This is a genomic window from Gemmatimonas sp., from assembly GCF_031426495.1.
Lineage (GTDB): Bacteria > Gemmatimonadota > Gemmatimonadetes > Gemmatimonadales > Gemmatimonadaceae > Gemmatimonas.
In genome coordinates, this window is sequence record NZ_JANPLK010000049.1 from 1 (window position 1) to 57,671 (window position 57,671).

Here is a 57,671-nt window from a genome sequence, read left to right on the forward strand (position 1 = left end):
CGCCGTTACCGCGGCGCGATCACCGCGGTTGCCACCCACCCCGCGCCACCGCGGGGACGAACGATTCGAGACCAGGCGGCGGGAACGCCAGCGTACGGCCTTCCTCCGCGCTCTGGTATGCCGTCATGAGCAGCTTCACCACCTCGAGTCCGTCGTCGAAGGTGAGCCGCGGCGCTTCCTTGCCAAGGAAGACGCGCACGAAGTGGCGGTCTTCCGCTTCGTAGCCGTAGGCGATGGCTTCGTTCACGACCACGGGCATCTGTCCGGTTTCGGCCATCTGCTTCTCCACGATGTCCTCGCCCGTCTTGCCCTTCACGGCGCGCGAGAAGAACAGATCGAGTCCCGACTCGAGCGAGTTCCACTTCATCGAGTACTCGGGGCCGAGCAGTTCCGCGCTGAGGCGCAGTCCGGGTCCGACAAAGCTCCAGCTCGTGGTCGCTTCGCCGATCGCCATGCCACCGTCGGGCGTTTCGAACTCGATCGTGACGCTGGCAAAGTCTTCCGACGGCTTCTTGAGATAGTCCACACCCATCGTCTTCTTGAGCTGCGCGGCGTACTCCTTGCGCGACCACTTGAGTGACGCGATGTGACCGGTCACGCGCTTCGGCACGAGCGTGGAGAGCGATTCGCCCGGCGGCGTGAGCAGCTGCCGTACCACCAGCACCGAGTGGCACATCATGTCGTTCAACACGCCACCGCCCTGCTGCTCACCGCTCCAGAACCACGGGCCGTGCGGGCCGCTGTGCTCTTCAGCCGCGCGCGCGAGATACGGACGGCCGGTGTTCGCAGCGCCACGCTTCCAGATCAGGTTGTGGCCCACACTGACCTGCGGCGAGAAGTACTGGTTCTCGAGATAGCCGTGCATAATGCCGGCCTTCTCCACCAGCTTGAGAATGTGCTTCGCTTCGGCGACCGTGCGGCCCAGCGGCTTCTCACAGGCGATGCCCTTGAGCGTTGCCTTGCCCGAGGTCACGGCCGCACAGATCTCTTCCACGTTCTCGATGCGCGCGTGATTCGGACCGTTCAGCCAGATCGCGTCGATCTTCGGATCGCACACCATCTCGGTGATGGACTTGTACGCCTTGCATTCGCCGATATCGAGTTCGCGGGCGTACTTCGCGGCTGAGGCGGCGTTCTTCGCGTTCGGGCTCCAAACGCCGAGCACGTCGGCATCGCGCACCTGCCGAAAGCCCTGCATATGGAAACGCGCGTTGAAGCCGGATCCGATGAAACCGATACCGAGACGAGGAGAAGACATGACGTTGAGCGAGGACGTTGAGAGTTAGGAGGAGGAGACGCGCCGTCGTTCCTGCTCGACGAGCACCCGGCGTAGAATCTTACCCGATGGCGACTTGGGAATCGCGTCCACGAACTCGACCTGGCGCACTTTTTTGTACGAGGACACGCGTTCGGCGATGAACGTCATGACCTGTTCCGCGGTGAGCGGTGCCCGCAGCACGACGAACGCTTTCGGGATCTCCCCGGCGTCCGGATCCGGAACGGGAATCACGGCCGCATCGGCGATGGACGGATGCCCCAGCAGCAGCGCCTCGAGCTCAGCCGGCGCCACCTGTAGGCCCTTGTACTTGATCAGCTCCTTCACGCGGTCGACGATCTTGTACCAGCCCATCTCATCGACGACGGCGACGTCACCCGTCTTGAACCAGCCGTCGTCCGTCATGCAGGCGGCAGTCGCTTCCGGCTTGTTGAAGTACCCCTTCATCACCTGCGGACCGCGCATCCACAGCTCGCCGCGTTCCCCCGGTGCGCAATCCTCACCGGTGGCCGGGTCCACCAGGCGGCACTCGGTGTTCGGCGCCGAGGGTCCCACCGAGTCGAGCACGACGCGATTGTCATCCATGGGATGGAAGTGCGTGACGGGGCTCGTCTCCGTCAGCCCGTAGCCCTGGCGCACGGTGAGCCCCAGTCGCTCCTGACAGGCCGACGCGAGCTCGGCACCGAGCGGTGCGGCCCCGCTGAAGAGATACTTGAGCTGCGACAGATCGTAGTTGGCCACGACCGGATGCTTCGCCAAGGCCAGCAGGATCGGCGGTACGATGTTGGCCATGCGGATCTTGTGATCCTGCAGCACTCGCAGCACCTGCTCGAGGTCGAAGCGCGGGAGCGACACGATACACGCGCCCTGCCGCAGCGCGCCGCCCATCACCACCACCATGCCGTAGATGTGGAAGAACGGCAACACGCCGAGGACCCGGCTGTTGCTGTCGATCACCTCGGTGATGGCCTGCATCTGCTGCAGATTCGCCACGAGGTTGCGATGCGTGAGCATCACGCCCTTGGGGATGCCCGACGTGCCACTGGAATACGGCAATGCCGCCACATCGGTGGCGGGGTCGATGTCCACGTCTGGTGGCGTATCACCATGGGCGAACAGCTCGCGGTAGGGCGTGGCGCCGTCAGCCTCACCGAATACGACGATCTCCCGCACCGTACTGGCGAGGCGCGCGGCGGCCGAGCACTTCTCGAACAGCTCAGGGATGGTGAAAATCAGCATCGCTTCGCTGTCCGCGAACTGCGCGCCGATTTCTTCGGCGGTCGCGATCGGATTCACCGTCGAGCAGATCGCCCCGAGCGACACCACCGCGTAGAAGACCACGGGGAAGTCGGGGAGGTTGGGACTGGCGATCCCGACGACATCCCCTTTCTTGATGCCGTGCGCATGCAAGCCGGCGGCGACATGCCGCACCGCGTCGGCCAGCTGCGCATATGTATACGACTTTCCCGTAACGCCGCAGATGATAGCGAGGTGGTCGGGGAACTCCGACACGCGCTCGAGCACAAAGGGCACGAGGGGCGTGTCGGGAATGTCGACGTCCGGATGCGGACTGCGAAGGATCTTGGCTTCACCCATGAACGGCTCCGGCAGGCGGGGGGACGGAGAGGCGTCTGGCGAAGCTACAGCTTCAGGCTGCTACCACAAGCCGACCTTTCCCTTCACCGATTCAATCAGAACCGCCGGGTCGTATCCCACGCCCTGACGGAACACGAGCTGCACCTTTCGGATGTCGCCAATGCTGGCGGCGGGATTGCCATCGATGACCACGAGATCGGCCAGCTTGCCGGCCACGATCGATCCGGTGAGGGCGCCGCGCCCCAGGTAGGTCGCGCCATTCAACGTGCCGATGCGGATCGCCTCGAGGGGCGAGAACCCGGCTTCCACCAGCAGTTCGAGCGCGCGCTGATTCGAGTACCCCGCGATCACGCCACCGCCACCGGTGGGATCGGTACCCACGATGAGCGTACCACCGGCCTTGGCGAAGGCTCGCTCCATCGCCATGCCCTTGGGAAACGCCTTCGCGTACACCGACTGCGTGTTGCGCTGCGTGGAGGCGTAGCGCTGCGCGAACTGCTCTCGCAACGGCTCGATGAGTACGTCGGTACCCGGCGGCATCGGCCGGCCCGGTGTGAACGTCTCGAAGATCGTGAGCGTGCTGGTGACCGCAATCTTCTTGTCGATGAGGTACTTGAACAGCGCCTGCACCTCGGCGCTTTCCGGGTCGGCCTGCGCGAGCATGCTCTGGGCCGCGCCACCGCGCCCGCTGCAGGTGTCGAGCTTCTTCCCCGGCACGAAGTCGTTCATGGCGAAGAAGCCATGTTCGAGATCATCGATCCCGGCGTCGGCCGCTTCGCGATAGGTCACCGAGCAGAGATGGCCGGTGATCTTGAGTCCGCGCTTGTGGGCCGCGTCGGCGGCGGCCTTGAGCTCGTCGCGCGTGATGTTCATGTACGCCTTGAACGATGTCGCGCCCTGATCGGCCCAGTACTCCACCAGCTTGCGCGCATCGCTCGAGTCACGCAGGATCGTGACCTGATTGAAGCCCATGCCCGGCCCTTCAAGATACGGCGCCGTCGCGTCGATCCACGGCCCCGGCTTCTCGCCGCGCGCGATCGCCTGCGCAATCAGCAGCTCGGCAAACCCGTTCATGTTGCCGCCGGTGCGCATGCTGGTTACGCCGCCGGCCAGATACAGCCGCGAGAAGCTCTCGGTGAGGTTGCCGTAGGTGCCGGCGCCCACCGGGTAGTACAGGTGCTCGTGCACCATGACCAGCCCCGGTATCACGCTCTTGCCGGCAAGATCCATGACTTGTGCGCCGGCGGGAACGACTACGCTGCTCGCCGCACCGACGGCGGCAATGCGGCCATCGCGCACGATGATCGTCTGCCCATCACGTGCGGCCGCGCCGGTGCCGTCGATCACGCGCACGTTGGTCAGCGCGAGTACGTTGGTGTCGACCTTCACGTACGAACGCGTCGCCGGTCCGACGGGAGCCCGCTGCGCGCTCAAGGGCGCTGCTGCCAACGCGGCGGCGGCGAGCGCCGCGGCACGAAGGCGCATCATCGATCGAGGCATCGTTCAGTACTTGAGCATGGCCGCGGCACTCGCCTTGATCGACGCCAGCGCATCGGCCGGCTGATCGTGCTCGATGAACCAGTGCTTCAGTCCGAGCTTGCGACCCTTGTCGAGCAGCATCTTGAAGTCGATCGTGCCGGCGCCTACATCGAGCATCTTCCGCTCGGGGGCGGCACTGGCGTCCTTCACATGACAGCAGATCACGCGGCCCTTGTGCGCCGTCATGATCTCCAGCGGGTCTCGACCGGCCTTCACCGCCCAATACATATCGAGCTCGAGCTTCACCAGCGACGCGTCGGTGTTCGCCGTGAGAATGTCGTAGCCGGTCGCGTCACCCACCGGCGCAAACTCGAAGTCGTGATTGTGGTAGGCGAACTGCAGTCCGGCCGCCTTGGCTTTCTGCGCGCCGGTGTTGAGCCGCTCGGAGAGCCTCATCCAATTGTCGCGCGACCCGCGATACGCGTTGCCCACGAACGGCACGATCACGATCTCGTGGCCCATCCCCTTCGCGCGATCGAAGATCGCCGGCCAGCCGTCATCGGTGGCGGGCAGCGCTTCGTGCGTGGCGGGGGCCGTGAGCTTGTGTTTCTTCAGCAGCTCCGACCACCACGCCGGCGACTTGTCGTAGTAGCCGGCGAATTCGAGCTCGGTGATACCAGCGGCCGCCACCGCGGCAATCGTGCCTTCGAGATCCTTCGACAGCGCACTGCGCACCGTGTACAGCTGCAATCCGATTCGACCGATGCGGCGACGGTCCGCGTGGTCACCCGATGCCGCGTGCGCCAACGCCGGTAGCACCACGCTGCCGGCAACTCCGGCGGCGAGCATCTGGAGCGCCTCACGACGCGAGAGCGTCGACCGGCTGAAGGAAGACAGGTCCATGATCAGAGAGCTCCGTTGGCGAGATGCGTCAGGGTGTCTCCCGTAACGCGGTACACGGTCCATTCATCCTGCGGACGCGCGCCGAGCTTCTCGTAGAAACCGATGGCGTCCACATTCCAGTCGAGCACCGACCACTCGAGACGCCCGCAATCACGCGCCACGGCCTGCTGCGCGAGATACTGCAACAGCGCTTTGCCGATGCCATGTCCGCGAAATTCGGGACGCACGAACAGATCCTCGAGATAGATCCCGGGGCGTGCGAGGAACGTCGAGAAGTTGTGAAAGAACAGCGCGAAGCCCGCCGACGCACCGTCCCATTCGGCGATCACGACTTCCGCATACGGTCGCGCACCGAAGAGCGCGACATCGAGCAACGCGTCGGTGGCAATGCACTCGTGGCGCAACTTCTCGTAGTCGGCCAACCCTTCGATGAGTTCCCGGATCACGGAAACGTCTGCCCGCGTAGCAGGGCGCAGTACCAGCGTCATGCGATGCGACTCCGTCAGTTCGATGTAGTCGCCGGAAGCGCGAGACGCGCCGAGATCCGCGCGATGCGCTTGCGATTCACACCAAGATCGCTGCGCCCGAGCCGTGAGGCGGAGCGGAAGCGATACACGTGCGCCACCGAGTCGACCACGATGTCGACATCGTCGACAAAGCGGAACACCAAGCTCTTGCACTCGGCGTGCAGATAGCCCTCGCGTTCCACCGTGATCGTCGTGCGCGGCTCGGCCAGCAGCGCCGCCTTGGCGCGGGCCAGCGCGGCCGCCGGTGTGTCGGTGAACGCGACCGTGGGCACGCGCTGCGCGCTGCGAGTGGTTTCGGTGGACACGCAATTCGGCGTGTCGGGACAGGGCGGCAGCACGTTATCGCTGCCGACCTGCGTGGGCGAGTGCCAGTATAGCGCTACGAGCGAAGCCATGATCACCGTGTGGGTCATCGTTTCACGAAGGTCCACTTCTTGGTGGAGCGCGTGAGGATCGCATCGTACTCGCGCGTCCTCACCCGCACCTCCGGCAACACATCGATCGCGAGCCGCGCCAACATCAACTCGGTGAGCAGCGGAATGCGGTCTTCACTGCTTTCGAGCGTATAGGTGCTGCCGCCCATCGGGATGGACACGACGCGCATTTTCGGCGTGCTCGACGCATGTCCCAGTTCGCGCATGCCGTCGCTCGACATCTGAATCAACGAATCGCCGCCGACCACCGCGCGCTCGGGACGATTGGCCGACGGCACGAACCACACCTCGGTGAAATTCTTCTGCGCGAGCGCGACCGGCACGAACTGGCCAAGTCCATTACCCGGCGCAGTGGCGGCGAGCCCACGCAGCAGTGCGCGCGCAGTCCCGCTGGCCAGCACGGTATCCACCGGATCGCGCACCACCATGCCACTGCGCGAGTCGGGCGTGGGGCCGGGATTGCGCAGGGCGAACTGGACCTTCACCTGCATGCCGGGGGGCGTATCGGTGAGCTCACCGAAGATGCCGCGCCATTCGTTCTTCTGCTTGATGCAAGTGAGCGACCAGCCGCGTTCCACCCCACCGAGCGCACCGGCGCGCAGCGCGTTGACCGTGGCCTCGAGGCAGCGCAGATAGCCGAGCACATCCACCGCCCGCGACTCGCGTTCGGCGAACAGTCCTTCGAAGCTGGTGGGCACCTTGGTGAAATCCGGCAGCTTCTGCGCGGGCAGCTTGGGCGCGGTGGCCTTCGGCTTGCTGCCACCGGTCGCACCTCCGGTAGTTCCACCGGTCGCTTGCGCGGGGAGCACGGAGACAGCGGCGCAGGCGGCGCCCAGGGCAAGCGCTTCGACGAATCGACGAGCAGCGGAGATCATGACGGCAGGCTGGAGAGTCAGAGGAACCAGTGGAATCTAGCCACCGGCGCCAATCGTCGTACACTTCCTGACGCGCGAAGAAGGTTCCATGGCTCCCTCCCATCCTGCCCCGAGACGCTGATGCGCCGTGTGTTTCGCCGCGTCCTGACGTGTGCCGCATGGTCGTGGCTCGCACCGGCTGCCCAGCTGACGGCCCAAGGCGATGCCGCACCAGTCGCTGACTCCACGTACGCGCGGGCGCATTACGTGAAGCGGGTGATGCTGGCGCCGATGCGCGACGGCGCACGGTTGATGACGGTGGCCTATGTGCCACGCGACGCCTCGCCGACGCGTCGCTATCCCATCGTGCTGCAGCGCACACCCTTCAGCGTGGGTCCGTACGATTCCACCACCATTACCTCAACGCTTGCCCCCGACGCGTTCATGCTCCGGGACGGCTACATCTTCGTGGCGCAGGAGGTGCGCGGACGCTACCGGTCGGAGGGGACGTTCGAGAACATGCGACCGCTGCGGGCGCCGCAGGGTCGCGCGGCCGTCGACGAAGCCACCGACGCGTACGACACCATCGCGTGGCTCCTGACGCATCTCGAGGGCGACGATGTGCGCGTGCATCATCTCCGCTCACTAGCTCGCGAGAGGCGTGGCGTAGCGCGCGCAGTTGCGACCCGCTCCGCGCCAGTCGCGCGCTGTTCATCGTGTACGTGAACAAGGACTATTACAAGCATTTCTGGCAGGATCGATTGCGCATCGCCGCCCCACGTCGCCGGAAAGCATGGCGACGTCGAGCGCTCCGCAGTCGCATTCCAGATCTCCGAAAGTGTAACGCGATGATGGAACGCCATAGCGCCGACGCATGCCTCGCTTCCCGGCACTCCCGAAAACCATTTGTTGTGGCAACTCCAAGGCGCTTTGTCCCGTCACAGAGCGCTCGTCCCACGTTTGCTTGCGCGGTGTAGATGGCTGCGGTAAGCTACCGGTCCATGTCGGACAATCGACCAGAGCCGGACGAAGTGGGATGTTCGGGTGGCAGCGGCGCGGGTTGCATGGCAACGCTCCAATCGCGCGGCCGCCGCGCACACACAAGCAGTCAAAAGCTAGGCAGTGCGCACGATTCGATTGGTCTGCAACTCCGTGAACTATTTAGGTCTCACCAACACAGTGAGGAAGTTGGAATGAACGATGCCTTCGACTGCACGACGGATGAATGGACGGCGACGATGGAGCGCGGTCGCGACATTTTGCCGCTGTTCGAAGATTGTCGTCTTGGCTTACTCGTTTCGGACGCGGCCCGTTCCCTTGGAGTGCGCGATCGGAATGAACTTCACAAGCTGCTGGCGAACAGGCGCCTGCCGCCGTTCAAGTCGTTCCGCAACTGGTGCTATGTCGTGTGGCTAGCTGACCGTTTCGCGAACGGGAACGCGTTGGCCCACTGGGCGTTGCGCCGCGGAGATGCGCCTTCCGCATACTACGAGCTGGTACGACAGACCACCGGTCGCACTTGGACGGAGGTGAAGGCCAATGGCGCAACGTGGGTGCGAGCTATGGCACTGAACGTGTGGCGACCGTTTCTGCCGACTTGACGGTTTGTGTCGACGCCAATTGGAATTGTCCACGTGTCTGTGTAGTGCCCCCTGCCGACTGGACGGTAACGGACGGGCTGTTTGACCGTGTACGAGCAGTGTACGGCTTTATGCAGCGCTCCGCATGTCTAGTGTCTCAGGGACTGCCCGCCCTGAATATCGAGTCCGCAAAGTCCGCGCATTCGCAGACAACTCCTCGACCCAACCCTTATACAGCCAACAAAGGGAGCGCGAGCGGACGGCGCCGGCCTTCGTAGCGCCCCGCTGGACTACCTCGAATTGCAAATGAGCAGCGCGCGCCTTTCCCGTAAGAAGGAAACTCTCGAAACACGCGCCTGTGCAAGTTGCGATCAACACTGAGGTCTTGGCAGATGTCCAATATCGGTACTTCTGGTGATAGCCGAGAGGTCGCGTCGATGCCAGACTGACCATGGAGCGCACAGCGGGGACGCGTCATACTCAAACTTTACCGTGTCGCAGAGCGCATTTGCCAATCGGCTGTCTGAGGATTGACCGAACCAAACTGTCGCTTGCCGTTGCAATGGCTGCTCGCTGGCGCTTCACGTCCACGAACTCCATCGAGAGGGCCAGCGCGACTCGCGTTTTTCAGCGAAGTGTGCAGTGACACTCGATGCCGAGATCGCGAGAACTCGGGCATGAAAGAGACCAAGATGTAGCGGAAACAGCGATTGGTGTTGGGGCTCTCTGGCTGGATACTTTACTCAAACTCTCCATGGAGAATCATACCGATGTCGAAGAAACTTGAGCTGGATGCGTTCACAGTTGAGTCGTTCGAAACTGCCTTCCACCCCGCAATGGGCGGTGTGTTTGCCCAGTCGATCCTTCCTGATTCGCTCAATTGTTCCCAAAACTGCAACGAAACCAATAATTGTGGACAGACAAACATCCCTCACTGCGACCGGTCGAGCTTTCCCCCCAACTCGTCATTTTGCGCAACTGAATGGATGGTGGGGTGCAACAGTCATACGGAAGACGCGTACTGCGCAACGAACGCCTGTTGCTGAGGCGCGATACATCTCGGCTAGCCGAGCGATGTACGCGGACAATTAGCTAAAGTAAGAAGTCGCTGGACCACATGAATCAGAGAGCCCTACTACCAGAAGTTGTGCCGTCGAGTCGGTCCGTCAACGAGCGATTCACATGTCGAGTCGCTTCATGACAGGACTTCACTCGAGATGAACTGATAGTCATAAGACGATGTGCCATGCTGTGAACATCAGGGAAAGACGAACATGGTGCTACAACTTGATCGGCGCTACTCAGTAAACCCAGACCTCTCAAATCGTGCCATCGAGATGGCATGCACCATCGCGCGTCAACTGAACGAAACGCTCGTTGTGGCCGAGTCGGGTCGATTGCAGGCGCAGCGTGCCCAATGGAGCAACGATAGCCAAGTAGTCGGTTCGCCTGCGTGCGTGATGGGTCTCGACATCTACGAGGGAGCGGCAGGAGTCAGTCTCTTTCTCTCAACCCTCTCCCACCTGATGGACGAGGCCGAGCAACGCGAAGTGGCATGCGCCGCTGCGCGTAGCGTTGCCGCTGCGGCGGAGACGGCGGCAACTGGTGCGATCGCTGCATCGACTGGACTATTTTCTGGTTCAACCGGCACCCTCTACGCGATTGCCTCCTCCGCGCGCTCGCTCGACGAGCCCGTACTTACGTTGCTGGTCGAACGTCTGCTCGACGGCTGGACGTCGTCAGCTGCGCGCAGCGATTCAGACGATGTCATCAGCGGCGACGCGGGTGCGATCCCCACTATGATCCGGCTGAATCGCCGATTCAAGCGGTCTACCGTCGACGCATGGCTGCGCGACCGCGGCTCACGCTTACTGGAGCGTGCCACGCGCTTACCTGAGGGCTGGTGCTGGAGCAACGAAGGCCGCGACGAACTACGACCCTTTCTTGGCTACGCCCACGGCGCTTCCGGCTATGCGGTGGCACTGGCGGAACTCGCACACTACTTCGGTGACTCCACGTATGCCTACGGAGCCGAGCGCGCGATGGCCTACGAGGATTACCATTTCGACGAGAGTCAGGCCAGTTGGCCCGACTTCCGCATGAAGTTCGGAGGCTGGGAATCGGTGTACGTCAGCAGATCGGATGCGCAGAGCGCCTTGCGACGGCTTCGGCCGAATTTCATGAATGCGTGGTGCCACGGTGCGCCGGGTATCGGCCTGGCACGTTGGCGCTGTCGATCGTTGATCGGAAGCGCTGGCCACCCACTAGCAATACCGCGCGCGCTTTCAGCAACGCTGCGAACGCTCCCGTTCTTAGTCGAAGTCGGAAATCCCTGTCTCTGTCATGGCGCCGCCGGGAACTTGGTTGCGGCGCATCGCCTCGCGCGCGTGCTGGGCGACTCCGCGTCCTTCGTGCTCGTCGAGCAGTACCTCGACCGATTCCTGAATCGCCTCGAGACACAAGGGGAGGCAGCGTGGGGGTGTCAGGACGCTCCGTCGCTCCCTCCAAACTATGGGCTCATGACCGGCATGGCAGGCGTCGCCTTCGGATTGCTGGCACTCATCGATCGCGCACCGCCGCTGCTCATCGGCGAGGACGGCAATGAGCCGGTGCCGTTTGAGCTTTCGCCATCGGAGCGTTCGGCCTTTTTCGCTCAAGAGCGGCGTGACCGATTTCCGACTGTCGCTTCGTCACGGGACCTGTCCGCACTCTTCGCAATGCCTTTTAGTCGATCGACGGACGTGCACGATTCTTCAGCGCGCGAGGAGCAGGTGACCGACGATCCGATCGACCTCGTTTCATTGGGCATTCGCTTGCCGGCCGACGTCGAGCAACTGCGCGCCGAACTCGCCGAGCTCTACCTGTCACGCCGAAATCCTTGGCAGATGATGGATGGATGGTCGCCGGAACCCAAAGTCAGCGAGATCGACACACGAACTCGTCGCCTCCGTGCGAGCCCGCTCATTTGCGTCGTGGTATCGGACTGCCGCTGGCTACTTGTCGCGCCCACCATGCGACAGTTGACGACGCTGGAGCCAAATACTGCTGAGTGGCGCGTCTCAATCCACACGCTCCGATACACCAGCGTCGATCGTCGACCGATTGGGCTTCTCGCCGGCTTGGTATTGGTCGCCGCGCGGGAACCGCAGTTGCCTGCGGAGATCGCCGATATGCTGTTGACATTCGCGCGGAAAGCGGATCCCGAGGCGTTCCGTTCTGTGGTTGCCCAGCAGATCCGTGCATGCCGAAACGCGGGGGCGCTCCTTGTCGACTGACCTTCCCACGGGCATCGCGTTTGAGGTCGAGCCGTGCACGCCGGCGTCGCCCGGCGCCGAAGCAAAGGACCTTGTGTGGGCGCTACTCCTGGCGCGAACCTGCGCCCATCCGGAGTCGGCGATACACGGCTATCGATCGACGCGCCTCAGCGAATTGTTTGAGAGAATCGCCGTTCAGGAGGCGGTCCATACCGAGCTGGCAAAAGAGGTGTCGGCGAGTCTGTACAATGTCATCCCCACCATCGAAACGATGGACCGCCGCCTGCTGCTGCGCGTCCGCCGTAAACTTCACAATATGGCAGTCATATCGGTTGATGAGCTGGCGCTGTTGCGAACCGCCATTGCGGACGCGGGACTGCTCGGGCGGGTACAAGACGTACTGGACGCGCACCAGGCGCTCGTGCAATTGACTGACGCGCTCAGGAACGCGGTGACCGAGGAGCGCCGGCGGCAGTTGGATGCGTTGATTGCGCGCACCTACGACGTACAACTCACAGATACCCTCGCTCTGAGCAATCAGGAGCTGTTCGAAGAGATACGCCGATTCCATCGCAGCGCGCCTCGCAACCTCGAACAGCGCCCGAATCTGGTGCGTAGCCTGCTGCGGTACGGCACGCGAATGGCGCTGAAGACCACGCCGTTTGGCCAGCTATGTCAGGTGACGCCCTGCGTCATTCTCGCGAACAACGAAGGCGCGTCAGAAGGCGTAGCACTCCCGTCGCTACAGAACACGCTGCGCGACGTGCAGCTCAACAAGCTACTTTTGCCGCTGGTACTGCGGCACATTCAGAGCATCCCGAAAGTGACCGAGGTTTGGCCGCTGGAGGTAAACAAGACGCTCGAGCTACAGCAACAGACAATCACCTGGCTGGCCACCATCGGCGGAATCGAGAAGTCGTGTAAGGCACCAGCGATAGACGCGGTCGTAGCGGCAGTGGCTTCGCTGTCCGGGCTCGAACCGACATCTACCGCGCAGATGCTGAGCGCGCTTTGCGTTGAAATGCCCGAGTACGAATCGGACGACATCGCAGCCTTGTTGGAGCGCCTCAAGACCGAGGGTGCCGTGGTGCCAGCACCGATCGTTCCTGAACAAGATTTGGCATGGCCCCTGACGCTTGCTGGCTGGCTGGAAGGTCTGCAGGTTGCCGAGGCAAGTGCGGTGGCGGGATCGCTGCGGGAGCTCGCGACAATGCCTGCCGCCATCGAAGCAGCGAGCGGCGACGAACGACTGGCGTTGGTGGGCCGCACACGCGCGCTGATGGACTCGTTTGCGCCTGTGGGCGCCGACCGCGTCGAGGCTCTCAAGGCGGTGGCTCTCGAGGACACTTCGCTCCAGGGTCCAGTAGAAGTTTGCGTCGGAGCAGGATTGCAGCAGTGCCTCGCAACCCTCTGCGTGCTGGTACGCCGGCTAAACCTACTATCGGACGATCGGGACGACGTAGAGGCTATCGCCGAGGTGTATCTTCGCGAGTACGGCGATGCGCGGGAGGCCGTGCCACTGTTGGAGTTCTACGAGGTGGCCTTCAAGCGCCACTTCAAGCTGGCGTTGCGTGGGTCGCGCACCACTGCGTTTGACGAGAACAGCGAGGCGCAGCTGCTGCGCTTGGGACACGTGCCCGCTGTGCGGGCGCGGGCGGCGGCGCGGCGGCGGATGCTCGACTGGTGGCTTGCCGCCTGCGAGGCGAAGGTCGCCGACACCCGGCGCGAAGTGCATTTGTCGTTGACGAAGCTGGACGAACTGATAGGGGACGCGGCGCATACGGAGTGCATGTCAACATCAGTGTCCGTATTCCTGCAGCTCGAGTGCCCAGGCGACGAGCAAGCCAATTGGCGTGCGTTTGTGCCAGCAGCCATGATGGGGTTTGGTTTCGGCAAGTACCAATCCCGCTTCTTGCACCTCTTTGCGCGACACAACCTTGGCACGCAGTCAACGGCGCAGCGCTCGCACTGGCCGGAGGGCGCGGCCGAAATCGCGCTGGATAGCCACTTCAATGCCAACCTGCACCCGTCTCTTGGCTACGGGGAGATCAGCTATCCGTTCACCCGGCCGCGCACCGACGACGCTACGCGAATCACCGTTGACGCCTTGGAAGTTGTAGGACCTGGCGCGACGAGGCGGGCCCCGTGCCTCAGGAATCGGACCACCGGGGCACGCGTCACGCCCCTCGATCTCGGCTTCCTCACCGACATGCGGCGGCCAGGGCTCTTCCGATTGCTACGTCGCCTGCAGCCGCCCTCTCGTTTCTACCTCGACCTCAGCGTCGCTGCATATCGCGCGCGTGTCGCTCGTTCAACGAATTCTCGACCATTGGGGGTACAACGCTTTCCGCGGCTCGTGATCGGCGCACATGTGGTGGTCTCCCGCCAGCAGTGGATCTGCCGCCCCAGCGACATTCCCGTTGCAGTATCGAATGCGCTAGATGGCCTGTTGCGCGCGTTGGCTGCGTGGCGTTTGGCGCACGGCGTCCCGGAGCGGGTGTTCGTGCGACTCGCGGAGTGTCGCCTGGGAAGAGCGGCCCAGGTGGCGCCGCAGGCGGAGCCGTCAAACGGGGCAGCTCAGGATGCAAAGCCAGCGAGCGCATCCACGAGCGGTCCAACGCGGCAGCCGCGGCAAGATGATCGAAAGCCGCAGTTCATCGACTTCTCTTCACCATTGCTGGTGGAGCTGTTTTCTCGTGTCGCGGCCTGTTCTGATGATTGGCTGGTGTTGATCGAGGAAGACTATCCGACCAACGCCACCGCATCGTCGAGCGGCGGAGAAGGCGCCCATCGGATCGAGTTCTTGTGCGAAATCGGCATTCCGGGCGAGGCGGACTAACCATGCGTATGCTACTTTTCGGGTTCGCTTGTGCGTTCGGGATGACCATCTCGTCTTGCGCAGGCGCACAGCACGAACGTTCGGCGCGCGACGGTGCGGAGCGGGGAGGAGCAGATTCCCTCGCGCTTCGCACGTTGGTGCGAGCGTATGTCACGGATTGGCGGATGGAGGTCGTGACCTCGAGGCGTGGTGTACGTGAGCTCATGGGGGGGAACTTGCCGCTGCGAACCGGGGGCACAGCGGACGGATCGATCGAGGCGCAGCTGGCTGATGGACGCGTGTTCTGCCTAGCCGATACCGGTTGGTACTTGCTGCGCTTTGACATTCGTGTTCGTGATCGGATTGCGCGGACTCGACTCCTCGGCCTTTCGGAACCAGGCTACTGTCCGTTCTGGGACTGGGCTCTTGCTGCGCCCCCAAGCGTGGACGGAACGAGTTCCATCGTGCCGTTACTGCCGGCAGCGGCGCAAGAGCGTCTGGCCGCGAGACGAGATCGATTGCTGAATGCGCTCGACGCCGTCCTCGAGCGGAACCCACGTGACTCTGCGGCACTTGGGCAACGCGTGCGCTTCTCGACCAGTGTACAGGCGCGACACGACGCGGCGCAGCGAGTGGCGCGCTGTGGCGACACACCGTATTGCCTGCAACTGGCCGCCCAACTGCAGGCGCGTGGCGGCGACCTGCGCGTAGCGGATTCACTGTTTGCACACGCGCGCGCGCAACGCAATGTGACCGGCGTGTGTCGCGATGATGGGCTTGATGCCGTGTGGCCGCGTGGGCTGGCACCTCTAACGGAGCAGCTCTCCTGCGGAGCGCGCAGCCGGCATTGGGAAGCGCTCTGGTGGTTGGCCAACCCCCGCTGGAGCGACCCAGTGAATACTCGACGGCTCACCCATGAGCTGCGCGTGCTCGACGTGCTGCTTCGCGACCAGGTGGGGCTCGACGAGTATCTCGACTTCGCACGCAACCAGCGAGTGACGGCCGAAGCCCTCGTGCTACGCTACGGCTTTCCGCGACGAATCCTCGCGTTCACTCCAGGCGCCGACACCTCGTATCATTTCAATATCATCCAACGCGGTGACGCACCGTATCGCGTCCTCGGCGCGCCGCAGTACACGCGCGACTACTACCGCACCATCCCAACCGGCGACGCGCTCGCGAACCCCTTCGACGCGACGCTGGCCGACTTCGCCGTGCGCGCCCCGCCACCACAGTTTGATCTGCGGGCGGAGTTTCCCGAGGAGTTGATTGACGCCAAGCCGCAGCTGCACGACCTGCCCAGCGCCCAACTGGCGCACTTCCTGCGCGACTCACTCATGGTGCTCGCCGTGGCGGTGCCGCCGCCGCCCCCCTCCATCGCGTCAGGAAACACTCGCGCGTGGCAGGCTTCGCTCATCGCGTCGCCGGGACCTGGCACGACAGATATCATCGCCACCGCCCGCGCCGACAGCACTGCTGCATTTCGCTTGCTGGGGCTCACTACGCTCACTCCGTCGGTGATGAGCGTAGAAGTGGAGCCCGCGCTGCAACCGGCGGATGACGTCTGGCGGGCTCGCTTCGGCCAGCGGCCACCGCCAGCGCTGCTGGCCGCCACCGGTGGCGCCCTCGCTCTCTCGGACCTGCTCCTGCTCGACCCGAGTGCCGACAGCCTCGGGAGCGGGCTCACGCTGGAGCAGGCGGCGCGGCAAATGCTCACGTCGAGCGTGCTCACCGCGAATCAACGGCGACTCGGGCTCTTCTGGGAGTTGTACGGCATATCAGCGGACGCGCCCGCAGAGACGAGCGTACGCTATACGATCACGGTGACATCCAGCGCGGGCGCGAGCGTGCTGTCCCGCGTGTTTGCGTTGGCCCGCGGACAGAGCACGGCGAGCAGCGACGGGGTGGCTATGTCGCTCGTCCAGCGCATCGACCCTCGCGCTACCGCGCGGACGCAACGCGGGGCGGCGGTCGTACCACATGGGCTGGTGCTCAACCTCGCGGATCTGCCGGCGGGGGACTACGCGATCAGTGTCGCCGCGGCGACGATCGGCGCGGCCAGCGCCCCCGTGCGGCGCGCCGAAGCACGGCGCGCGATTCGCCTCATCCGCCAATAGGGAGGTCCATTCCGTGCCGCATGACGATGCACCATGCACCACCATGACAACCCTGCGCGAAACCTCAACGTCACCGGCGCGTGGCGAGTGCACGAACTCCAGCGAGCGAACGGCGTCCCCCTTCGAAGCGCACGTGCTGCGCAACGAGTATGCAGAACTCGACGTCTACGATGTGATGCGCGCGCGAAAACCGTTCGCAGCGCTTGACGATGTTCCGCGTCGCGCCCAACCGCCATTGGTGGCAGTGCTCGACTCCGGCTACGCGCGAACAGTCGGTCCACTCAAGATGCTCCCTGTACACATGATCGCGAATCACTGCGCGCCGGTGGCTGGTGATACATTCGGCCACGGCACGCTCGTGATTGACTTCCTCGGAATGCTGACTACCTCCTGCCGCGTGCTGCCGGTGCACGTGTTCGATAGCAACCACGAAGCCACGCCGGCTTCCATCGAACGCGGCATCATGATCGCGCTAGAACGTGGCGCTCGGGTTATCCACATGAGCCTTGGCACACGAGACTTCCGCGAAGGTTCGTCCTTGGCGGCCAGTTGCCATCGAGCGGCATCAGGAGGCGTCGTTCTCGTTGCGTCCACTCCATCGTTCACGTCCGCCAGCTTTCCGGCCGTGTTTCCGTGTGTAATCGGCGTCGCACCGCGCGCGGACAATCCGGGAATTGCCGTCACGATCGTCGATTCCAAGAGAGCGATGTGTACGGCCTATAGCCCCAGGATCCGACGAGACGGTGTCGTCTATCGAGCGGCCAGCCTTGCGGCTGTCACAGCCACCGCCATGATCTGCGAGCAGCTCGCGCGCGACACGTCGTGGGGTGGGCAGGAGCCAGCCGCCACGTTGAGGTTGCTCCAATGATACCTCACACCGCTACCGAGCCGACCGACTCCGCACCGGCACTGAGCGAAACCGATCAGTGGCGCGTCCGCCGCTGGACGAGTCATCACGTACACTTCGCTTCACCGGCTGCTGACAGTTACGATCGCGTCATCGCGGACTGGGTCGCATCGGTTGTCGCCGAGCTTCGGGAAAGCGCGTTGATCGAGCGCTACTTTTTTATCCGGTATCCGGTGGGTGGGCCACATGTGCGCCTGCGTATGGCGCCGCGAACGGAGGACGCCGAGGCCGGCATCGAGCGAGTGCTGTTCTCGCACGCATCGCGGTGGAACCGCGCCGTGGCGCCGAAGCACACTCTCGAGGTTCGGCCGGTGCCCTACGAGCCTGAGTTTGACCGCTACGCCGGCCCAGTTGGGCTGGCCCTTTGTGAGTCGATATTCGAAGCGTCGTCAGACTGGGTTGTTCAGTTCCTGCGCGACACCGCGCCAGAGCAACGGAGCCCGACACGCTTGGGCCGCAGCTGCCTAGCCATGGTTGTAATTGCTTGGCTCTGCATTCCCGATCTCAGACAGTGCGGAGCGTACCTGCGTCACTACGGTGCGTCGTACGCGCGTGTGGCAGACGAACTGTACGGCGTAAGCAGTGTGATCGAGCAGGCGCGCACCGTGTCAGGCGCGTTTCGTGCAAACATCGCGGAGACGGCCAGGCGCTTAGAAGTTGGCCAGAGTGTCTCCGTCTCGCTCGACAATCTGGTGTCTATTCTGTCGCCGCTCCTGCACCGTCTCCGCCTCGCGTCAGATCGCCGCCAGCTGCGCGCGTCGCCTGACGCACTACCGTTCACGGCCCATGGCGGCATCCAGCATGTGCTGCCAAGTCTCTTGCACATGCACAACAATCGCATGGGCGTCGACATTCGGCAGGAGGCGCTGCTCGCCATGATGTGCAGCCAGGCCATCGACCCGCGCAGTGCCATGCACGTACCCAGAGACGCGGATACATGAGTCTCTCGGAGTCGTTTGCGTCGCTGCTGCGATTGCTCCAGCTGCTCCGCCGCTACTGGAGCGGTATGGCGCGCAACGTCGCTCTGGGCGTCGCGCTGGCCGCTCTCGGGCTGCTGCTGCCGCTCATCACGCGCGCTCTCATCGACAACGTCTACCCGAATCGAGACACAAGCCTGCTGTTGATTCTCGCTATCGGGATCGTCGCGGTCGCGACCGGAACCGCGTTCGTCACTGCTATACGGTCCTATCTTGCGCAGCGCATCTCCGCAGAGATGACCGGCGCGCTGTCGCTACTGTACTTCAACCATGTACAGCACCTGCCGCTAGCGTTCTTCGATCGCGGACGGGTTGGCGAGATCACAAGCCGACAGAGCGACATTCGCACGGCGGTTGCGACCCTGACCAAAGTGTTTGAGACAGTTTTGGTGAGTGGCACCTATCTCATGGCTGTGCCACCGCTGCTTCTGATGGTCAACTGGAAGCTGTCCCTGCTCTCCCTGTTGTCGACGCCGCTTACGTCGATTGTCTCGGTAGCCGGCGGGCGCCTTCTTCGGAGGCACTGGCAAGCCGGCGCAGAGGCGAGCGCGCAACTCAATGCGACGCAGGTCGATGCGTTTTCTCAGATTCGGAGCATCAAGCTCGCCGGCGCCGAATCGGCGATGTACCGCAGGATTGCCGACGCCACGCAAGAGGCCACTACGCTACAGCTGCGCGCGGGGAGGCTCTCCAGTCGCATTTCCTTCGTCAACGCCATTGTCAGAGCTCTAGGCACCGCTCTTTGCACATGGTATGGCTGGACGTTGATTCTGCGCGCCGAGTTGTCGCTCGGCGACTTCCTCCTCTTCGGCGCCTATCTCGGGTTCATGACGCACCCCGTCGGGGAGTTCGCGTCGCTATTCTCCGATGTTCAGCGCGCGTCCACGTCGCTACGACGGCTATTCGAGTATCTCGACCTGCTGCCGGAGCTGGACCCCACGCATAGTTTTCGCGAAATCCCACAGTCGATCATACCGCTCGCCGGCGCGCTCGAGGTGCGCGCGGCGAGTCTGACATATCCGAGTGGGCTGCGCGCCCTGTCGGAGCTGGACGTTGCCTTCCCCTGCGGATCTGCCACGGCAGTCGTGGGGCCGAGCGGGGCGGGAAAGTCTTCGCTTATCCGTTTGCTCGCTGGGCTTGATGCACCGGTTGACGGCGAGGTCTTGCTCGGCGGTAGAAGCCTTCGCGACATCGACCTGCGCTCGCTTCGCTCGCACATGGCAGTGGTGTGGCAGGAAGCGGGAATGGTGCGCGGAACAATCGAAGACAACTTGACGCTTGGCGCGCGCAATGTTACGCCGGCGCAGTTGGCAGAGGTGATGCGCGTCTGCAGGCTCGAGGATCTTGTCGCCGCGTTGCCGCGCGGCCTACGCGCGGATGTGTCGGAAGGCGGCGTGAGTCTCTCCGCCGGCCAACGCCAACGCCTCGCCTTAGCGCGTGCGCTGCTGCGGGGGGCCCGTATCCTGCTACTGGACGAGGCCACGTCCAACATTGACGTTGTTGTCGAGTCCGAGATCCTGCGCGATATCGTCCGAGGACGCGGCGATCGGACGATAGTGTTCGTTACGCACCGCATTGTCAGTGCGCAGCTTGCGGACCGGATCTGCGTCATGAACCGCGGCACGGTGCTGAGCGTCGCGTCGCACGAGCAATTGCTGGAGTCGTGTGTGGAGTACCAGCTGCTCCATGCGGCTGCGCACGAACCCACGGAGCCGCTGGCGCCGAGGAGCGGGCGCCGCCGACCTGATGACGCGGCGGCCAAGTCTTGCTTGCTGACTGTTCCGTGAGAGCGGTGCCCACGCCAGCCGACGCGCGAGCACTCGCAGCTCGAGCGCGCTCAGACTCACCAGCGCCCTCGCTGGAGCTTCCCCCGTTCCTTTTACCGACGCGCGTTGAACGCAGCAGATGGCGCAACGGCCGGCTCCTCGCACTCGCGATGCTGCTGGTGACGGTTGTCGTAGCAGCAGGCGTTTCCCAAGCGCGCGTAAAGAGCGCCGTCCATGTCGCGGCGCGGGTACAGCCGCAGCAGCGAACGCTCCTTCGCGCTACCCAAACGGGCCGCGTCGTGGCCGTGCATGTCGCCACCGGTACCGTCGTGCGCAAAGGCGACTCACTCCTGCTGCTTGGCTCGGATGACTCACGCGCAGCAGAGCTGCAGCTCGATCGCGAGATTGGAGAGAGACAGAGCGCGATCGCCTTGGCGGAGGGGAACGCACGCAACAGTCAGGAGCAGCGTCACTTGCGAGTGGAGCAGGCACGTGCGCGGCTGCTGAGTGTGCTCGCTACTGTTCGGGAGAAAGGCGTGATCTTCGGGCGCATCACCGAGAATGACACGACGCTCGGCGGCTATAGCCCCGGCGACCACGTCGAGATGGACCGTGCGTTCGCCGACGAACGGCTGGCGCGGCTGGAGCTGGCAAGCGCGTTGGCGAGTCTCGCAGACAGCGTCTCGCTGCAGCGAACGGTCGAGAACTCGCGAATGGCGCTGGCGCATGCTCGTGTAGCGAGGGCTCGTGCCGGCGTGGCGGCTGCGGAGCTCTTGCTCCGAGCGCCGCATGCCGGACGTATCGCAACCGTTCATCCGGCGGAGCTTTTGGGCACGATGGTCCGACCCGGCGACGCACTACTCGAGTTGCATTCAGGATCACTGTGGCGCGGTGAGGCGCAGATTCCTGAATCGGAGATCGCACGCATTCACGTTGGTGACAGCGTTCGGGCGGAAGCTGCCGTCGGCGGGAGCACCGACCGGAGGGAGTATCATGGTAAAATTGCGTTCGTATCAGACTTCCCGACCGCACCTTCCGATAGCCGAGCGACGGTGACACCCATGTATCGCGTCGAGTTTCTCGTCGGCGAAGCGTCGGACACCGCGGGAGGTAGTCGGCTTCGAGTTGGTAGCACGTTGAAGGCCGCCATTTTGGTGGGCAAGTCCAGTGTGCTGCAGCGAATGATGAAAGTTATGGGATGGGGCCCTCGATGAGCAACGCTACGGCGTAGAGCGCGAGTGCTCCGAAGTTGACAATGCGAACGCCTCGATCCGCGGGACGAGGGGCTGGTCACGCTTAAGCGCAGTCATGCAACGGCTCCGGGACACACCGCACGGATCGCCAGCAACGCGCAATCGTCATCGCGGAACCCCTACGTCACACGTTCGGCTACATTGTGCTGTGCGATGCCTCCGTCGAGAATGCCGAAGTTGGTCGCCGGTCACCGTTGTACCCCACTCCGACCCATGTAGCACCCGCGCCGGGGCCAGGCCGTCGTCGAGCGCCGCCGCAACGGCCGCGCGGCCGCTGAGGGCCCCGATCACGTTGCCGGTACCCGAGTATCCTCCGAGGGCCGAGACGCCCTCACGGACCTGCTCCAGGACCGGCAGACCGCTCTCCGTATAGCCCGCACACGCCGCCCAGCGGTGAGTGACCGGCGCCGTCACGCCAAGATGGCTGCGCACAAAGCGTTCGAGCAGCTCCTGCACCGTCGGCGTGGGTGACGCGTCGAGACTCCACTCGCCGGCGTCAGGTTGATCGCGAAAGCCGCCAATTGTGAGCGACCCGTTGGGAACTGCTGCCAGTTCCGGTGCCAGACTTCCCCTCCTGCCATAGTTTCACGCGCCACCTCCTCGTGGACTGATACGTGGAGAGCACCATCCGAGTGCTTCTGAACAGTCCGCCGTGCCATTTCCGCGTGCCATTGGGGGGGGCACGCAACGCCACATCGGCCTGCAGGATGCAGGTTATATCGTCGAGCAACGTGAGGGTGGCGAGTGTCACGAATCCCGTGAAGACGCGCACGAAGCCGAAGCCGCCAGTTCGATTCACGCGTGGACGTCGCAGTCGCAAGGATACACTCGCTCAGGCCTACCCTCCCCTCGGCCGCGCAAGGACACCGGGGCGTGGGTGTGGAGCTACACCGATCCGGTGCGCAAGGAGGTCGGATCGCACGATGCGCACGCTGTCTCCACCGTCGAGAACGGCCGCGCGCCCTGTACGTTCAGCGGCGACACGAGCTTTGCGCCTGGCTGGTACGCCTGATCCTCGCGGCCCAGGTCGATGAGAACCGGATCGTGGTCCGCGAGAGGCGGAGGCGGGTCGGCGGCCGGGGCCGCCGGTCTGCAGCCAACGAGCATCGCGGCGACGAGCAGGATAGTACACAGGGGAATGCTCTTGCGCCGTTCGATGGGCGGTGGTCGCTGTCGTCAGCGACGGCGACGAGGGGTTGGGGCGGACGGTGCGGTCGTATGCTGCGCGAGCGACCGTCGAATGTCGCTGATCAGCTGGGCGGCATCGGCAGGCGTCATCATGGCACTCACGTGTTGCGCGCCGACAAACGCCAGGTACTCGAGCTGCGCTGACTCGCGTGCGCTTTTCGCGTTGACGGCAGCGTGCAGTTCCGTGAGATACGCCATCCGGCGTGCATCGACGCGCGCGACGACGGCCCGCGCGCGAGCATCACGCAAGGCCCAGGAGCGCACAGCAAGGTCCAACCGATGATCGAGGCGTTCCACTGCGTCGTCGAGCCGTGCGGCGCGCTGACCGAGATCGTCCGCCGCCCCCGCGAAAGCAATCGGTGCCTCGGTGAGCGTCTCCTCCCACCGCGCGAGCAACCGTGTGAGGAATGCGTCGAGATCGCGGAAGTGGTGGTAGAACGATCCCTTGGTACGTTCGAGCGCCGTGCACATGCGATCGACGGTGAGGGCCGACATGCCTTCGTCACGCAGGAGGGCGAGGCCGGCGTCACACCAGTCACCAGGAGCGAGTCGCGTATTCACTGGCGTACCGCCAGCGCCGTGCACACGGCCAGCGCGAGACAGAGCGGCGAGTAAAACCACACGTTCAGCCGCGCGAAGGGGCCACCTGCCGTTTCAGGACGCATGCGCACATCGACAAATCCTTGAAGCCCGCGTAGCAGCAGCACAGCCGCGCCGAGCAGCGCCGCAGGTCGTAGCCACCGGCGCGGCACCGGCAGCGGCAGCAGACCGGCTCCACCGAGCACCGTGAGGGCCGCAGCCAGCAAAATAGCCGCTACCATCCACGTCGCCGTCGATCCCGGTGAATGTCGTCCCGGCGCGCCCCCTACCACGGTGCGATGCAGTGAGTTGGCGTCGGTGCCCGGCCACATGCCCCCCAGAGCCCAATACGCATGCACCCCGGCGAGGACGATGAACATGACGGCTGCGACGATCGTTGGGATCGACGCCGACAATGGAGCGCTCATGCGTCGACCCAGACGCCATCGCGGTGCGTGAAGCAGGCGCTTCGCAAGCCGAATGGCTCCGGCGTGATTCCACGCGACGCGTCCCACACTTCGAGACGGTCTGGTACGAAGTGCAGCACCACGAAATCAGCCGAGGTCGGTCCCTCCGGCCAAAAGGCGTACCAGGTCGGCATGAAGCGGTGCTGTCGCACGGCCATTGACTCCACCACGTCCATGCGGCCGGCGAGTACCACGCAGGCGGCTGTGCTGTCGTCCTGATACACGACCGTCGCACGCGCATCGGTACGCAGTACCGCGACCTTGCGCGAGGAGGCGCTGGTGCCGAACCAGACACTGAGATCTGGTTCGGGCGGAAACGGCTGGAGCACCCGCGCCGACACGCCGTCGTGGCCGACCGTGGTGACGAGACAGAACTTCCTTCGGCGCATCGTGGCCCTCGCGATGCTGAGGGCAGCGTCCGGCCCGGCCCGATGTCGGCGCTGCGCCCACGCCCGGTACAGACCCGTCAACGGTCGCCAGAGCAAGTGGAGAGGTGGCATACGGTACCATACCGTATGGTATGCTATGGCGCAACAGGAATAAGTGTGCAGACGAACTTTGACGACACCCGCCAGCCTGGCCGCTTCCTCCTCACGGGGTCGTAACAGCTCCTGCTCAGGACCCCCGTGGCTCAGTCACTGGCCGGACGCAGCTGACGTTGTGGCGAATACCGCCCAAATGGCGCTTGTAAAGCTTCCCGAGAGGCGCGCGGGAAGGTGTGAGTTTCAAGGACTCTGACCCCATGAAACGCCCATCGTTGTCGCCACATCAACCATGCATGCTGCCGCTCAGCGCTCCGCAGTGACCACGCTCATGATCCACGCCTGGTAGTGACTCAGCCGCACGTTGCAGGACACCTGCCCGTACCGACCCGGCGTCCTCACGGTGCTCTGCGCATCGACCCAGGACGTCAACCCGGCCAGCACCCACGGGTCTCCGGCCTGCATGAGCATCGGACCGCCGCTGTCGCCGCTACCGGCCGCGCCTTCGAGTGGCAGTGCCTTGGCCGGCTCGTCGAACACGTAGCAAATCCAACGCCCATAGGCGCTGGTGATCGTGTTGTACGCGCGGCGCATCGTGGTGCGGTGTGAGGCTGAACTCATAGCCCGTCACGCCGTTCCCGATTGCTCCCTTGCCGATGATCTGGACCACTCCCCGCGCTGGTACGCTTTCGCGCCGATGAGGTCGAGGACTTTGGGTTGGCACCATGGGGACGTCACGAAGTAGAGTTCTGGTACTCCGCGTGGCAGCCGGTCAGCGCCGGCGTGCTCTTGCCACGACAGCGCGATGTGCGACGGGTTGGGCGCCCCTGCAAGCGCATGACGGTGCTGGGCATGCAGGTCAACGCGCCCGCGCCGAGCGATTCCTTCGCCATCAGCGACAGTCTCATGGCCGCGTACCTCGTCACGGAGCGACGGCCCATGTGGCAGTACGCTGTCGAGAAGACCGGACGCGTGGTTCGCGATCGCTTCGCGGTGACGCCACCGATGACTGGCAGTCCCGGCGCCGTGCGCCTTGGCGGTATGTGGGTCGTGCTCGAGACGGCACAACACGAGGGGGCGATGACGCTGATTGCCGAATGGCTCGGGCGTGTCACGCCTGGTGTTCCAATCGGCGCGGGTATCGCCACGATGCCGTCGGTGGCGAACGGTGGGGCGCGATGGTTCGCTGACGCACGACGACCGCTGTTCATTGCTCCTGGCGCCGCGCCGTTCGTACAGCGCATCACGGGGCGGTCGAACAGCGGCACCGTAATCTCCACTGCGCGTTGGGTGCGCATTGGCTCCGACTCGCTCTGGGTTGAGCCATTCGACGCGCCAGATATCTCGGGGGCGTTGGCGATCTACTCGCCGACGCTGCAATGGCTCTATCTCCCGATGGCCGGTGCACACGCCGTTCGCGACGAACAGGCAGCGCTCACCGCGCGACTGGCGGCGCGCGGGCTGCCAGTGGAGTGGATCGGGTCGGTGCGTGCGCTGGTCACGGCGGTGCCTCCCGCGAAGTAGGCACCACGTGGGAAAGCCCGCCACGACTCCTACTGAATGGCGTCACTGGGACTGAGCGGCGCACCACTCGTCCCCGTCGATCGAGCGGAGTGCACCACTACTTACGCAGCTCTGGAATCGACGCCGCCAGACGTTGTAGCGCGCGGAAATGCTCGGCGACGGCGCGCGTCCCCACCTTGGTGAGAGAAAGCCACGTCCGCTGGCGTGAGGCGAGCGTGGCCTTGCGGACGGTGAGATAGCCGGCGTCTTCGAGTTGCTTGACGTGCTTCGACAGCACCGAGTCGCTGACCCCCGTTTCGCCTCGAACCAGCGAGAATTCCGCCTCGCTCACCGCCGACAGTATCGCGCAGATCTGGAGACGCACGGGGGCGTGAATGACGGGATCGAGCTGCAAGCCACTCACGACATCTCCTCCCGGAGCTCTGCCCGCCAGGCGCGATCCCATGCGACACTTCCACGGGCCGCGATGATCGCCATGACCACCCCGCAGAAGATCGCCACACGGCCGTCAGGATACGCATCACGAAAGAGCATCGCCAGTGCGCAGAACACCGCGGTCGCGAAGCCAATGCCGATCGCGATGCGTCGGGTCTTGCCAGGCCGCGTGCCGCTGACCTGTTCGGACTCAGCTCCATGCAGTGAGGACGCGCCATCGCGACGCCCGGGGAGCCATGCACATTGCATGAGGTCCTCAGGGGCGCGGCCGAGTTCCCTCGAGAGCCCCTGGGCACGTGCCACGACCACGGTTTACCCAACCACCAGCGGCAACATGCTCACATGGCCGCCCACCACCCGCCACACGCCGTCGGGCTCACGCGCCCAAACGCGCGTGTATCGGAAGGTTCCACTCACGGGGGCACCGCCTACGTCCACGGTGAGGCCGGCGCGCAACGCAATCACGGCCACGTCATCCCCGACGCGTCGCACCTGCAGCTCCTCCGGCTCGTGTCGGCGGAACCGTACGACGCCTGCGGCATGCGCGCTGAGATCCTGCTGCTTGGTACCTAGCTGCCCGTCGGGACCCGTGAACAACAGCGCATCGGCAATGAGGGCGTCGAGTGTGGGCACATCGGCGTCGAGCTGCGCACGGCGCAAGCGCGCTTCGAGCATGACCATCTCGGGGTCGGCGGGCCCCGAAAGGACCGAGGTCATCAGGTCGAGTTCAAGCTCATTCATGGGTGATCATGAAGGTGATTGGTGGCGTGCGGTGCGTCGCGTTGCTGACTGACCAGGGCCCATCGAGGGGCCGCACATTGCGGAGGATCATCGCCGCGCAGATTGAAATACCCTGCAGAAAGTGTATGCCCCACGCTCACCCGATGCCCTGTGTTTCCAGCACCGACCGTGCGAGTAGCCACCCCAATGCGCCGGCCATGAGTGCGCCCACCAGACCGCTGGGCAAACCGCGCATATGTGGGAGACCGAACAGCATCGGGGACAGCAACGTGACGAGCGATGGATTCATCGTGCCGGCGAGCGGCACCAGCAGGCCCACGCGATGTCCAGTCCATCTGCCGCTCCAGTGGGATGGCACCGTCGGCGCCATCCCACTGGAGCGCTGCGTCTTGCGCGTCTCCGGCCCGGTCAGCGCACGACGATTTGCTTTTCGACGGTAACCGGGGACTCGCTCGACGTCCACTGCTCAACCCGGCGGCCCCGCACACGAAGGGTCGCAAGTCCGGGGGTGGCGATCGTGACCGTGACCGTCCGGCTGATATTCAAGAGCACCTCGATGCACGCGCGATCCGTCGTGTACACGTCGGACGGTTCAAGCAGCACGGTGCGATCGCTCGGCGAGATCGCCGTCGGGCCCGCCACCCAGCAGCCGCTCAGGACGATGCTTCCGATCTGCACCGTGAACGGCTCGCCGGCGCGCACCGTATCGGGCGCCACCAGCGCAGCGGACGGCAGCAGGACCCCCGTGGTTGGTGCCGGAGCCCATTGCAGCGCCGGATTCGCACGTGACACTGACGCGTCGTCTGCAGGCAGCGCTGATTCCAACCCGGTCAGCATTTGCAGCACGGACGTCTCCGTACGCACCGGCGCCAGATCCGGCTCGGTTGTCCCCCCGCACGCACTCACCAGAAAAAGCACGGTACCACTCAAAAGGTGAGCGGCTCGACGACATCGCAGCATATGACTTCCTCGGAAGAGATGGACGCAGGCGTTGAATCGACGCGATGCTGCCTACACTACCTTCGTCACGAAGGCTCGTGTCACCGATCGTACACGAACGGCGGCTCACGCGAAACAAACGGACCGCAGGCGACTCCCTACTCGTGCCGGATCGCTTCGATCGGATTGAGGCGGGCCGCGCGAACCGCGGGATACATGCCGAAGACGAGCCCCACGAGCACCGCGCTCAGTACGGCCACGGCCACCGTACTCATCGACACACTTGCAGCGATCTGCATACCGGGTAATTGCGCGCGCATGAGCGCGGTGATCGAGAAGGCCGCGCCCAGCCCAAGGACGACGCCCACCGCGCTGCCGAATCCCGAGATGACGATAGACTCGGCGAGAAACTGCGAGCGAACGTCACGCGAGCGCGCCCCAACCGCTTTGCGTATCCCGATCTCCCGCGTACGCTCGGTGACCGCGGCGAGCAGCACGTTCATGATGCCGATTCCGCCTACGAGCAGCGAGATACCGGTGATCGCGCCCATAAACAGCTTGAAGAGCAGGATCCCCTGTTGCGCCTGCTGCAGCCGGCCCTCGTTGCTCTTGAAGCTCACTGTGCCCGCGCCGAATCGAGTCGTGGCCCAGCGCGTGATCGCGATCCGTACGCTGTCTGCCTGCTCCACGGTGCGGAGCTTGCCGAGCAACGACACCACCCGCGGACGCGCCGTGGGGGGCATGGCAGCCGTCGCTGCGGGAAGCGGCACCCACGCCATGTCGTTGGCGCTGGTGTCGGCGCTCACGCCGATGATCGTGAAGACGGTGGACTGAAGCCGCAGCGTGCGCCCCAAAAGTTCGGCCACGCCGCTCAGGGATTCGGCAACGATAAGTCGACGGGCCAGCCCGCCCGACAGGACAACTAATCGCCCCGTCGTGTCGTTCACATCGCGTGCGGTGAACGCGCGTCCAGCGGCGAGCGTCACGCCGCCGATCGCACTCCACCCCTCGGTGACGCCGACGATCATGGCCATGCGCCGCACTCGCCCTGCCGAATCAGTGACCTCACCACGCGCCGTCAGCTGCGCGCTGAGCCCCTCGACCCCTGGCATGCGCGCCGCCTCCCGGACATCGGCGGCGACAAACACGGGGTAGCGGTCGAGCGGAAAGCTCTGGCCGTCCACTTCCTCCGCAGTGACCGGGTCTACGGTGAAGTACATAACGGATGTCGTCTGGTCGAGCTGTGCGCGCATGGTGTCTTCAAGGCCATCACCGACCGAGAGCACGGCCACGAGCGAGCCCACGCCGATGATCATCCCGAGCGTAGAGAGCACGGTACGCAGGGGGTTGGCGCGTAATGCGTCCGCGCCGACCCGCAAGTTCTGAAAGAAATTGAGAGAGGACATGCGTGCCTTACGGGCGAGCGCGGGCAATGGTGTCGGGGCGTTCCCGGCGCTTGACATCAACCGCGCGTGAGTCGGAAGGAAGCGGGCGCTGGCTGAACCGTTCAGTCACCTCCACCCCCGCCGGCGGCCGGATCGCGCGTGACGGCGCGGGCCTGAGCGCCGCGAGTTTCGAAGCGCTCTCATACGGAGCACTGAACGATTCGCGTCACCTGATTCGGGACCTGCCCCGGGGTCAGTGCACGCGGCCATCCTCGCGCGATGATGACTGGAACGCGCCGGATTGACACTTGCTTCACATCGCCTTGCGAACTTCCGCTCACTCACTCATTCTGGAGGCTTCGCATGTCCGTCCGTTTCATCGTCATGTGCACCGCGCTCTCGCTCCTCGCGCTGTCGCGCCCAGCGCACGCGCAACCCGTACGCGCCGCCGCCGTAGTGCTGGTGGTCAGCAGCGCCGGTCGCGACAGCGGTCGCACCCGTCCAGGCTTTGAAATGGACGAGCTCACGCAGGCGTATCACATTTTCGCGACCAACGGGTTCGCCGTGACCATTGCCAGCCCCGCCGGCGGTGCCGTGCAAGCGGACAAGTATGATGCAGGCTTGGCATACAATGCCGCCTTTCTCGCTGATACGACCGCCATACGCAAGCTCACGAATACCACCCGTACCGCTGCCGTCCGCGCAGGTGATTTCGACGCAATTTTCGTGGTGGGCGGCAAAGGCGCGATGTTCGACCTCTCCCTCGACGCGGCGCTGGCCCGCCTGGCCGGCGAGATCTATGATCGCGGTGGCGTCGTGAGCGCCGTCTGTCACGGGCCGGCAGGACTGGTGCGTGCGCGCACCAAGACCGGAACGGCATTGCTGGCGGGGCGCATGGTCACGGGCTTCTCGAACGAAGAAGAGCAGGTCTTCGGCAAGAAGTGGGTGTCGCAGTTCCCGTTCATGCTGGAAACTGAGATCCGCTCGCTCGGCGCCGAATGGCAGGAGGCTGCGCTCATGCTTCCGCACGTGGCCATCGACGGCCGGATTGTCACCGGCCAGAATCCCTATGCCACGGCAGCCACCGCCGAGGCGGTGGTACGCACGCTGGGTCGACCGCTCGCCGCGCGCACGCCGTGGGCCGATGAACGTACCGTCAATTTTGCATACGCCGCGTTACGCCGCGACCCGCATACGCCGCGTCGTGAACTCGCCACGATTCACGCGGAGCTCAAGATCGACTTGATCGGACTCATCGGCTACTACCAGCTGCAGACGGCAACGGATACGAGCGCCGTACGGTCGGCGCTCACCCTCATGGAACTGGCCGCGCCGTACATGCCGCAGCCACAGATGACACTCGGCATGGCTGATGCCTACCGTCGACTGGGACGGATGGACGATGCCCGTGCGCTCGCGAAGGACGTGGTGCGGTTGCACCCGACCATGCGGGAAGCACGTGAACTGCTCACGACGCTCGAACGAGCCACGCCACCGCAATGAATACCCGTGCCATGCATGTGCTGGTGATCGAGGACAATGCGGCCTTGCGCGAAAGCGTGGGGCTGCTGCTTCGGGCACATGGCCATCGCGTGGACCTCGCGGCCGAAGGACGGGCGGGACTGCAGATGGCACTCGCCGAGCCACCGGACGTGCTGGTCCTCGACGTCATGCTCCCCGGTTTAGGTGGTTTGCGTCTCTGCGCGCGCCTGCGCGCGGAGTGCGACCGTCACGTACCAGTGCTCATGCTCACGGCGCGCGATACACTGGCCGATAAACTCGAGGGCTTTCGCGTCGGTGCCGATGACTATCTCACCAAGCCGTTTGCCAACGAGGAACTGCTCGCGCGATGTGTGGCGCTGTCCTCGCGACATAGTGCCGGCCTGGATCATGTGCTGCGAATAGGATCGCTGATGATCGATCGTCGATCGGGCATCGTACGGCGTAACGGACAGATTCTCGCGCTGCGGCAGTTGTCGCACCGCATTCTGCTGATGCTCGCGGAAGCATGGCCGCGTGCCGTGACGCGCAGTGAGCTCACACGACGTCTCTGGGGCGAGGATTCCCCGGTGTCGGATCCGCTGCGTACGCATCTATACCTTCTACGTCAGGCGCTCGATAGGCCGTTCGACACACCCATGCTGGTGACCATTCACGACATGGGGTATCGGCTGCAGGCGGATACGTGAACCTCGGTATCTCTCGAGCACAATGGTGAGAGCCGGGTCGGACGAGCGGCGGGCCTCCACGCTGCGCACGCGGATCGTGCGTGCGTTCGCGGCGTTTGCCGTGGTTGTTGCCATTTTCTTCGGCGTGTCGACGGCGGTGTTCCTGTACACCGTCGAGGATGAGTTCTTCAACGCGATGCTCGGCGAAGAAGCCGCGCTCCTTGAATCGCAGAGGGCTTCCGGCGCCGACTGGGGTGTGCCGAGAACCTCGTGGATGTCGGTCCACACATCAACGGAGAGCCTGCCAGCGGATCTCCGGTCGCAGCTCCGCGCGGAACCCACTCGAACGGAGTTCGTTGGCGAGAACGGGCGCCACTATCATGTGCGGCCGCTGCGAGGCCGTGCCGGAGCAACGGCGGCTCGTGAGGGCGCGCGTGCGCTGATCGCACCCGCATGGCTCGTGGCCGAAGTGAGCAGGCGCTTGATCGTACGCCCCATGCGCAGCGCGCTGATCGAGAAGTGGCTGATCGTCGAGTGCTTCATCCTCGTGCTGGCGGTGTTGATCGCGTTGCGCATGGCACGACGTGTGGCACAGCCGTTGGCATCGCTGGCGGAAGGCGTTCAGGATTTCGATCCGTCCCTCCCGACAGGAACCGCCGTGATGGTAAATGCCGATGCCGAAGTTCTGGTGGTTGCGAAAGCACTCGACGAGATGCGGGCGCGAGTACAGGCGCTGGTCGCACGCGAGCGGACGTTCACCCGCGATGTGAGTCATGAACTGCGCACACCGCTCGCGGTCATTCGTTCGACGGCCGCACAAGCACTACGCGATGACGGCATGCGGAGCGACTCGCGCCGGTTGCTCACGATGGCGCTGAATGCTGCCGAACAGATGGAGCGCACGGTCACGAGCCTCCTGACGCTCGCGCGCGACGATCTGCTGGTCGGGCCCGCGATGCCAACGCGAATCCTCCCCACGCTCGAGCAGGTGGTGGTGGAGCAGTCCCTCGTGATCTCCGGGCGCGACATTTCGCTTGACTTACGTGTCCCCGCACAGGCCGCGCTCCACGTCTCCGAGACGGTGTTGCACATGCTGCTCTCCAACCTGCTGGGGAACGCCTTTGCGCATACGGCATCTGGCAACATACGCATGACGTTCGTCGACGGAATTTTGCGGATAAGCAATCCAGTGGACGATGACCACAACGAGCGAGTGGTGCCCAAGCTGGACACGCTTGCCGTGCCAGGGGTGCGCCGCGACCACAGCCCTGGCTACGGATTCGGTCTGGATATCGTGGCGCGACTCTGCGCACGGGCCGGCCTGGCGCTCCACTGGCAGCGGCGTGAAGGCGTGTTCGATGTGTGGGTTTACGAGCACACACATCGTTCGAGGAGCCGCGCGTGATAGGCGCACCGCTGACCGCGAGACGTAGCGCACGAGACTGCGCCAGTTGCACCTCTCCCGTCATGCGTACACGGTAGTGAACCAGATCCGCCTTACCGGCCACTGGGTGCTCCAGAGCACGTCGTTCAGCCACTCACGCAGCGGGTTCACGTCAAACAACTCGTCCTTGATACGCACGAACGTGCTACAGCGAATGGGCCCGGTTTCGATTTGGACCGCCCCCCTGACCTGCTCGGGATGGCGGTTGATGACCGAGGTGCCGTACATCCCGCACCAGGAATGGCCGACCAGGGTGACCTGCAGCCCGGGGGCAACGCGGTCCACGAGAGCGAGCACGTGCCTTCCGCGGCGAAGTCGACGCGCGTGTAATCCTCCACATGGGCCGCGCCGAGCTGCTGCCTCGTTGCCGCGTGGGCGCCCCTGCACACACCGTGTCCTCCGCGCCGGCCGCGACGGCGAGTTGCACCGTCGCGGAGCCAACGGTGCCCGACGCGCCGTTGATCAGGACGCGGTCTCCAGCTCACACGGCGCCGCGTCGGAAGAAATCGAGCGCCGTGGTGCCACCAAACGTGAGGGCTGCTGCGGTCTCGTACGAGTGGGTCGGCGGCTTGCCCACGATCACCGCATCGGCACGCACACAGCGGTACTGAGCGCGAGCGCCCCGTTTTGCACCAGAGAAAGCCACGACCGCGTCACCCACGGCAAAGTGGTGGACAGCGGCACCAATCTCCACGATGTCCCCAGTCAATTCCGTGCCAAGGATCGGTTGACGCGGGGCGGTGATACCGAACGCCTGGCGGTCCGTCTTGTCGGCACACCGCGGCCTGCATCTGTGATGTCACGGCGCCGGAGCAGCCTGACGAGCCTTCCGACGGAGGGCGGTGGTCAGGCCGATCCGAATGGCGTACAGGTCAGCCCTTGAGCGCTTGATGTCGAAACCGAGTGACCCATCAGGTTGATCCGTCAAGCCGCCCTTGATGAGATAGTTCCGTTCACCGTGGCTTTCATACCCGACGCCGATGTCAATGCTGGTGCTGCGGTGCACGGGCAACTGCAGGCCAACACCGCCACGCAACACCAGGCCGCCATCGCCAAAATTTTCGTCGGCGGCGACGAAATCCGGAACAAGGCCGCCGCCGAGTCCACTGACGGTCGCGAAGCGGCTCACGCCGAGGAGGCCGTAGCCATAAAGCCGGACCCGTCCGACCGGTACGGCGAACTGTGGCCCGAGTGCCAACGAGAAGATCCCGTTGGCCGTGGTCAGGTCCACGGCCACGCGACAGTGCGGCGCCGTTCCCAGACAATTTCGCTGGCTCTCGTGGCCGTAGTTCAGCCACCCCCCTTCCAACCGCAGCGACACGAGGCCGTATCGGTCGAGCCGCAGTAAGGCATGGGCCTGCCCCCCGGCCGCGTTCTTCACGTTCCGCTTGAACGCGCCGACCGGTTGGCCGGCATCGGCGGTGAGACCAACGTGCCACCGAGGAAGGCGCACGGCGTTGGTGTCCGTGGAAGGCGATTGCTGCTGCCCGAAGGCGAGGGTCGCGAACGAAAGCAGCCCGACAAGGGCGGCAAGGGAACAACGCATGGGGAGAGGGTGCGGAAAGTGTTTACAGACTTACAGTGTATGCTTGAAAGTACGCTGTAAGGTTTTTGCCCGTCAAGCGCGGCCGTGTGCTTGCCATACATTGTTGGGACCTGTAGTGTCCCTTGCATGCCCTCCCCTCGACGCGCGCCACTGAGTCGCGACCGCATTTTGCGCGCTGCCATCGCGCTCGCAGACCGGCACGGTCTCGAGGCGCTCTCCATGCGCAAACTCGCCACGAAGCTCAAGGTCGAAGCGATGTCGCTGTACAATCACGTCGCGAACAAGGACGAACTGCTCGATGGCATGGTCGATGCCGTGATTGGGGAAATCGCGCGGCCGATCCGTGGCGGCGACTGGAAAGCCGCCATGCGTGCGCGTGCCACCTCGGCGCTGGCGGTGATGACGGCCCATCCGTGGGCGCCAATGCTCGTCATGTCACGCATCAGCGTCGGTCCCAACATGCTCGGCTACATCGACGCCACGCTCGCCACGCTGCGCGAGGCGGGATTGTCCTGGTTCGAGACGGATCGCGCGTGGAATGCCATGGACAACTACATCTATGGGTTCGCGATGCAACAGCAGAACTTTCCCGTGAACCCTGACGAATACGCATCGGCGGCGGCGGCCTACTTGCCCATGTTGCCCGCCGATGTGTACCCCTACATGCACGAACTTTCGGCGCTTGTAGCAGATGGTTCGCACGACGGGACACTCGATTTTGCGTTTGGGCTGGAACTGATTCTCGATGGATTGGAGCGGCTGCGGCATACACGCGCATAGGCGCGTGCCAAGGCCACCATTCTGAGAGCAGGTAATCCGCGCCGGCATGGCCAGCGCCGCGACATGGACCAGCTTCGTCTGGCGCGCCTGCCCGTCCGCGCCCTACGCCGCGGAGTGTACGCGATCGTGACCCCATGCAGTTTGTACCCCCTTCGCCTGCAACGGCGTGACGGAATGGTACTCGGCGAGGTATCCGTGGCAGGGCGTCAGTGGATCCGCGAGCCGATGTAGCGCTCAAGCCGTCGGCGCCCATTGAGACCCCTTCTGGTGCCGGGCTCGAAATCGACCGCTGCGGCCGCTCGCTGAAACTTATAGTGTAAGCCTGCGTAACTTACAGTGTAACGGTAAGCGTTCGCGCGCCCCACCATCCTCTTTGACGCACACTCCATGCGATTCCGCTTGTTTCTGTTTCTGGTAACCGCGCTGGTCCCCGTCGCCGGAGCCCAGGCTCAGGCCCAGACGTGCGACGCAACCTTCAGTAAAAAGGGCAACCCGGTCACCGGGCTCAAGTTCACGGCGATGAACAGCGTGGCCGAGTTGTCCACTCGCGACGCCATCAACCAGCTGCGCGGCATCGTGGTCGCACGGGGCTACGATGTACTCGCCTTGGAACCGGAGGCGGGCGACATGCTGCTCGAAATGCCGCAGGCCGCCAACCAACGCTCATTTCCTATCGTGGCCAAGGCAACCTCCGCGGGCACGGTCACCACCGTGCAGTTGCGCGCCAATCTGCGCGCCGGGGTGTCTACCAACAGCGACGCCGTGAAGGCCGAACTGTGCGGTATGCTCACGGCGCTCACCGGCGGTGCGGCCGGCGAAACCGCCGCTCAGCAGGGCCAGCGTGCAACGGCGAGTGCCGCGCCCACCGTCATGAACGCCCAGATGCTCGCCGACCGCCTGTCCAAGGAGCGCGACGGGAACGTGAACGAAATTCCTCTGCGCTACAAGGATCGCGCCTTCTTACTCGAGGGCATGGTGTCATCGGTCATCCGGGATGGCGACAGCTACAGCGTCATCTTCGACATTCTGCCGTGGGAAAAGAAGGCCGTGCACCTGCCGGGTGAGTCGCAGTTCAAAACCGACATTGTCTGCAGGCTCGCGCCCGGCCAGTCCGTATACGCGCTCACGCTCAAGCCGAGAACCAAGGTCACACTCACCGGAACGTACCAGGAATACCGTGAGCTGCCGCTGCCTTCGACGATGTGGTTGTCCAATTGCACGCCGTCCAAGTGATGCGCCGGCCTGACCGCCGCGCCCGATGCATTCATCCACTCATTCCACTCATTTCGTGAACCGCTCGCTGTTCGTCCTCACACTTCTCATTGCTGTGCCGCCATTATCAGCGCAGGCGCCGCCGGTTACTGCGGGCGCGCCGGTGTCTGCATCGAAGCCGCCACGTGGTACCCTGGCGTCGCCAACCGGCCAAGTGGACATCGTCCCGCAGGACACGCTGCCGGCCACCCGCCGCGAGCGCGTGGCCGGGTATGTGCGCAGCCTCGCCTCGGGCGAGGTGCTGCGCGGCGCGCTCGTTCGCGTCGATGCCGACGCGCAGGTACGCCAGACTAATGAAGAGGGGTTCTATGCCCTCGTCCTGCCGGTGGGGCCCCATCGGTTGCGTGTGCGCGCGATCGGGTACGCGCCACTCGACACGACCATCGTGGTCTCCGAACGGCTGGATCTCACGCTCCGGTTGCGACCATCGGAGACGACGCTGCAGGCTGTGCAGGTGCAGGCGAAGCGTGAGGAACGGGCCGACCTGGACCCCGCCGCCCCGCAAATGAGCGTCGTGCGCCTAAGCATGGCCGCGGCCAAGGCGGTGCCACCGGTGCTTGGCGAGGTGGACCCGTTGCGCACCCTCACGCTCCTGCCGGGCGTCTCGACAACGTCCGATGCGTCTACCGCCTTCTCCGTGCGCGGCGGCGGCGTGGACCAGAATCTCATCCTGCTGGATGAGTCCACGATCTACAATCCATCACACATCTTCGGCTTCCTCTCCACGTTCAATGCCGACGCGATCGACAACGTGACACTGTACAAGGGCGGCATTCCGCCTCGCTTCGGCGGACGCCTGTCGTCGGTGGTGGACGTCCGGCAGCGCGATGGGAACCGGGAGGAGTTCGCGGGCACGGCGTCCATCGGCCTGCTCTCCAGCAAGCTGCTGCTGGAAGGGCCGATGCGGGGCAAGCGCGGGTCCTGGATCCTGGCCGCACGGCGCTCCTATGCGGATGCCTTCCTGCCGCTGGCGAGCGACACGAGCGTCCGCGACAGCCGCGCGTACTTCTACGACCTGAATGCCAAGGCGCAGGTCAATATCGGGACCACCGGCGCCCTGATCGCCTCCGGCTACATGGGCCGGGACCTGCTGGGGTTGAGCAACGCCGGTTTCGGCGCCACGTGGGGCAACCGGGCCACCGCGCTGCGCTGGAACCAGGCCTTCGGTGGTCGACTCTTCTCGAAGGTCTCCGGGACGTGGAGCGACTATGACTACAAGCTGGGCTTCCGCGCGGAGCCGAACGATTCGGCGACCTGGGTTGCGGGCATCGTAAGCGCGGACCTGCGGATCGATGAGACCTGGCAGATGACGGCCAACCAGCGGCTCAGCGTCGGCGGTGAGATCACGCGCAACATCTTCCGGCCCGGTCGATTGAGCCCGGTCGGTGACACGGCGGGCTCCAGTTTGCGCACGCGCGAGGTGGAAAAACGCCTTGGCGTCTCCCGCGCCGCCTTCGTGAACTGCGAGATGGACGTGGGCACGCGGCTGGGGCTGCAGGCTGGCCTGCGCTACGCGGACTTTGCCCGCGTGGGCGAGGGGACGCGGTACCGGTACGCGAATGCTGCGCCGTTGGTTTGGAACCCGGCGCTGGGTCGGTACGAGCCTGGGGTGCTGGTGGATAGCAGCCGGGTGCCGCGCGGCACGCGCATGGCGTTCTACGATGGCCTCGAACCGCGCGCGACGGTGCGCTTCTCTCTGACGCCGCAGCACAGCTTGAAGGCCAGCTACGCGCGAACGCAGCAGTTCCTGCAGCTCGTGTCGAATACGAACTCGCCGACGCCGCTGGATGTGTGGGAGCCGGCCGGTCCGTTCATCCGTCCGCAGGTGGCCGATCAGTATGCGTTCGGCTGGACGGGACAGTATCGGGGTGTGGAGCTCACGGCCGAGACGTACTGGAAGCAGGCGCGGAACGTGGTGGACTACATCGATGGGGTGGATGTGTTTCTGAATCCGCGCCTGGAGACGATGCTGGTGCAGGGGGAGGGACGTGCGTACGGACTGGAGCTGTTTGCGCGACGCGCCGAGGGGCGCTTCACCGGCTGGGCGAGCTACACGCTGGCGCGAGCCGAGCAACGCTTTCAGGCGCCGGGGACGACCAATGGCGGGATCAGCGGCGGGCGCTGGTATGCGTCGCCGTTCGACAAGACGCACAACCTGTCGCTGGTGGGGAGCTGGTTGTGGAAGCCGAAGTGGCGCGTCGGTTCAACCTTCCTGCTCGCGTCGGGCCTCCCGGCCACACTGCCGCGCGCGCGCTACTGGGTGGATGGTTTCCTGATGGCGGAGTATGGCGATCGCAATTCATCGCGCCTGCCACTCTATCACCGCCTGGACCTGAGCCTCACGCGGCAGTATCGGCGTGGCGAGCTGCAGTTCGGCCTGATCAACGCCTACAACCGCTTTAACGCGCAATCGCTGCGGGTGCAGCAGCGCAACGACAATTCGCTGGCCGCCGATGCGGTCCAGACCTCGATCTTCGGCATTATCCCGAGCCTGAGCTATGCGTTCCGATTCTGATATGCGCACGCGTCTGACGATAGTGGGAGCTGCGCTGCTCCTGACGATGGGCTGCGAGCGCGTGGTGGACATCACCGTGCCGACGATAGCCACGCGACTGGTGGTGAGCGGGCGGCTTGAACTGGTGCGCGGGGCGCCGTCAAACGGGGCACCGTCGGGGCGGCAGGTCATCACGCTGAGCACCAGCGCGCCGTACTTCGAAACCGCGGGTCCGCCTCCGGCGCGCGGTGCAGAGGTGCGCGTCACGGACAGTCGGGGCATGACGACAGTTTTCCGCGAGCAGGCGAGTGCGCCTGGAGTGTATGTCACCGACAGCCTCGTTCCGGTGCTCCACCGGCGGTACACGCTCCGTGTCCGGTGGAACGACGAGAACTACGAGGGCAGTGACTCGCTGCTGCCGGTCGCCCCGATCGATTCGTTCTACTTCGTGGAGCGGACGGGGCTCTTCGCGCCGCCGGATGTCGCGCGCGAGCCGGGTCCGCGGGCGACGATCGACTTCCGAGACCCGTCCGGCGTGGAGAACTACTACGTCTGGGACCAGTTCGTGGACGGCAAGCGCTTGGTGGAGGCCGATACCGCGTTCCGTTTCCGGCCGATGGAGCGCGACGCCTTCTTCAACGGCGCGCTCGTTCGCGGCTACCAGCCGTACTCGGGCGTCGTGCTGCGCCCGGGCCAGACGGTGCGCCTGCGACACATGTCGCTCAGCGAACAGGGGTATCGCTTCTACCTCGCGCTCAACAACGTGACCCTCGGGGACGGCTCGCCGTTCTCGACGCCGCCGGCTAGCGTGCGCGGCAACGTGGCCAACCTCACGCGGCCGGGGGAGCCGGCGTTGGGGTACTTCCTGGCGGCGGAAGTCGATGAGCGCACCGCGAGGGTGCCGTAGTGGACGCCGACCCCGTTACGCTGCGTTCCGAAACCGTGTTGTGCAGGGCGGCGTACGCCGTTTCATGACCACACGACGCAAACGCCTGAGCGCTGCCGCACTGATCTTCGTCGCAAGCGTGCTCGTCTTTGGCGTCGTCCTCAGCCGGGATGCAGCATGCCCGTCGATGGATGCGACGGCGATCGAGTCAGCACCGGCTGGCGTGTCGACCATGCAGGCCGCCCGCTATCACTGCTACGGGGATACGGACGTCATTCACTGGGAAACGGTCGCTCGCCCTGAGCTTTCCGACAGCAGCGTACTGGTGCGCGTTCACGCGGTTGCGACCAACCCGCTCGATTGGCACTACATGCGCGGCAAGCCGTACATCATGCGACTGTCGAGCGGCATCGGCCGACCGTCAGACGTACGACTGGGGCAGGATTTTGCCGGTGTTGTTGAAGCCGTCGGCGCGAACGTGACACGCTTTGCGTCGGGCGACTCCGTGTTCGGCGCAAGCCCGGGCGCATTTGGAGAGTACATCGCCGTCCGCGAAAACGCGGACATTGCACGCGTACCAGATTCGATGAGTCTGGCCGAAGCGGCGGCGATGCCCGTTGCCGCCACCACCGCACTTCAGGCCGTGCGTGATGCCGGACAGGTGACAACAGGTCAGCGTGTGCTGGTCAACGGTGCATCGGGCGGCGTTGGCACCTATGCTGTGCAAATCGCGAAGTCCCTTGGCGCACATGTCACCGGCGTATCGAGCGCGCGCAATGTGGAGCTGGTGCGATCCCTCGGCGCCGACGCCACCATCGACTACACGAGCGAAGATTTCACGACCGGGACTGCACGTTACGACGTCATCATCGACAACGTCGGCAATCATGCCCCGTCTGTACTGCGCCGGGTGCTGGCGCCCGCTGGCCGCGTCGTCGTGGTGGGCGGCCCGGAGCGCGATCGCTGGTTTGGTCCGATCCGAAATCTGGTCGGCGCACTCGTGTACGGCTGGTTTGTCGAGCCAACGTTCACGGGATTGTTCTCCGAGACGTCGCAGGTGGATCTCGAGTATTTAGCGGCGTTGGTCAGGCTGGGGAGGCTTCACTCCGTGATAGACCGGCAGTTTGAAGCGCCCGAACTACGGGAGGCCATTGCCTATCAGGAAAGCGGCCGCTCGCGCGGGAAGAACATCGTGATCATCCCTTGACGGTCCCTCAACGTTGCCGGCATCCGTGACGTCCTGCCGTGACGTGGCCAGTGACGGGGGGAGCAGTCACCGGGTATGGCCTCACGAACCATCAACCGAGGCGTTCGTGCATAGGGTCAAGCGTATTGCCAGTCAACTCCGTGGTCATGTCCGCATACCCCTGCCGAAGCCGCTGCTCATCGCGTCGCTGTGCGCGTTGGAATTTGCCGCTGGCGGTTACGCCGACGACACCCACACACCCTTCGAGGGCACGAACGTCACGCGAGTGACGCTCTGAGCCGCGTACTGACGCACATGTCGTCGCTCTCCGACTCCGCTACGCTGCGCCGCACGCTGCAACACGCGCGGCAGGGCGACCGTGCGAGCTTCACGCAGCTCGTGGAGCACTACTATCCGCGCGCGATGCGGTTCGCCTTGCAGATGTTGCGCAGCCGTGAAGATGCGGAAGAGGCGGTGCAGGACACCTTCCTGCGGGTGAACGACAATCTCGCCAGGTTCCGCGACGATGCGCCGTTCGATCCGTGGTTCTTCCGCATTCTCGGCAATCGCTGCCGCACGATGCTGGCGCGTCGAAAAAGACACCACGAGGTGGTCGAATACGGTGACCCGCCGGATGCTGCCGCCAACTCGAGCACGGCGGACCTTCGCCACGACGGCTTTGCGCGCGATGTGCAGCGCGCACTCGCCGAGCTTCCTGCCGAACAGCGCGAAGCATTTCTGTTGCGCCACGTGAACGAGATGGAGTACGACGAGATGACGATCGTGACCGGCGCCAAGGGCTCCACGTTACGCATGCGCGTGAAGCGCGCCATCGATGCACTGCGCGGCAAGCTGCAGGCGCTGCAGAACGCAGGAGCGTTCCATGAATGACCGACGCTCGCACCACGAGCAGGATGAACGGCACGACCCGCGTGAAGCGTTGCCGCTCGACGACGAACTGATGCTCGCGCAGGTGAAGGCGGTACTCACACCGATGCCCCAGGTCGATCGTCGGCACATCGCGCAGATTTTGGCCGCCACGAGAAATCGCCAGCGCACGAGCGTGCAGCGGGTCGTCGCGCGACTCGGCGATGCGCTCGACTGGTGGCGCTTCCACACGCCTCCACTCGCACGCGGCGCGACGCTGGCCACTGCTGCACTTGCCGTCGGCTTCGTGGCGCGCGGGTACGTCATGCGCTCCGAGCCCGGGCTCCCCGGGACCGGGCTCCCCGCGTCCATTTCGACGCGCGTAGCCGTTCGCGAACGTCTCAGCGCCCCGGACACCCTTCAGGCGGTGAACGGTATGGCCGATCAGCGGGAGCAGCGCGTGACCACGCAATTCGTCCTCGATGCGCGCGACGTGCCCACGGCGCATCGCGTCTCCATTGTCGGTGACTTCAACGACTGGAACGGCAGCGCCACACCGCTCGCGCTCGATCATGGCGCCTGGACCATCACGGTGCCGCTGCCACCGGGACGCCACGTGTATGCGTTCGTCGTGAACGGCGACCGCTGGATTCGCGATCCGCGGGCAGCAGAAGCCATCGACAACGATTTCGGTCGGCCGGGCTCCGTCATCATCGTGCAGGCGCCGTGACATGATCACCCCGTCCACATTCCGCGCACGTGCTGCCCGTGTGGCGCTGGTCGCACTGTTGTTCGGCGCCGCTCCATTACGCGCGCAGGACGCGTCGCCGTTCGATGCCATCGCCGACGATGCCACGAAGGCTGCGCTGCGTTCGATCATCGCGGACGCCGCCGCGCGGGGGCTTCCCACGGGCGCCCTCGTCACGAAAGTGCGCGAGGGCATCGCGAAACACGCGGCCCCTGAGCGTATCCGCAGTGCCACGGCGTTGCTCGCGGACCGACTCGCCGTGGCGAATACCGCTATTGCTCCCACCCGCAGCAGCGACGAACTCACCGCTGCGGCCGACGCGCTGCAGGTCGGTATCCCGGCGTCCACCTTGCGCGACATGCGTCAGCTCTGGCCTCAACGTCCGCTCACCGTGCCGCTTGGTGTTCTCTCCGAGCTCGTGGCGAGTGGCGTGTCCAAGCCCATCGCTACGCGTCGCGTGCGTGACCTCCTCATGAAGGGGGCCAACACCACACAGTTCGCCTTACTTGGCACGTCCGTGCAGAGCGATATCGCGGCGGGACTCGCTCCTGATGCATCCATGGAGCTCCGCTCCAAGGGCGTGCTGTCGCTCATCGAACAGCGGTCCACGGGCGCCGGGGTGACCTCGGAGGGTTCGCCAACCCGCCCACCTGGTAAGCGCTGACGCGCACAAATTCATGCAACAAAAGGGGTCGCGCCGAATCATGACCAGTCACTAGCGTACAGGGGTGATCTGTCGTCAGCTATTCAGCCTCCTGATCTTCTGCAGCGCGTCTCCCGCGCTGGCGCAGTCTTCGAGTGGGCGCACCACCGCGTGGCTCGACGTGGGTGGCGCGCGCGTTCGACAGCCCACCAGCAATAGCCGTTCGGCAGGCGCGCTGGGTGGCGGCATGTGGCACGCCCGCGATCGCGTATCCGTCGCCGCTGAGGGCAGCGTCATCGCCGCACGAGACAGCATCAGTGCTGCGCAGTACATCGCGCGGGCATCACTGCTGCCAACGGCGTGGTCGCGCACCGACGTCGACGTCAGTGCCACCACGAATGGGATCGTGCTTCCGGGGCGCAACGGCAATCGCTCGGCGATGCTGCGCCAGTTCTGGCGTTTCGGTGCGCTGGAGTTTTCCGGGTCCGCCGGAGCGGGTCGTACGTCGCGTCTGCAGAATACCAGCAGCGGGCACGCCGTTGGCACTGGCGCCGAGTGGCGGTACGAGCGTGCCGGTGGCCAGTGGCGGTTGGGGACATCGCTGCAGCGCAGCTACAGCAACGACTATCAGTTCATGGAAGCGTCAGGCGTGACGCTTTCGCGCCTCGCGTCGCGCTATACGCTCGATGACGTGAACGCGCAGCTCTCCTGGCAGCGCGGCGCACTGTGGCTGAACGCGCAGCGCGGGTGGCGTCGCGGGGTGAGCGCCACCGTGGGACGTGCTGGCAGCTTCAATCTGTCCGCGGTGTACTCCATGAATACGACCACCACACTCATCGTGCAGACCGGTGAGCAGATGGCCGATGTGGTTCGTGGGGTACCGCAGGCTCGGTATACCGGTGTGACGATGCGCTGGAGTCCCAGACGCGCCCGCGCGCTTCCCTCTGCCCTACGCGCATCGGCGGACACCCGCACGTCGCCCGGAGTGAGCGTGGTGCTCGTCCCCGACATCAAGAGTGACGAAGTGCTGCTGCAGCGGACGGAGGGCATTGGCACCATTGTCGTCACCATTTCGGCGCCGGCGCATGCCGTCGTGCAACTGGCCACGAGCCATGACGACTGGCAACCCGTTCAACTCGCGCGTTGCGGTGACGTGTTCGTGCACCAGCTCACATTGCCCTCAGGGGCGCACAAGATCTCGGTTCGTGTGAATGGCGGTGACTGGCGTGCCCCACGCGGATTGGCGCAGGTGCGTGACGATTTTGGCGGCAAGATGGGCGTGGTCGTGATTCCCTGACGTCCGTCCGTTGACCCTCGTGAGCACGCTACTGATCGGTCTGTTGCATTGGCCTACACGATATCACCCGCGATGGCCGCTGTTGCACCGTTGGCTCGGGCGTGTGTACGCTGCGCAGCTACGCGCTCACCGACAGCCAAACGAGTGGCGTAGCACGACCGGTCAGGCCCGCCACTCGGCCGTGTCGCTTACCGGTCGGTGAGCGTAATGCCCTCGAGCGGCGTGCCGCCTCCCGTTTTCTCGACGGCAATGATCGAACGAATGCCACCCGCGGCAACCTGTACGCCACTTAGAGTCAACAGCGCAGTCTTGTTGCCCGCCGCGGTGAGGACGACGACGTAGGTACCGGCATCACGATCGATGTACGCCGATGCCGCCCGCGCTGCCAGATTGGACGCGGCCGGGGTTGCTGTGGCGAGATCGTTGGCATTGGCGAGCACGTACACGTCCACGGCGCCCGCACCAGCCGCCGCGTGAATGGCGCGGAGCTTCACTTTGCCTGCTGCCGGCGTCGCGTTGTCGTCGGTGAGCACCAAGGATTGTGGTGCCGCTTCGGTACCGAGTGCGATCACCGTGTAGTCCGCGCCGTTCGCAACCGTTGCATTCACAGACAGCAAATCGGTCGCGACGCCCGACTTGCGGAATTTGACGGCAGTCGCACCAACTGCCGTCGCCTTGTATCCATCCGACCCTTTGTATGCAACGTTGGTCTTGTACGAAGTGGTATTGAACAGCATGTCCATTGTCGCCACGTTGCTGATGGCGTGCATAGCGCGGACACGCCCCTGCGCGGTCGGACGCACCGGGTCGTCATCGTCGCACGCAGCGAGAGTGAACGTGGCCAAAGCGGCGAGAGCAATTCGGGAAGACCAACGCATACGGGAACTCCGTGTCGAAGAACCGCGATGAGCGACCCCATGTCGTCATCGAGGCGCCATACTCGCGATGGCGAAGGCGTGTCACAGATGGTGTTCGGTTGTCGCGAGCGCTCACGCGGGCTCGACACGTCAGCGCCCGCGCCGAAACCCACCTCGCGTCGCCACGTACGACACACTATGTCCACTGTTCTCACGCTGACGCGCGCGCATTACGAGGGCGCACTGGTGCAGCCGCCGCACGCGCACGACGCGCTGCAGATCTCGATGCTCCTCACGGGCCGCGTCGAGGAAACGGTAGGGGGCACCACCCATGACGCGGCACCGCTGCACGTTGCCGTGAAGGACGCCGGGCTCGAGCACGCCAACCGGTGGGCCGAGGGCGGCACCACGCTTCTGCGTCTCGAGGCGCCGGGGAAGAGTCTGGCGTCTCTCACCGGCCATCCCACCGCCCCCACGTGGCGCTGGCGCTTCGATCCCACGGCGATTCGCGCCTTCCTGCGCCTTGCGGCCAGCGTCAACGCTGAGGGCGTGATCGACGGGGATACCGACGGCAGTGACCTGCTCGCTGCGCTCGTGGCTGAGCCGCGCGACACGCCGAGCGGGACGCCGCCACGATGGCTGACCGACCTGATCGAGCGTCTGGTGGCCGAGTGGACGCCGAGGCTCGATACGGGCGTGATCGCGACGTGGGCCCACGTGCACCCAGTCTATCTGGCCCGCTGCGTCCGCCGATGGTACGGCGTATCCGTGGGAGATCTACTGCGCCGCGAACGGCTGCGGCACACGGTACAGCGTCTCGCCAATAGCCGCGAGCGCATCGCGATGGTGGCCCACGCCAGTGGCTTCGCCGACGAAGCGCATTGCACGCGTACGGTCCGTGACGCGCTGGGCTCACCGCCGGCGGCGCTGCGGCGCCAGCTGCGTGCGCCGGCACCCGCGCACTCGGCGATGCCGAAGTCGGTTGCGCCAATTCAAGTGAGCGGTCGCACCGCCTGTTAGCGTGGCGGATGCACTTACGCCTCTCCCTTTGCACGATCCCGGGCACGCTCTCGCTCCTGAGCGCCGTCGCTCTCCCGGCGCAGTCCGCATCACGCATGGCCGATACCATGCTGGTTCGTGCCGTGGATTCGCTGGTGCAGAACGCTGTTGTACGTGGTATCACGCCAGGTTTCGGGCTCGCCATCGTGCGTGATGGTCACGTGCTGGCACGACGGGCCTTCGGAATGGCCAACGCGTCGCGCGGCATTCGCGCCACACCCCAGACACACTGGTACCTCGCGTCCACATCGAAGTCGCTCACCGGCTTCGCCATGGCGCTATTGGCCGATCTCGGCACACTGCCGTTCTCCACCAGCGTTCGCGACGCGCTTCCCGGTAGTTTGTGGCATGACGACGTGGTCGTGGATGCACTCACGATCGCGCAGCTGCTGTCGCACACGCACAACCTTACCGACAACGTGATCGTGGTGTCGTCGGCGTTCACGGGAGCGATTCCTGAGTCGCAGTGGCCCGCCCTGTTGGCGAGCGTTCTACCGGCGCGACGCCCGGCACTCATCTACAGCAACTTCGGCTACAACGTCGCCGGCATGATCCTCGACCGGCGCACACGGGGTGGCTGGCGCGAGCTTCTCGACTCCGCCGTGCTTCACCCGGCCGGCATGCGGCATACCACCGCGCGAGTATCATCCGTGCGACCGGCGCTGCTCGCCATGCCACACGACTATGCGTCCCTGGGCTTCACCACGCTGCCGTTCGAGAAGCGCGACCAGACTATGCACGCGGCCGGTGGACATGTGGCCACCCTCGACGATCTGGCTCGCTGGGTGCAGATCCAGCTCGACAGCGGAGTCGTTGACGGTCGACGAGTCTTTCCGGCGACGGCGGTGCGTCTCGCGCACACGCTCATTGCCGCGCACACCGAAAGCCGAGGCAAGCGCTACGCGTACTTCGATCGCGACGGCTGGAGTGCGGGGTGGGACGTTGGCCGGTACGATGGTGAGCCGATGGTGAGTCGGTTCGGCGGGTACGCCACGATGCGCTCGCATGTGTCGTTCCTCCCCGAGCGTCACATCGGTGTGGTGGCTATGTCCAACGGGGGACTCGGATCGTCGCTCACCGATGTGGTGGCGGCGTACGTCTACGATCTCGATGGTGGGCGACCCGATGCCGCTACGCGCGCGTGGACCCGCGTGGACTCACTGTACACGAGTCTCCCCGAATCACGTCGCGCCGCACTGCTCGCCGACTCCCAAGCGCGTACGCAGGAGCGCACACCGCCGGGCGTTCCGATTGGCACGCTGCTCGGCCACTATACCAGTCCCGAGCTTGGCACGCTCATCATCCTGCGGAACGGCCCCTCCATCGCTGTGCGGTGGGGCGTACTTGCGGCGCCGGTGCGAACGGTCGACGCCGCGGACGGTACGTATCGCGTCGCTGGCGGTGGCACCGAGTTCTCGCTGCGATTTGAGTGGAGCGGCGACGCCGGGCGCTCGCCTGCCACTGCGGCGGTGGTGAACGGGAGCGTGATGAGGCGCGTGAGGTAGTGAGGTACGTCGCCGGTCGCCGTCGCCGTCAGGACAGCGACGGGGCGATCACCGTTGGCACCTCGGGCGACCAGCGTTCCCCGTGCAGCACCCGCGCCGGCGCGAGGTTGCCGTCCAGCGCCGCGGCGACCACGGCACGACCACTGAGGGCCCCAATCACATTGCCGGTCCCTGAGTAGCCGCCCAGCGCCCACACGCCCTCACGCACCTGCTCGAGAACCGGCAATCCGCTCTCCGTGTAGCCGGCGCAGGCCGCCCATCGGTGCGTGATCGGCGCCGACACGCCGAGGTGCGTGCGCACGAATGCTTCCAGCAGCTCCTGCACCGGCGCCGTGGGTCGCGCTTCGAGGCTCCACTCGCTGGGCCCCGCCTGATCGCGGAACCCGCCGATCGTGAGCGACCCGTCGGGCAACTGCTGCCAGTACTCGTACCCCTCGCGGTAATACATCGGGCACGGCACGGTGATCTCGGTGGTGGGCGCGGTGGCCAGCATCTGCAGTCGCGCCGTGCGCACCCGACCAGCAAGTTCGGGCAGCAGCACCTCGAGTCGGCCGTCGATCGCCACGATCACCCGCTGGCAATGCACCGTACCTTCGGCGGTGTCCACACGCGTGCCCTGCACCGCGGTGACCGGCGATCGCGAGAACAGCTGCGCACCCGCCTGCACCGCATGGCGCGCCAGTATGCGACAGCGCGCGAGTGGATTGAACGACGCGTCGCTGGGGAACGTGAGTCCTACGCCGTCGGCTGCCTCGTACCATTCGCAGGCCAGTCCATCGGCCTGCATGGCCACCATCTGCGCCCGACAGTCGTCGATCTCCCATGCATCGGCAGCGATGCGGCGCGAGCCCACGAACCGCACCGTGCCCGGCGCGGCTTCGGCGATGCGCTGCATCTCCACCAGGGTGGCCTGATAGATCGCGAACGCGCGATCGCGACCGTGCTTGCGCACCGCGTCGTGATAGAAGTCGTATGCACCGGCCAACAGGAAGCCGCCGTTCCGACCAGCGGCACCAGCGGCCACGTCGCTCGCGTCGAGTCCGACCACGGCCTCACCGCGCGCGAGAAGTTCCTCGATGACGGTGAGACCGGAACCGCCCAGTCCGACGACGCACGTGCCGGTGGTGATCTCCCCTCGAAGCGAGGGGAACGGCGTCCACAACTGATCGTCCCAAACGGGCTGGTTATCGGATGTCACTTCTCGCTTCAGATCGGGCCTCATGCGAAGACGCGGGAGCGATACGGTACACCCCGTTGCGCTCGCCGAGCAATCCCACCGCGGCGTCGATCAGCGGATCACGCGCGCTGTCATAGTTGGCCGGATCCCACATCATGGCCAGATGCGGGGCCACTCCTCGGCCCTCGATGGGGCGTTTGTCGGGGCCGAACTCGAGCCAGCGCGGCACCGTGAAGCGCCACCCGTTGCCGAGCGCGAACGTGGCCGGATTGCCCGATGCGCCACCGGTGGTGTCGCCGACCACGGTCACCTGCGGCAACGTGCGCATGGCCGCGACGAAGCTCTCCGTGGCGCTGAATCCACCGCGTCCGGACAGGACCACTACGGGTCGCGTGAACTGCCAGCCTCCCCGTGGACCGATGGTGCGCGCGAGCGGCATCTCGATGTTCTTCACCAACGAGTCCATGCGGATCTCGACGTACGACGCGGTGAAGGCGCGGGTGGTGAATCGGCTGGCGAAGGCGAGGGCGGTCTGATCGGTGCCGCCAGCGTTGTTGCGCACATCGATGATCAAGCCCGGGGCGTCGCGCATGCGCGAGAGTGCCAGATCCAGCGCGTCCTGATTGACCGGCTCCTTCCACGAGCCGATGTACAGATAGGCGTACCCACCCACCGTGCCTTCGCCGAGATCGCGATGGTGCGCGAGATAACTCGCGTCGCGCATCGCCGATTCCCACCGCGCCCGTTCGAAGTTGGCGAGCACAGCAGGACGGAAGGTGGGCACCACCTGCCCGCGCGGATCGACCAGCCACACATGCAGATCGCGCAATGGCGTGAGCATGTCGACGAGCACGGCGATCAGCTCATCCTGCGAGCGTGCCCGCTGCGCCCGGGCGCGATACGTGGCGCGCTGGGCGCGCCAATCAACCTGCTTGTACGCAAATGACGGATAGACGTCATCGAATCGCGTCCACAGGGTATCGAACTGTTCCACGAACGAGCGCGACGGTGCCGGCGAAACACGCTCCGCATCGTTCGCGCGAAGCGAGGGGACAACACACGCCACACTCGACGCCGCAGCGCCCAGCGCCAGCCACACTTTCCAGTGCCCTGCGCGTCTCATACTCTATAACATCGAGTCCAGACCGACGCAGGTAAAGTGCGCCGGCTCCATTCGTCCCTGAAATCGGAACGTCGACCCCGGGCTCAGAGCCCGGTGATGCCCTTGGCCACCTGACGCACCAGCACGGCCAACTCCGGCGAGCTCTGAATCGACTGCAGAAAGAGCCGCTGGAAGGCATCGCCCTCGGCATCGGCCTTCAGCAGCTCGAGTGACTGCTCGAACAAGGCGTTGGCTTCGACGCTGCCGAGCTTCTGCTTCTTGTCGGAGGTGCGCTCGTCGATCAAGAGCACCATCTGTCCCATCGGCCGCAGCCAGTCAAACCAGGGATCGTTGATGACGAGCTGGAGGAAGGCGCTGTTGTTGGCGATCCGGCCATGCTGCTTCTCGTACCGGTTGCGCTCGGCTTCGAGCAGGCCCCGGTGGACACGCAACAGGTCGTGCCGAACGGTGTCGAGACGACGAAGGTCGGTGGCTGTGGCCTCCGGGACCTCGATGTGCGAGGATGGACGATCGGGTGCGAAGTCAGCGGTCGAGTCGGTCATGCAAGCCTCCGAACGCGCCCGGAGGCGCGAGTGATTCAGTGGGATACGGTCGAAAGATATCGTGACACCTTCGCGCGCGTCTGCACAACAGCTGATACTTCCGGATGCGCAATTCTCCCGTCCCCCTCCGCTCCCGCGCCCGCGCCGTCCTGCTGCTGGCCTCGTTCTGCGCGCTCGCACCAACCCTCGCGCGGTCGCAGTCCGCGGCCCCCTGGCGCACGGTACGGCAGGACCACCTGTGGCTGGCCACCTTCATCGATCAGCCCATCACCACGCGCTGGGCTTTTCTGGGCGACGTGCAGTGGCGGCGTACCGATGGCGTCCAAAAGCCGCAGCAACTGCTCACCCGAGGATCGATCACGTATCGCGTGACACCGGGCTTCCGCCTGGGTGCGGGGCTCAACTATTTGGCGACGGCGCCATACGGTGAGCTGCCTTCGGCCCGGCCGCTCCGCGATCGCCAGATTTTCTACATCGCGCAAATCAACCAGAAGCTGGCCGGTGTTGACGTGATGCATCGCTATCGGTTCGAGAACCGTTGGCTCGCCGACGTGCTGGCCAACGCCGCCGGCGACGATTCGCTCAGTGACTCACGCTTCGCGCAACGCGCCCGATACATGCTGCGGGGATCACGGCCGCTGGGCGGGCTCACGCTACGCACGCAACCGGTGATCGGGATCGTGCAGAATGAGATGTTCGTGGGGATTTCGCGCGCCGATCGCGGCGTAGCGGTCGACCAGAATCGCTTCTCCTTCGGCGCGGGCCTGCCGCTGTCGACCACGAAGCGGCTCGACGTGCTCTGGCTGCAGCAGTGGATCCCGGTGTCGCGGGCCCGCGCCAGCGAGAACAACCGGACGCTTTGGATCGTGCTGAACCACACGGGCAAGGGGCGCTAGGCGGCGCGCTCGGCGGCGCGCTCGTGGCACTCGTCCCACGGCCGAGCGTTTCGACGGCGCGTTGCGTTAGGGGTGGGGGTCGCGTAGCATCGGCGGGGGTGTCGCCCCGGTCGATGCGAAGGCGACCCACTGATTGACATCTGACCGCCCACCCGAGGCAGCTCACCGATGCGCGTACCCTTCGTTTCTGCGCGACGCACCGCGTTCTTCGCTCGAACCCTGACGGCCGGGATGCTCCTGCCGCTCGCCGCGGTCTCCGCGCAAAACCGCGGACCGAAATCGGCCGACGCCAAGCCTGCGGAACCGAACCCGTTGGCGGATGAAGGCTACGTGGCGCCGCCGCCGTCGATCGCACGTCTGGTGACCGCGCCGCGCGAGCAGAATGTGAACTTCACGGCGCCGAATCCCGGGAGCCGTCAGTACTTCCTGCGCACCATGAGCGACGGACTACCGTCGCTGCAGAACGTGGGCAAGGAGCACCACAATCTGGGTGGCTTCCAGGTCGACTATCGGGGCAACCGCGATCGCGCGATCACGATGCGCAGCAGCGCCGGCTTCGAGATCACCGAGTGGGCCAGTGGCCGCAAGATTCCGGTAAGCATTCCGGCCGGCGCCCGCGTGAGCACGCCGGTATGGTCGCCCGATGGCGCGCAGTTCGCCTTTCTCGCGCTGTTCGAAGACGGCACGCAGATCTACGTGGTGGACGCTGCGACCGGAAAGTCACGCGCTGTGACCACGCGCTCCACCTTGTCGACCAGCGTGACCGCCCCCGAGTGGACGGCCGACGGCACGACCATCGTGACCGTGCTGGTGCCCGATGCGCGTGGCCCCGAACCCAAGGAACCCAAGCTGGCGACGGGTCCGATGGTGCGCCTGAATGAGAACAACAAGCTCAAGACACGCACCTATCCCGACTTGCTGTCTTCGCCTTACGAGAAGGCGCTGCTGGAGTACCACACGACGGGTCAGTTGGCGGTGGTGAATGTGAAGACGCGCGCGGTGAAGAAGGTCGGCGCGCCGGGGCTGATTCGGAGCATCGATCCGTCGCCCGATGGCCAGTATTTCCGCGTGACGTACGTGGAGAAGCCGTTCTCGTATCTGCTGCCTGTCGCGAGCTACGGTACGCGCGATGTCGTGATCGACGGCGCCGGCACGGTGCTGCGTGAACTGGTGAAGCGTCCGTTGCGCGAAGGTGAAGAGCCGGCCGACCCCACCGATCCGCAGCCGCGCACGGCCGCGCCGGCCGGTGCCGGTGCCGCCGGTCGCGCCGCCCCGGTGGATACGGGCAAGCGCAACATCTCGTGGCATCCGTTTGCCGGTGGGTTGTTGTATGCGCACATCGCGCCGGCCACTGCTACGGCTGGTGCGGCACGTGGCGACTCGACGGCCACAGCCGCTGCGGCTGCCCGTCGCGCCGATCGCCTCATGCACTGGAAGGCGCCGTTCGATTCCGCCGGTGGCACGAAGCTATACGAAACGGCCAATCGCATTGCCAACGTGCAGTTCAGCGACAAGGGCAAGATCATGTTCGTGAGTGAGACAGGCACCGACGGCACGTTCGAACACGCCATCTTTCTCGACGAGAACAACGCCAAGTTCACCGTGATCGCGCCGCGTGCGCGTGGCCGCGGCGCCGACAGCACTGCCCGGGCTGCCGCGCCGCCCGCCGGCGGCCCCGGTGGTCGCGGTGCGCGCACGTCGGAACTTGTTACGCGCCCCGGTCGTCGCGGGGTGCCGGTGGTCGTGGTTTCCACCGACGGCAAGTTCGTGTTCACGCAGGGTACCACGCCCGACAGCGCCGGCAAGACGCCGCGCGCTTTCGTGGAAAAGGTCGAGATCCGCACCGGCACGCGCAGCCGCATCTACGAGAGCGCGGCCGACGTGTTCGAAACGATCAATGCACCCCTCGATGATGATTTCACGCGCGCGGTGATTCAGCGCGAGTCGCCCACGGTCGTGCCGCAGTCGTACGTACTCACGCTCGCGTCGCGCGACGTCAAGCAGCTCACGACCAACGTGGATCTCATGCCCGAGATCACCAAGGCGGTGCGCAAGACGATCGTGGCCCGTCGTGCCGACGGCTATTCGTTCAACGTGAAGGTCACGCTGCCGGCCGACTACAAGGACGGTACGCGCCTGCCCGCCATGTTCTGGTTCTATCCGCGCGAGTACGACAACCAGGAAGCGTACAACCGCAGTCTCACCCAGGGCGCCGGCGCGGCGAATCGCTTCCCGACCTACGGCCCGCGTTCACTCGCCTTCATCGTGACGCAGGGCTACGCGCTGATCGAGCCCGACGCCCCGATCTTCGCCAGCGAAGGGCAGCTGCCGAACGACAACTACGTGGTGGACCTCCGCAACAACCTGGCGGCCGTCATCGACGCGCTCGATACGCTGGCCATCGTCGACCGTCAGCGCCTGGGGATCGGCGGCCACAGCTACGGCGCCTTCAGCACGGTGAACGCGATGGTGCACACGCCGTTCTTCAAGGCCGGCATCGCCGGCGACGGGGCCTACAACCGCACGCTCACGCCGAACGGCTTCCAGAGCGAGCGCCGTGACCTGTGGCAGGGCCGCCAGACCTATCTCGAGATGTCGCCGTTCCTGTACGCCGACCAGCTGAATGGTGCGCTACTGATGAATCACAGCACCGAAGACCAGAACGTGGGTACCGATCCGATCAACTCGATCAAGATGTTTCACGCCCTGCAGGGACTCGGCAAAACGGCATCGCTATACATGTACCCGTACGAAGACCACGGCCCCGTGGCCCGTGAAACCGTGCTCGATCAGTGGGCGCGCTGGGTGGCGTGGCTCGATAAGTACGTGAAGAACGCGGGTGCCAAGCCGAAAGTGACGACGATGTAGGCTCGTCGCATTGGGCACATTCGCTGAACTGATCACACAGAGACAAGGAGAAAAGGAGATCACGGGGGGACGCCTCGTAGTTCTCTTTTTCTCTTTTTCTCTTTGACGCTGTGTGATCAGTTCAACGATGCCAGCTCAATACACCAACGCTAGAACGTCCAATCGATCCCAATGCTCGGCAGCACGCCGATGGACGTTTGGCGCTCCGGCGATCGCAACCGTGCATTCCACGCCACCGCGCTGACGTTCTGTCGTGCGGTGGCGTTTTGCACGTCGAGATACGTAATCAGCTGCGACGTGCCGATCTGCCAGCGGCGATCGACGCGGGCGTCGAGCGAGAAGAATTGCGGCAGCCGCCCACCGTCGTTGTAGCGCGCAAAATCCAACGTGCCCTCACGCACGCCACTGGCCACGAACGGCGTGGTGGGCAATCCAGTGGCCGTGCGCATACGGGTCGACAGCTCCCACTTGGCGTTGGGACGCCAGCCGAGCAGTGCATTGGCAACGACCGGGGCATCGAAGGCGCCGGGGCGCTTCACGCCATCGATCGCCGCGAAGCGCGTGCGGTTGGCGCTGATGGTAAGCAGGCCGTACACCGGCACCTGCGAGAGCTTCTTCTGCAGCAACAGCTCGGCACCGACTACCGTACCGCGACCGAGGTTCGCAAGCGGCTCGAGACCAAACGGAATGTCGTTGGTGGCGTCGTCGAAACCAGACGGCTGCAGCACCGCCTGCGGACGGAAGCGTCGCGCCGGATACTGCCGGTAGCGCTTGCCGTACACTTCGAACTGCAGCTTCACATCATCGCGCAGCGTGCGCGTGACGCCCGCGATCATCTGATCGGCCGCGAACGGCTTGAGTGATGCGTTCGACGTATCACCCACCAACCAGATGAGCTGCGGTGGCTGCCAATAGCGACCCACCGACACGGAAGCCGAGGTGCGGGCGCTCTGCTGCCACACCGCACTTGCCCGCGGTGCCGTGCGCACCGCGTTGCTCAGGTAGCCGTACCAGTCGCCTCGTACACCGAGGGTGACGCGGAGCCGATCGCCCAGGCGCGTGGTCGCCTGCGAATACACGGCACCACGCGTGGCGGTGAACGACGTGTCGCGCCGGAGCGGTTGCTCCACGAAGGCCGCATCGCGTCGGAAGGTCCCCGGCACCAACAGCTCGTAGCGCAGATCGGAGCCGTACTTCGCCACGACGCCCGTTTCCACGTCAACGCGCGGCGAGAGCTGCCACAGCAGGTCGGTGCGGAGTGACTGTTCCCCTTCGGTGGTGTTGGCGGCGAACACCACGCTGGGATCGCGGCCGGGGCCGCCGGAGTCGTTCTGCGTGGTGGTATACCGCGTGTACGTGCGGCCGAGTGTGGTGGTGAGCAGTCCCTTCGACAGCGTGCGCTGCCAGATCAGCCCAGAAAAGTATTGATCCTGCTTTGGCGCCACCACGCGCGAGTTCTCGAAGCGATTCTCGTCGGTGTCGTTGTTGAACGTGACCGTGCCCTGCGCGCCGATGAGCACCGCCGAGAGCTGATCGCGCGACGAAAGGCGCCAGACCGCCTTGCCGGTGAGATCGCGGTAGCTCGGTATGAACCCGAAGCCGGCGGCCTTGAAGATGAAATCGAGGTAGCTGCGGCGCACACCGAGCAGGAACGATCCCCGTTCACCCAGCGGCCCTTCCACGTAGGCACCGCCGCCGGTGGCCGAGATGTTCACTGAGCCGCTGATGCGGTCACGAGAGCCTTCTCGTAGGCGAATCGCGGTGACGCTGGCGGTGCGGTCGCCATAGCGCACCCCGAATCCGCCAGCGGACAGTGCGGCGTCCTCCACGAAGGCCACGTTGATCAGCGACAGCGGACCACCGGTCGAGCCCTGCGTGCCGAAGTGATTGATGTTTGGCACTTCGATGCCATCCACCGTGAACAGATTCTCGAATGGCGCACCACCGCGGACCACGAGGTCGTTGCGACCTGCGCTCGTCACGCCCACGCCCGGCAGCACGCTCACCGCACGCACCACGTCTTCCTGCACGCCGGGTGCACGTCGCACTTCTTCGGCGCCGAAGCGTTGCGTGGACACGGGAAACGAGGCCGGTGGCAATGGCGGAAAGTACGTGGGTGCCACCTGCACGGCGGCGAGTTCCGTCGCCACCGGGGTCAGCTCCACGAGCACCTCCGCGCTGCGCGCGGTAGTGACCACCACATCACTGCGTACCACGGGGGCAAAGCCGATGCGTCGCAGTTCGAGGCGCGTGATGCCGACGGGGACGTTGGGGAGCACGAATCGACCGACCGAATCGGACAACGCCGCGATCACGCTGCCAGACGCGGTGGCCGGGACCCGTATCACCACCCCGGGGATCGCCTCGCGAGTGGCCGCGCTCACCACCCGTCCGAGTATCGTGCCGGTGGATTGCGCGGTGAGCATCGAGGGCGAAGCGCACCCCATCGCAGAGAGTGCGAGCGTGAGGACCCGCGTTCGAGACGCGGCGATGGGCCATGTAATCATGGTGGTAAAGTACCCTGCCGTTTGAAACGATCCCACACGGACCTTTCCTCGCAACCGCACGCGGTATGATCATTCAAATGCCCACGGTACCGCCGCCTTCTCCTTGAGCCTGTTCGGGATGTCGTTTCCTGCCTGTCGCGCCCTCTCGGGCGCAGTGCTCGGTGCGTTGCTGCCCGTGCTCGTGCCATCGGCGGCGAGGGCACAGGCCGCCCCCCAACGCCCGCATGTCAGCGTGATGCTCAGTGGGGCGGTCGACACGCGTACCGCGTCGCACAACGAGACCATTCACGGCGCATTTCAGACGCTGGCCGTTCAAGTCTCCCGT

At 65.0% G+C, this 57,671-nt stretch carries 52 protein-coding genes (1 of these 52 running past the window's edge); 28 read left to right on the forward strand and 24 right to left on the reverse strand.

The window, feature by feature from the left end:
- Positions 1–19: 19 nt before the first annotated feature.
- The 7 genes from RMP10_RS12445 to RMP10_RS12475 are packed head-to-tail and all read right to left on the reverse strand — an operon-like array spanning position 20 to position 7,090.
- On the reverse strand, positions 20–1,258 hold the full coding sequence (locus tag RMP10_RS12445; RefSeq protein WP_310570564.1) for a Gfo/Idh/MocA family oxidoreductase: 1,239 nt from the start codon (positions 1,256–1,258) through the stop codon (positions 20–22).
- Between the two features lie 24 nt (positions 1,259–1,282).
- Entirely contained in the window at positions 1,283–2,872 is a 1,590-nt protein-coding gene (locus tag RMP10_RS12450; protein WP_310570565.1) for a 4-coumarate--CoA ligase family protein, read from the reverse strand.
- Between the two features lie 60 nt (positions 2,873–2,932).
- Positions 2,933–4,372, reverse strand: coding sequence for an amidohydrolase family protein (locus RMP10_RS12455; protein ID WP_310570566.1), 1,440 nt, complete (start codon positions 4,370–4,372; stop codon positions 2,933–2,935).
- 3 nt (positions 4,373–4,375) lie between these two features.
- Entirely contained in the window at positions 4,376–5,254 is an 879-nt protein-coding gene (locus RMP10_RS12460; protein WP_310570567.1) for a sugar phosphate isomerase/epimerase, read from the reverse strand.
- A 2-nt stretch (positions 5,255–5,256) separates the two neighbouring features.
- On the reverse strand, positions 5,257–5,742 hold the full coding sequence (locus tag RMP10_RS12465; protein ID WP_310570568.1) for a GNAT family N-acetyltransferase: 486 nt from the start codon (positions 5,740–5,742) through the stop codon (positions 5,257–5,259).
- 14 nt (positions 5,743–5,756) lie between these two features.
- Complete coding sequence (locus RMP10_RS12470) at positions 5,757–6,194, reverse strand: DUF1499 domain-containing protein (protein ID WP_310570569.1); 438 nt, start codon at positions 6,192–6,194, stop codon at positions 5,757–5,759.
- Complete coding sequence (locus tag RMP10_RS12475) at positions 6,191–7,090, reverse strand: hypothetical protein (protein WP_310570570.1); 900 nt, start codon at positions 7,088–7,090, stop codon at positions 6,191–6,193. Before RMP10_RS12475 ends, RMP10_RS12470 begins: the two co-directional genes overlap by 4 nt.
- A 120-nt stretch (positions 7,091–7,210) precedes the next feature.
- Here RMP10_RS12475 and RMP10_RS12480 point away from each other — a divergent pair, with 120 nt between their 5' ends.
- The 10 genes from RMP10_RS12480 to RMP10_RS12525 all read left to right on the forward strand — a co-directional run bounded on the left by RMP10_RS12480 (position 7,211) and on the right by RMP10_RS12525 (position 22,753).
- The gene (locus RMP10_RS12480) at positions 7,211–7,795 is read left to right on the forward strand and encodes a CocE/NonD family hydrolase (RefSeq protein WP_310570571.1); all 585 of its coding nucleotides are present in this window, start codon (positions 7,211–7,213) and stop codon (positions 7,793–7,795) included.
- Positions 7,796–8,133: 338 nt separating this feature from the next.
- Positions 8,134–8,670 carry a hypothetical protein gene (locus RMP10_RS12485; protein WP_310570572.1) on the forward strand — a complete coding sequence of 179 codons (537 nt, stop codon included), beginning with the start codon at positions 8,134–8,136 and terminating at the stop codon, positions 8,668–8,670.
- Between the two features lie 1,439 nt (positions 8,671–10,109).
- Positions 10,110–11,924 carry a lanthionine synthetase LanC family protein gene (locus RMP10_RS12490; protein WP_310570742.1) on the forward strand — a complete coding sequence of 605 codons (1,815 nt, stop codon included), beginning with the start codon at positions 10,110–10,112 and terminating at the stop codon, positions 11,922–11,924.
- Positions 11,914–14,742 (forward strand): lantibiotic dehydratase, encoded by a 2,829-nt coding sequence (locus RMP10_RS12495; RefSeq protein WP_310570573.1) that lies wholly within the window; start codon positions 11,914–11,916, stop codon positions 14,740–14,742. Before RMP10_RS12490 ends, RMP10_RS12495 begins: the two co-directional genes overlap by 11 nt.
- 443 nt (positions 14,743–15,185) lie before the next feature.
- On the forward strand, positions 15,186–16,838 hold the full coding sequence (locus tag RMP10_RS12500; RefSeq protein WP_310570574.1) for a hypothetical protein: 1,653 nt from the start codon (positions 15,186–15,188) through the stop codon (positions 16,836–16,838).
- A 43-nt stretch (positions 16,839–16,881) separates the two neighbouring features.
- Positions 16,882–17,706 carry a S8 family serine peptidase gene (locus tag RMP10_RS12505; protein WP_310570575.1) on the forward strand — a complete coding sequence of 275 codons (825 nt, stop codon included), beginning with the start codon at positions 16,882–16,884 and terminating at the stop codon, positions 17,704–17,706.
- Positions 17,703–18,686 (forward strand): thiopeptide-type bacteriocin biosynthesis protein, encoded by a 984-nt coding sequence (locus RMP10_RS12510; RefSeq protein ID WP_310570576.1) that lies wholly within the window; start codon positions 17,703–17,705, stop codon positions 18,684–18,686. Before RMP10_RS12505 ends, RMP10_RS12510 begins: the two co-directional genes overlap by 4 nt.
- On the forward strand, positions 18,683–20,509 hold the full coding sequence (locus RMP10_RS12515; RefSeq protein WP_310570577.1) for an ABC transporter transmembrane domain-containing protein: 1,827 nt from the start codon (positions 18,683–18,685) through the stop codon (positions 20,507–20,509). Before RMP10_RS12510 ends, RMP10_RS12515 begins: the two co-directional genes overlap by 4 nt.
- Positions 20,510–20,658: 149 nt before the next feature.
- Positions 20,659–21,702 (forward strand): HlyD family efflux transporter periplasmic adaptor subunit, encoded by a 1,044-nt coding sequence (locus tag RMP10_RS12520; protein ID WP_310570578.1) that lies wholly within the window; start codon positions 20,659–20,661, stop codon positions 21,700–21,702.
- Positions 21,703–22,393: 691 nt separating this feature from the next.
- Positions 22,394–22,753, forward strand: a complete 360-nt coding sequence (locus RMP10_RS12525; protein ID WP_310570579.1) for a hypothetical protein — start codon at positions 22,394–22,396, stop codon at positions 22,751–22,753.
- 164 nt (positions 22,754–22,917) lie between these two features.
- Here RMP10_RS12525 and RMP10_RS12530 read toward each other — a convergent pair whose 3' ends face one another.
- The 4 genes from RMP10_RS12530 to RMP10_RS12545 form a co-directional block, all read right to left on the reverse strand.
- Entirely contained in the window at positions 22,918–23,490 is a 573-nt protein-coding gene (locus RMP10_RS12530) for a TetR/AcrR family transcriptional regulator (RefSeq protein WP_310570580.1), read from the reverse strand.
- On the reverse strand, positions 23,487–23,936 hold the full coding sequence (locus RMP10_RS12535) for a DUF3995 domain-containing protein (RefSeq protein ID WP_310570581.1): 450 nt from the start codon (positions 23,934–23,936) through the stop codon (positions 23,487–23,489). The genes RMP10_RS12530 and RMP10_RS12535 overlap by 4 nt, the downstream gene beginning before the upstream one ends.
- Positions 23,933–24,364 carry a pyridoxamine 5'-phosphate oxidase family protein gene (locus tag RMP10_RS12540; protein ID WP_310570582.1) on the reverse strand — a complete coding sequence of 144 codons (432 nt, stop codon included), beginning with the start codon at positions 24,362–24,364 and terminating at the stop codon, positions 23,933–23,935. Before RMP10_RS12540 ends, RMP10_RS12535 begins: the two co-directional genes overlap by 4 nt.
- A gap of 399 nt (positions 24,365–24,763) precedes the next feature.
- Positions 24,764–25,078, reverse strand: a complete 315-nt coding sequence (locus RMP10_RS12545; protein WP_310570583.1) for a trypsin-like serine protease — start codon at positions 25,076–25,078, stop codon at positions 24,764–24,766.
- A gap of 96 nt (positions 25,079–25,174) precedes the next feature.
- Between RMP10_RS12545 and RMP10_RS12550 the strand changes: the two genes are divergently transcribed.
- Complete coding sequence (locus RMP10_RS12550; RefSeq protein WP_310570584.1) at positions 25,175–25,981, forward strand: hypothetical protein; 807 nt, start codon at positions 25,175–25,177, stop codon at positions 25,979–25,981.
- A gap of 97 nt (positions 25,982–26,078) precedes the next feature.
- Here the strand turns inward: RMP10_RS12550 and RMP10_RS12555 are convergent, their stop codons facing one another.
- From RMP10_RS12555 to RMP10_RS12580, 6 genes are all read right to left on the reverse strand, one after another.
- On the reverse strand, positions 26,079–26,384 hold the full coding sequence (locus RMP10_RS12555; protein WP_310570585.1) for a transcriptional regulator: 306 nt from the start codon (positions 26,382–26,384) through the stop codon (positions 26,079–26,081).
- On the reverse strand, positions 26,381–26,665 hold the full coding sequence (locus RMP10_RS12560; RefSeq protein ID WP_310570586.1) for a hypothetical protein: 285 nt from the start codon (positions 26,663–26,665) through the stop codon (positions 26,381–26,383). Before RMP10_RS12560 ends, RMP10_RS12555 begins: the two co-directional genes overlap by 4 nt.
- A gap of 63 nt (positions 26,666–26,728) precedes the next feature.
- Positions 26,729–27,157, reverse strand: coding sequence for a nuclear transport factor 2 family protein (locus RMP10_RS12565; RefSeq protein WP_310570587.1), 429 nt, complete (start codon positions 27,155–27,157; stop codon positions 26,729–26,731).
- 136 nt (positions 27,158–27,293) lie between these two features.
- Positions 27,294–27,476, reverse strand: coding sequence for a hypothetical protein (locus tag RMP10_RS12570; RefSeq protein ID WP_310570588.1), 183 nt, complete (start codon positions 27,474–27,476; stop codon positions 27,294–27,296).
- 89 nt (positions 27,477–27,565) lie between these two features.
- The gene (locus RMP10_RS12575) at positions 27,566–28,075 is read right to left on the reverse strand and encodes a hypothetical protein (protein ID WP_310570589.1); all 510 of its coding nucleotides are present in this window, start codon (positions 28,073–28,075) and stop codon (positions 27,566–27,568) included.
- Between the two features lie 179 nt (positions 28,076–28,254).
- Positions 28,255–29,502 (reverse strand): ABC transporter permease, encoded by a 1,248-nt coding sequence (locus RMP10_RS12580; protein WP_310570590.1) that lies wholly within the window; start codon positions 29,500–29,502, stop codon positions 28,255–28,257.
- A gap of 342 nt (positions 29,503–29,844) precedes the next feature.
- Between RMP10_RS12580 and RMP10_RS12585 the strand changes: the two genes are divergently transcribed.
- From RMP10_RS12585 to RMP10_RS12595, 3 genes are read left to right on the forward strand one after another with little or no spacing between them, the layout of a single operon-like run.
- Positions 29,845–30,984 carry a DJ-1/PfpI family protein gene (locus tag RMP10_RS12585; protein WP_310570591.1) on the forward strand — a complete coding sequence of 380 codons (1,140 nt, stop codon included), beginning with the start codon at positions 29,845–29,847 and terminating at the stop codon, positions 30,982–30,984.
- A complete protein-coding gene (locus RMP10_RS12590) occupies positions 30,981–31,670 on the forward strand; it encodes a response regulator transcription factor (protein WP_310570592.1) in 690 nt (229 codons plus the stop codon). The genes RMP10_RS12585 and RMP10_RS12590 overlap by 4 nt, the downstream gene beginning before the upstream one ends.
- Before the next feature lie 22 nt (positions 31,671–31,692).
- On the forward strand, positions 31,693–33,054 hold the full coding sequence (locus tag RMP10_RS12595) for a HAMP domain-containing sensor histidine kinase (RefSeq protein ID WP_310570593.1): 1,362 nt from the start codon (positions 31,693–31,695) through the stop codon (positions 33,052–33,054).
- 60 nt (positions 33,055–33,114) lie between these two features.
- Here the strand turns inward: RMP10_RS12595 and RMP10_RS12600 are convergent, their stop codons facing one another.
- Complete coding sequence (locus tag RMP10_RS12600; protein ID WP_310570594.1) at positions 33,115–33,390, reverse strand: hypothetical protein; 276 nt, start codon at positions 33,388–33,390, stop codon at positions 33,115–33,117.
- 502 nt (positions 33,391–33,892) lie between these two features.
- Complete coding sequence (locus tag RMP10_RS12605; protein ID WP_310570595.1) at positions 33,893–34,639, reverse strand: hypothetical protein; 747 nt, start codon at positions 34,637–34,639, stop codon at positions 33,893–33,895.
- Positions 34,640–34,765: 126 nt separating this feature from the next.
- On the opposite strand from RMP10_RS12605, the gene RMP10_RS12610 reads away from it, so the two are divergent.
- The 9 genes from RMP10_RS12610 to RMP10_RS12650 all read left to right on the forward strand — a co-directional run bounded on the left by RMP10_RS12610 (position 34,766) and on the right by RMP10_RS12650 (position 44,812).
- Positions 34,766–35,419 (forward strand): TetR/AcrR family transcriptional regulator, encoded by a 654-nt coding sequence (locus RMP10_RS12610; protein WP_310570596.1) that lies wholly within the window; start codon positions 34,766–34,768, stop codon positions 35,417–35,419.
- A gap of 387 nt (positions 35,420–35,806) precedes the next feature.
- Positions 35,807–36,652 carry a hypothetical protein gene (locus RMP10_RS12615; RefSeq protein ID WP_310570597.1) on the forward strand — a complete coding sequence of 282 codons (846 nt, stop codon included), beginning with the start codon at positions 35,807–35,809 and terminating at the stop codon, positions 36,650–36,652.
- A gap of 55 nt (positions 36,653–36,707) precedes the next feature.
- Positions 36,708–39,206 carry a TonB-dependent receptor gene (locus tag RMP10_RS12620; RefSeq protein WP_310570598.1) on the forward strand — a complete coding sequence of 833 codons (2,499 nt, stop codon included), beginning with the start codon at positions 36,708–36,710 and terminating at the stop codon, positions 39,204–39,206.
- A gap of 1 nt (position 39,207) precedes the next feature.
- On the forward strand, positions 39,208–40,092 hold the full coding sequence (locus tag RMP10_RS12625) for a DUF4249 domain-containing protein (RefSeq protein WP_310570599.1): 885 nt from the start codon (positions 39,208–39,210) through the stop codon (positions 40,090–40,092).
- 64 nt (positions 40,093–40,156) lie between these two features.
- Positions 40,157–41,278 (forward strand): NAD(P)-dependent alcohol dehydrogenase, encoded by a 1,122-nt coding sequence (locus RMP10_RS12630; RefSeq protein WP_310570600.1) that lies wholly within the window; start codon positions 40,157–40,159, stop codon positions 41,276–41,278.
- Positions 41,279–41,572: 294 nt separating this feature from the next.
- Positions 41,573–42,148, forward strand: a complete 576-nt coding sequence (locus RMP10_RS12635) for an RNA polymerase sigma factor (protein ID WP_310570601.1) — start codon at positions 41,573–41,575, stop codon at positions 42,146–42,148.
- A complete protein-coding gene (locus RMP10_RS12640) occupies positions 42,141–42,854 on the forward strand; it encodes an isoamylase early set domain-containing protein (RefSeq protein ID WP_310570602.1) in 714 nt (237 codons plus the stop codon). Before RMP10_RS12635 ends, RMP10_RS12640 begins: the two co-directional genes overlap by 8 nt.
- 1 nt (position 42,855) lies before the next feature.
- Positions 42,856–43,536, forward strand: coding sequence for a hypothetical protein (locus RMP10_RS12645; protein ID WP_310570603.1), 681 nt, complete (start codon positions 42,856–42,858; stop codon positions 43,534–43,536).
- 64 nt (positions 43,537–43,600) lie between these two features.
- Positions 43,601–44,812: a hypothetical protein gene (locus tag RMP10_RS12650; RefSeq protein WP_310570604.1), complete on the forward strand. Its 1,212-nt coding sequence runs from the start codon at positions 43,601–43,603 to the stop codon at positions 44,810–44,812.
- 188 nt (positions 44,813–45,000) lie between these two features.
- Here the strand turns inward: RMP10_RS12650 and RMP10_RS12655 are convergent, their stop codons facing one another.
- On the reverse strand, positions 45,001–45,690 hold the full coding sequence (locus RMP10_RS12655; protein ID WP_310570605.1) for a DUF4397 domain-containing protein: 690 nt from the start codon (positions 45,688–45,690) through the stop codon (positions 45,001–45,003).
- 177 nt (positions 45,691–45,867) lie between these two features.
- Here RMP10_RS12655 and RMP10_RS12660 point away from each other — a divergent pair, with 177 nt between their 5' ends.
- Entirely contained in the window at positions 45,868–46,689 is an 822-nt protein-coding gene (locus RMP10_RS12660) for an AraC family transcriptional regulator (RefSeq protein ID WP_310570606.1), read from the forward strand.
- 8 nt (positions 46,690–46,697) lie between these two features.
- On the forward strand, positions 46,698–48,233 hold the full coding sequence (locus RMP10_RS12665) for a serine hydrolase domain-containing protein (protein WP_310570607.1): 1,536 nt from the start codon (positions 46,698–46,700) through the stop codon (positions 48,231–48,233).
- 28 nt (positions 48,234–48,261) lie between these two features.
- Here the strand turns inward: RMP10_RS12665 and RMP10_RS12670 are convergent, their stop codons facing one another.
- From RMP10_RS12670 to RMP10_RS12680, 3 genes are all read right to left on the reverse strand, one after another.
- Positions 48,262–49,455 carry an FAD-binding oxidoreductase gene (locus RMP10_RS12670; protein WP_310570608.1) on the reverse strand — a complete coding sequence of 398 codons (1,194 nt, stop codon included), beginning with the start codon at positions 49,453–49,455 and terminating at the stop codon, positions 48,262–48,264.
- The gene (locus tag RMP10_RS12675; protein ID WP_310570609.1) at positions 49,418–50,533 is read right to left on the reverse strand and encodes a S41 family peptidase; all 1,116 of its coding nucleotides are present in this window, start codon (positions 50,531–50,533) and stop codon (positions 49,418–49,420) included. Before RMP10_RS12675 ends, RMP10_RS12670 begins: the two co-directional genes overlap by 38 nt.
- Positions 50,534–50,616: 83 nt before the next feature.
- A complete protein-coding gene (locus tag RMP10_RS12680; protein ID WP_310570610.1) occupies positions 50,617–51,075 on the reverse strand; it encodes a hypothetical protein in 459 nt (152 codons plus the stop codon).
- A gap of 104 nt (positions 51,076–51,179) precedes the next feature.
- Between RMP10_RS12680 and RMP10_RS12685 the strand changes: the two genes are divergently transcribed.
- Both RMP10_RS12685 and RMP10_RS12690 read left to right on the forward strand, forming a co-directional pair.
- Positions 51,180–51,971 carry a DUF2490 domain-containing protein gene (locus tag RMP10_RS12685; protein ID WP_310570611.1) on the forward strand — a complete coding sequence of 264 codons (792 nt, stop codon included), beginning with the start codon at positions 51,180–51,182 and terminating at the stop codon, positions 51,969–51,971.
- A gap of 168 nt (positions 51,972–52,139) precedes the next feature.
- Entirely contained in the window at positions 52,140–54,839 is a 2,700-nt protein-coding gene (locus RMP10_RS12690; RefSeq protein ID WP_310570612.1) for a prolyl oligopeptidase family serine peptidase, read from the forward strand.
- 149 nt (positions 54,840–54,988) lie between these two features.
- Here RMP10_RS12690 and RMP10_RS12695 read toward each other — a convergent pair whose 3' ends face one another.
- On the reverse strand, positions 54,989–57,346 hold the full coding sequence (locus RMP10_RS12695) for a TonB-dependent receptor (RefSeq protein ID WP_310570613.1): 2,358 nt from the start codon (positions 57,344–57,346) through the stop codon (positions 54,989–54,991).
- A 118-nt stretch (positions 57,347–57,464) separates the two neighbouring features.
- On the opposite strand from RMP10_RS12695, the gene RMP10_RS12700 reads away from it, so the two are divergent.
- On the forward strand, positions 57,465–57,671 hold the beginning of the coding sequence (locus RMP10_RS12700) for an acyloxyacyl hydrolase (RefSeq protein WP_310570614.1). 465 nt of this gene lie beyond the right edge of the window; the window shows 207 of its 672 coding nt (coding positions 1–207); it begins with the start codon at positions 57,465–57,467; its stop codon lies beyond the right edge, outside the window.

Excerpts from the sequence above, each read along its gene's own strand:
- RMP10_RS12645 (WP_310570603.1), top strand. The coding sequence starts at position 42,856 with ATGATCACCCCGTCCACATTCCGCGCACGTGCTGCCCGTGTGGCGCTG.
- RMP10_RS12510 (WP_310570576.1), top strand. The coding sequence starts at position 17,703 with ATGATACCTCACACCGCTACCGAGCCGACCGACTCCGCACCGGCACTG.
- RMP10_RS12635 (WP_310570601.1), top strand. The coding sequence starts at position 41,573 with ATGTCGTCGCTCTCCGACTCCGCTACGCTGCGCCGCACGCTGCAACAC.
- RMP10_RS12615 (WP_310570597.1), top strand. The coding sequence starts at position 35,807 with ATGCGATTCCGCTTGTTTCTGTTTCTGGTAACCGCGCTGGTCCCCGTC.
- RMP10_RS12480 (WP_310570571.1), top strand. The coding sequence starts at position 7,211 with ATGCGCCGTGTGTTTCGCCGCGTCCTGACGTGTGCCGCATGGTCGTGG.
- RMP10_RS12465 (WP_310570568.1), bottom strand. The coding sequence starts at position 5,742 with ATGACGCTGGTACTGCGCCCTGCTACGCGGGCAGACGTTTCCGTGATC.
- RMP10_RS12565 (WP_310570587.1), bottom strand. The coding sequence starts at position 27,157 with ATGAATGAGCTTGAACTCGACCTGATGACCTCGGTCCTTTCGGGGCCC.
- RMP10_RS12515 (WP_310570577.1), top strand. The coding sequence starts at position 18,683 with ATGAGTCTCTCGGAGTCGTTTGCGTCGCTGCTGCGATTGCTCCAGCTG.
- RMP10_RS12585 (WP_310570591.1), top strand. The coding sequence starts at position 29,845 with ATGTCCGTCCGTTTCATCGTCATGTGCACCGCGCTCTCGCTCCTCGCG.
- RMP10_RS12490 (WP_310570742.1), top strand. The coding sequence starts at position 10,110 with ATGGGTCTCGACATCTACGAGGGAGCGGCAGGAGTCAGTCTCTTTCTC.
- RMP10_RS12560 (WP_310570586.1), bottom strand. The coding sequence starts at position 26,665 with ATGCAATGTGCATGGCTCCCCGGGCGTCGCGATGGCGCGTCCTCACTG.
- RMP10_RS12680 (WP_310570610.1), bottom strand. The coding sequence starts at position 51,075 with ATGACCGACTCGACCGCTGACTTCGCACCCGATCGTCCATCCTCGCAC.
- RMP10_RS12475 (WP_310570570.1), bottom strand. The coding sequence starts at position 7,090 with ATGATCTCCGCTGCTCGTCGATTCGTCGAAGCGCTTGCCCTGGGCGCC.
- RMP10_RS12685 (WP_310570611.1), top strand. The coding sequence starts at position 51,180 with ATGCGCAATTCTCCCGTCCCCCTCCGCTCCCGCGCCCGCGCCGTCCTG.
- RMP10_RS12540 (WP_310570582.1), bottom strand. The coding sequence starts at position 24,364 with ATGCGCCGAAGGAAGTTCTGTCTCGTCACCACGGTCGGCCACGACGGC.
- RMP10_RS12450 (WP_310570565.1), bottom strand. The coding sequence starts at position 2,872 with ATGGGTGAAGCCAAGATCCTTCGCAGTCCGCATCCGGACGTCGACATT.
- RMP10_RS12505 (WP_310570575.1), top strand. The coding sequence starts at position 16,882 with ATGACAACCCTGCGCGAAACCTCAACGTCACCGGCGCGTGGCGAGTGC.
- RMP10_RS12520 (WP_310570578.1), top strand. The coding sequence starts at position 20,659 with ATGCTGCTGGTGACGGTTGTCGTAGCAGCAGGCGTTTCCCAAGCGCGC.
- RMP10_RS12580 (WP_310570590.1), bottom strand. The coding sequence starts at position 29,502 with ATGTCCTCTCTCAATTTCTTTCAGAACTTGCGGGTCGGCGCGGACGCA.
- RMP10_RS12640 (WP_310570602.1), top strand. The coding sequence starts at position 42,141 with ATGAATGACCGACGCTCGCACCACGAGCAGGATGAACGGCACGACCCG.
- RMP10_RS12460 (WP_310570567.1), bottom strand. The coding sequence starts at position 5,254 with ATGGACCTGTCTTCCTTCAGCCGGTCGACGCTCTCGCGTCGTGAGGCG.
- RMP10_RS12675 (WP_310570609.1), bottom strand. The coding sequence starts at position 50,533 with ATGAGACGCGCAGGGCACTGGAAAGTGTGGCTGGCGCTGGGCGCTGCG.
- RMP10_RS12695 (WP_310570613.1), bottom strand. The coding sequence starts at position 57,346 with ATGATTACATGGCCCATCGCCGCGTCTCGAACGCGGGTCCTCACGCTC.
- RMP10_RS12655 (WP_310570605.1), bottom strand. The coding sequence starts at position 45,690 with ATGCGTTGGTCTTCCCGAATTGCTCTCGCCGCTTTGGCCACGTTCACT.
- RMP10_RS12545 (WP_310570583.1), bottom strand. The coding sequence starts at position 25,078 with ATGAGTTCAGCCTCACACCGCACCACGATGCGCCGCGCGTACAACACG.
- RMP10_RS12670 (WP_310570608.1), bottom strand. The coding sequence starts at position 49,455 with ATGAGGCCCGATCTGAAGCGAGAAGTGACATCCGATAACCAGCCCGTT.
- RMP10_RS12595 (WP_310570593.1), top strand. The coding sequence starts at position 31,693 with ATGGTGAGAGCCGGGTCGGACGAGCGGCGGGCCTCCACGCTGCGCACG.
- RMP10_RS12455 (WP_310570566.1), bottom strand. The coding sequence starts at position 4,372 with ATGCCTCGATCGATGATGCGCCTTCGTGCCGCGGCGCTCGCCGCCGCC.
- RMP10_RS12630 (WP_310570600.1), top strand. The coding sequence starts at position 40,157 with ATGACCACACGACGCAAACGCCTGAGCGCTGCCGCACTGATCTTCGTC.
- RMP10_RS12665 (WP_310570607.1), top strand. The coding sequence starts at position 46,698 with ATGCACTTACGCCTCTCCCTTTGCACGATCCCGGGCACGCTCTCGCTC.
- RMP10_RS12535 (WP_310570581.1), bottom strand. The coding sequence starts at position 23,936 with ATGAGCGCTCCATTGTCGGCGTCGATCCCAACGATCGTCGCAGCCGTC.
- RMP10_RS12625 (WP_310570599.1), top strand. The coding sequence starts at position 39,208 with ATGCGCACGCGTCTGACGATAGTGGGAGCTGCGCTGCTCCTGACGATG.
- RMP10_RS12470 (WP_310570569.1), bottom strand. The coding sequence starts at position 6,194 with ATGACCCACACGGTGATCATGGCTTCGCTCGTAGCGCTATACTGGCAC.
- RMP10_RS12610 (WP_310570596.1), top strand. The coding sequence starts at position 34,766 with ATGCCCTCCCCTCGACGCGCGCCACTGAGTCGCGACCGCATTTTGCGC.
- RMP10_RS12605 (WP_310570595.1), bottom strand. The coding sequence starts at position 34,639 with ATGCGTTGTTCCCTTGCCGCCCTTGTCGGGCTGCTTTCGTTCGCGACC.
- RMP10_RS12660 (WP_310570606.1), top strand. The coding sequence starts at position 45,868 with ATGTCCACTGTTCTCACGCTGACGCGCGCGCATTACGAGGGCGCACTG.
- RMP10_RS12445 (WP_310570564.1), bottom strand. The coding sequence starts at position 1,258 with ATGTCTTCTCCTCGTCTCGGTATCGGTTTCATCGGATCCGGCTTCAAC.
- RMP10_RS12590 (WP_310570592.1), top strand. The coding sequence starts at position 30,981 with ATGAATACCCGTGCCATGCATGTGCTGGTGATCGAGGACAATGCGGCC.
- RMP10_RS12690 (WP_310570612.1), top strand. The coding sequence starts at position 52,140 with ATGCGCGTACCCTTCGTTTCTGCGCGACGCACCGCGTTCTTCGCTCGA.
- RMP10_RS12485 (WP_310570572.1), top strand. The coding sequence starts at position 8,134 with ATGGCAACGCTCCAATCGCGCGGCCGCCGCGCACACACAAGCAGTCAA.